Genomic DNA, 53,575 nt, shown 5'->3' with positions numbered 1-53,575 from the left:
ATTCCGAAGAATCTCGCTCTTTCGAGCGGTCGCTCACTCTCAGAAAACTGACTGGCTACGTCCGAAGACATAACCAACATGTTTTACTGTGCGAGCACTTTATAACTTGTAAGCTAAAAGACCGAAGTCTTCCGCATCCGCTATCAAGCGCCCACACTTATCGGTTGTTTGTTTGTTAAAGAACTGGCCGCGGTTCGCTTTGCTTACCGCGTCGCTGCGTTGTCTGCAGCAGAGAAACGAGATTATGAAGCTTAATCTTGTTTTAATCAACAGTTTTTCGCAAGTTTCATTTTGCTTCGGTTCGCTTTGCTTTTTGCTCCGCTTGCCTATTCTGCTAACCCCGCAACCCTTGCCCCGTCTGCTTTGCAGCGGTGTCGTGTTGCGAGGGGGCGAATACTAAAGGACCTGCGCTGCCGTGGCAAGCCCTTCTTGAAAATTATTATCTTGGGGCGTCAGAAGCACATGAGACGCAGCTTGCCCGGCACGGGTGCTGCGGGCCGTCTTGCGCGGCCAGCGACTGCGACTACAGGTCGAGAGCCTGGCCCGGCACAGTGCCGTCGATGATTTCCTGGGCAAACGACAGCATGGCACGACGCGCGGCACCGATGTTTTCCCAAGGCTTGGTCGACGAAGGAAATACACGGGATTGCTCTGTCCCCGGCTTCTCCCCTTCGCGGCAAATCACCACGGAAGCATTGAAGCTGCGGTCGCGCCGGGGTTGCGTGCCGATCCGTTCACCGACGTGCGGGTAGATCAGCGGGTAAATGTCAAAACCTTTGTAGCTGGCGCTGGGCTTGTTGTCCACCATGGGCTCCGTTTTTATGGAAAGGCGGGACTGTACCTTACGCAAGGGCGTCCGTGATTCTTTTGTCTTGAATGCTCTCGCCGCGGGGTGGCGGAAGAGAATCGCCCGTTCGTTCCAGTCGCCACCGTCACGCCATGCTACGAACCGCTTGCACTCGAAGTCGCTTAGTTGGCCGCTGGCTTGCGCTGCCGACGCGCGACCTTGCCCGCGGCTTTTTGCGGCGCAGTCTCCTGCTGCACGGCAAACTGGCCGGCGGCCACGCGCAGGCACTCGACCAGTTGCATGCTGCTGGGCGTAGGCCGCCCCTCCCGCAGCGTGATCAAGCCAACCGGCGGCAGCTCCAGCGGCAAATCCAGGGGCAGTCGATGGACGCGCCCTTCCCGCTCGAACTGCTGCGCCACCGACCTGGCCAGGAAGCCCACGGCATCGAGCTGGCCGACGAAGGTGGCAATCGCAAGATAGGACGACGACTCGATCAGGTCGGCAGGCGGCTGCAGCCCTTGGCGGTAGAACTCCTGCTCGATCTTCACCCGCAACGACGCCCACGGCGGCGGCACCACGCAGGGCAGGCCGGCAAGATCCAGCCAGCCAGGTTTGCGCTTGCGCGCCAGCGGGTGACCGCTGCGCACCACCGCCACCATGGGCTCGTTATAGAGCGGCTCGGTCACCAGATCGGGCGCGGCGTAGCCTGGCTCCAGCCTGGCTACGATCAGATCCAGCTCGCTGAGCCTCAGCTTGGGCAGCAGGTGCGGCAAATCGCCCTCCTCCACCAGCACCGTGGCCTGCGCCGAGCGCTGCTTGAGCAACCCCACGGCCTGCGCCAGCAGCACTGGCAGGGCCGCGCCCATCGATCCCACCCGGGTGCGCCCGGCAGCACCGCTGGCCTCCGCCGCGATCTCGTCGCGCGTGCGTTCGTATTGCGCCAGTACGGAACGGGCGAAGCGCACCAGCGACGCGCCCGCCGGGGTGGGCTCGGTACCGCGCGTGGAGCGTGTGAAGAGCGTCAGGCCCAGCGTTTTCTCCACCTCGGTCAGCATTTTGGAGACGGCGGGCTGGCTGACGGAGAGGAACTCGGCGGTATGGCCGAGATGGCGGAATTCGTCCAGCGCCACCACCAGTTGGAGGTGGCGCAGCTTGATATTGGAGCGCAGCGCGCGGTCGATCTGGGCCATGCCGTATTTTACTTAACTTTCAGCTTATGAAGCTATTCCGATCATTGATTGGATTGTTATGAAGCCTGCCCGCACAATCCAGCCTGACCGACGGGCACGAGAGGCACGGCAGGCGCGCTGGACGCCGATACATTGCCTGCCATGCGCTTCGGCCCACGACACTGATAACAACGACCCTGCGAGGACGACACATGACCGCACCCCACGGTTTCAATCCCGGGCGCCGCCGCCTGCTCATCGGCGGTGCCGCTGCAGCCACCGCCGGCGGCGCCGGCCTGCTGCTGCCGGGCCTGGCCCGCGCCGCCGAGTATCCGGCACGCCCGATCACCTTTATCTGCCCGTGGCCGGTCGGCGGCACCGCGGACCAGTCGATGCGCACCCTCTGCCAGGTGGCCTCCGGCGTGCTCAAGCAGTCTATCGTGGTGGACAACCGCGCCGGCGCGTCGGGCATGATCGGCGCCAAGGCGCTCTCCCGCGCCAAGCCCGACGGCTACACTATCGGACAGATCCCGATTTCGGTGACCCGCTTCTCGCAGCTGGGCATGCTGCAACTGGATCCGCGCACCGACCTTACCTACCTGGCCCGCACTTCCGGCCAGACCTTCGGCATCGCCGTCCCGGCGGGCTCGCGCTTCAAATCGCTGAAGGATGTGATCGCCGAGGCCAAGGCCAACCCTGGCAAGCTCACCTACGCGCACGCCGGCATCGGCGGCGCCACCCATGTGGGCATGGAAGAGTTCGCGCAGGTCGCCGGCATCCGCTTCAATGCGATTGCCTACAAGGGCGGCGCGCAGGCCTTGCAGGACGTGCTGGCCGGGCAGGTCGACCTGCTGGCCGACTCCAGTTCCTGGGCGCCCCATGTGGAAGCCGGCAAGCTGCGGCTGCTGGCAACCTGGGGCGAGCAGCGCACGCCCCGCTTCAAGGACACGCCGACGCTCAAGGAACTGGGCTTCAACGTGGTAGTGGAAGCGCCCAATGGCATCGGCGCGCCGGCCGGGCTCGATCCCGCCGTAGAGAAGACGCTGCGCGACGCCTTCCGGCAAGCCGTGGCCAGCAAGGAATTCCAGCAGGTCGCGGCCCGCATCGACGCGCCCGTGATGTACCTGGACGGCCCGGAGTACAAGCGCTACATCCGCACCGTGTATGACCAGGAAACCCACCTGATCCAGCGCCTCAAGCTCAAAGAACTGCTGCAACAAGGTTGACCGCACCGTGAACTCCGCCGCCCCCGCTACCCTGATCCGCCTGCACGCCAACGACAACGTCCTGATCGCCCGGGATGCACTGAGCCTCGGCCAGAGCCTCCCCGAAATAGGCCTGCGCGTGCGCGCGCAGGTGCCCGCCGGACACAAGATCGCCGCCTGCGCCATTGCCAAGGGCACCCAGGTGCGCAAGTTCGACACCGTGATCGGCGTGGCCGGTCGCGATATCGAGGCCGGCGATCACGTGCACTCGCACAATCTGGAACTGGTGGACTTCTATCGCGACCCTGGCTTCTGCGAGGACGTGCGGCCGGTGGACTACGTGCCCGAGGCCGAGCGCGCCACCTTCATGGGCTTCATCCGGCCCGACGGCCGCGTCGGCACGCGCAATTTCATCGGCATCCTGTCGTCGGTGAACTGCTCGGCCACGGTGATCCGGCATATCGCCGACCACTTCACGCCCGAGCGCATGGCGGCCTATCCCAACGTGGACGGCGTTGCCGCCTTCGCGCAGAGCAGCGGCTGCGGCATGTCCTCGCCCAGCGAGCATTTCGACGTGCTGCGGCGCACGCTGGCCGGCTACGCCCGCCACCCCAACCTGGCGGGCGTGCTGATCGTGGGCCTGGGCTGCGAGCGCAACCAGGTGGCGGCGCTGGTGGAGTCGCAAGGCCTGGTGCCCGGCAGCCACGTGCGCACCATGGTGATGCAGGACACCGGCGGCACGCTGGCCACCATCCAGGCCGGCATCCGCGCCATCGAGGAGATGCTGCCCGGCGCCAATGCCGCGGTGCGCCAGCCGGTATCCGCCAGCCACCTGAAGATCGGCCTGGAATGCGGCGGCTCGGACGGTTTCTCGGGCATCAGCGCCAACCCGGCGCTGGGCGCCGCCATGGACATCCTGGTGCGCCACGGCGGCACCGCCATCCTGTCGGAGACCCCGGAGATCCACGGCGTGGAGTACATGCTCACGCGCCGGGCCGTGACGCCGGAAGTCGGCCAGAAACTGCTGGACCGCCTGGCCTGGTGGGAGCGCTACACCGCTGGCCAGAACGCACAGTTCAACGGCGTGGTCGGCCACGGCAACCAGCAGGGCGGGCTTGCCAATATCTTCGAGAAGTCGCTCGGCTCGGCGATGAAGGGCGGCACCACGCCGCTGCAAGCCGTCTACGAATACGCGGAGCCGATAGAGCAGGCCGGCTTTGTCTTCATGGATTCGCCGGGCTACGACCCGGTGGCCGCCACCGGCCAGATCGCCAGCGGCGCCAACCTGATCTGCTTCACCACCGGGCGCGGCTCGATGTTCGGCTCCAAGCCGGCGCCCACCATCAAGCTGGCCAGCAATACGCCGATGTACACCCGGCTCGAAGGCGATATGGACATCAACTGCGGGCTGGTGCTGGACGGCGAACTGAGCGTGGAGGAAATGGGCCAGCGCATCTTCGAACATATCCTGCAGGCCGCTTCAGGCCAGCCGACCAAGAGCGAGGCACTGGGACTGGGAGACAACGAGTTCGTGCCCTGGCATCTGGGAATCGTCAGCTAGAGCAAGCAGGCCCGAGGCCCGCAACGAAGCTGCCGGGATGCGCCAAAACCGTCTGCCATGACGAAGCTGTTTATTCCCTATCCCGCTTGCAGGAGAGGGAGTAAACAGCCAGCCAGCGAAGCGAACACAAAGACCACGACAAACCCACGAACCCACCCAGCGACGCCATGCCCTCCATCCAGCCACTTTCCCTCGATCACCCCGCCCTGCTGCGCACCCGCAACTTCATCGGCCATGCATGGTGCGACGGCCTCGACGGCCAGCACCTTGAGGTGAGCAATCCCGCCACCGGCGCCGTGTTCGCATCCGTGGCCGACAGCGGCGCCGCGGATGCGGCCCGCGCCGCCGACGCGGCCCATGCCGCCTTTCCCGCCTGGAGCCGCCGCACCGCACGCGAGCGGGCCCAGTTGATCAAGCGCTGGCACGCGCTGATCCTCGAACACCGGGAAGACCTCGCCCGCATCATCTCCACCGAACAAGGCAAGCCGCTCCAGGAAAGCCGCGGCGAGGTGCTGTACGGCGCGTCCTATGTGGAATGGTTTGCCGAGGAAGCCACGCGCATCAGCGGCGAGATCGTGGCCGAGGCTGTGCCCGGGCGCAAGATGCTGGTGCTCAAGGAGCCGGTGGGCGTGGTGGCTGCCATCACGCCGTGGAACTTCCCGCTCGCCATGATCGCCCGCAAGATCGCGCCGGCGCTGGCCGCCGGCTGCACGGTGGTGGCCAAGCCGGCGGAAGACACGCCGCTGACGGCCCTGGCCCTGGTCTACCTGGCCGAGAAAGCCGGCCTGCCCGCCGGCGTGCTCAACATCGTCACCGCCTCGCGCGCCAACACGCCGGCCGTGGTCGACGCATGGCTGGCCGACGGCCGCGTGCGCAAGATCACCTTCACCGGTTCCACACCGGTAGGCAAGCACCTCGCCCGCGAATCCGCCGGCACGCTGAAAAAGCTGTCGCTGGAGCTGGGCGGCAATGCGCCCTTTATCGTGTTCGACGACGCCGATATCGATGCCGCAGTCGATGGCCTGATGGCGTCCAAGTTCCGCAACGGCGGCCAGACCTGCGTCTGCCCCAACCGCGTCTACGTGCAGGCCGGCGTACACGACCATTTCGTGGCGCGCCTGGCGCTGCGGGTGGCCGCCTTGCAAGTCGGCCCGGCCACCGAGGAAGCTTCGCAGATCGGCCCCATGATCAATGCCCGCGCGGTGGACAAGATCGCCCGCCACGTGGAGGACGCCGTGGCCAAGGGCGCGCGCGTAGTCACCGGCGGCGAGCGGGTGCGCCTGGACGACGGGCCGCACTACTACGCGCCCACCGTGCTGACCCACGCCACGCCGCAGATGGCGCTGTCCTGCGAGGAAACCTTCGGCCCGGTGGCGGCCATCTTCCGCTTCACGGACGAGGAGGAAGTGGTGCGCGACGCCAACGATACGCCGTTCGGCCTGGCCGCCTACTTCTACTCCAACGACGTGCGCCGCATCTGGCGCGTGGCGCAGGCGCTGGAGACCGGCATCGTCGGCGTCAATGAAGGCGCCATCGCCTCCGAGGCGGCACCTTTCGGCGGCGTCAAGGAATCCGGCTACGGCCGCGAGGGATCGCGCCACGGGCTGGACGACTACATGCACACCAAATACATTTGCCAGGGCCAGCTCGGCTGAGCCGCTGCCCCCGACCCACGACATCTCCCGGAACACCATGCCCGCACAAAATGCATTCAAGGCCGCGCTGGCGGCCAGCCAGCCACAGATCGGCCTGTGGCTCTCGATGGCATCGCCCTACCTGGCCGAAGTCTCGGCCACGGCCGGCTTCGACTGGCTGCTGGTCGACGGCGAGCACGCACCCAACGAACTGCGCGACACGCTGCATACGCTGCAAGCCATCGCGCCCTACCGCTCGCAGCCGGTGGTGCGCTGCGTGGCGGGCGAAGTCGCGCTGATCAAGCAGTTGCTGGATATCGGCGCGAAGAGCCTGCTGGTGCCGATGGTCGATACCGCCGAACAGGCTGCCGCGCTGGTAGCCGCCACGCGCTATCCGCCGCAGGGCATTCGCGGCGTCGGCAGCGCCGTGGGCCGGGCCTCGCAATGGAGCGCCCGCGCGGACTACCTGGCCGTGGCGGATGACGAGATCTGCTTGCTGGTGCAGGCCGAGACCGTGAAGGCCCTGGGCAACCTGGAAGCCATCTGCGCCGTCGACGGTGTCGACGGCGTCTTTATCGGGCCGGCCGACCTGGCCGCCTCGATGGGCCATCGCGGCAACCCTGGCCACCCCGAGGTGCAGGCGGCGATCGAAGGTGCCATGCGCACCATCGTCGCCAGCGGCAAGGCGGCCGGTACGCTGACCTCCGACCCCAAGCTGGCGCGCCGCTACCTGGAACTGGGCTGCACCTTCGTGGCCACCGGCGTGGATGTGCTGGTCTATGCCGGCGCGGCGCGCCGTCTGGCGGCGGACTTCATCGCCACCGGCGCCGCCCCCGCCGCCACCGGGCCTTGCGCCGCGTACTGACGCCCGCGCGCCCATTGCCGCCACCCATCACAAAGCAAGCCGATATGCCGACCGAATCCCCCACCATCCCCACCGCCGCTGCCAGCGCCACGCTGGCAGCCATGCAAGCCATCGTGGGCGCGGGCGCCTGCCTGAGCGGCGATGCCGACACCGAATCCTATGTCACGGACTACCGCCGCATCTACCGCGGCAAGGCCCAGGTGGTTGTCATGCCATCGTCCACCGAACAGGTCAGCCAGGTCATGGCCTGGTGCCACGCCCATGATGTGCCGGTAGTGCCCCAGGGCGGCAATACTTCGCTGATGGGCGGCGCTGTGCCCGACGATAGCGGCACCGCGGTGCTGCTGAGCCTGGGCCGCATGAACCGGGTGCTGGCGGTGGACACCATCAACGACACCATGACCGTGCAGGCCGGCGTCACGCTGAACGCCGCGCGCACCGCCGCCGAGCAGGAGCAGCGCCTGTTCCCGCTGCGCATCGGTTCCGAAGGCTCCTGCCAGATCGGCGGCAACCTGGCCACCAACGCCGGCGGCACCGCGGTGCTGCGCTACGGCAATATGCGCGACCTGGTGCTGGGCATCGAAGCCGTGCTGCCGGACGGCCGCATCTACTCCTCCCTGCGCGGCCTGCGTAAGGACAATACCGGCTATGACCTCAAGCAACTGTTTGTCGGCTCCGAAGGCACGCTCGGCATCATCACGGCCGCCGTGCTCAAGCTGATGCCGCAACCGCGCGCCAGCGCGGTCGCCTTCGTGGCGGTCCAAAGCCCGGAAGCCGCCGTGCGCCTGCTGGGCGTCGCCAAGCAGCATGGCGGCCAGGCGGTCACCGCATTCGAGCTGATCTCGGCGAGCGCGCTGGAACTGGTGCTCGAATACCTGGGCGACGTGGCCTCGCCGCTGCCCGCGCGGCACGACTGGATGGTGCTGATCGAGCTGACGTCGGGCGGCAGCAGCGAAAGCCTCAACGCCACGCTGATGGAGATCCTGGAAGCCGGCTTGGAACAGGCGCTGGTGCTGGACGCGGCAGTGGCCGCCAGCGTGGCCGACGCGCAGAGCTTCTGGCGGATCCGCGAGGAAATCTCGGATGCGCAGACCCGCACCGGCGGCAGCATCAAGTGCGACGTCTCGGTGCCGCTGTCGCGCATCGCCGCATTTATTGGCGACGCCTCGGCCAAGGTGCTGGCGCTGGAGCCCGCGGCGCGCATGGTGATCTACGGCCATATGGGCGACGGCAACGTGCACTTCAACCCGCTGCGCCCCAAGGACCGCAGCGCGGCGGATTTCCTGGGGCAGTGGTATGTGCGGATCTCCGAGGCAGTGGATTCCCTGGCGCATGCGGAGCATGGCTCGATCTCCGCCGAGCATGGCATCGGCGTGGCCAAGCGCGACGACCTGAAGCGCTACAAGTCGCCGGTGGAGCTGGAGCTGATGTGGCAGGTGAAGCGCGCGCTTGACCCGAAGAACCTGCTGAATCCGGCCAAGATGCTGCCGAGACTGGACGACTAGCATCGCGCGCTGGTGGCTGCGCCCCTACGACGGCACCCACCAGCGATGCAGCCAGCGCGCCAGCGTATCGAGGGCGAAGCCGAGCAGGCCGATGACCAGCACCGTGGCCAGCAGCTCCGAGTAGGCCAGCCGGTCGCGCGTATCGAGGATGAAATAGCCCAGGCCCGCGTTGACCCCGAGCATTTCCGCCGGCACCAGCACGATCCAGACGATGCCGATCGACAGGCGCAGCCCCGTCAGCACGCTGCCCACCACGCCCGGCAGCACCACTCGCATCAATAACTCGGCGCGGGTGGCGGCAAGGCTCCTGGCCAGCAGGATCCAGCGCGGATCGAGCTGGCGCACGCCGGCGGCGGTGTTGAGCAGGATCGGCCAGAGCCCGGCAAAGGCCAACAGGAAGAGCACCGGGCGGTCGCCCACCCCGAGCACCATCACTACCACCGGCATCCAGGACAGCGGCGAGATCATGCGCAGGAACTGGAAGGCGGGCGACACCGCGGCGTCCACCGCCCTGACGCCACCCACCAGCAGGCCCAGCGGCACGCCCGCCAGCAGCGCAATCGCGAGCCCCAGCAGCACGCGCCGCAGGCTGACGCCCAGGTGCAGCCACAGGTCGGGATGACGCAGCAGTCCGGCCGCGCTGGCCAGCGTGGCCGACGGCGCGAAGCGCGCCGCCAGCCCTTCGGCCTGGCCGGCTCCGGTAGCCAGCCACCACAGCGCCACCAGCGCCGCCAGCCCGCCGATGCCCGGCCACAGGCGGGCCGCATTGCCGCCATTGCCGCCACTCGGTGCCCGCATCACGCCGCGATCTCCTCCTGCCGCGTGAAGCCGTCGGCAAAGCCGAACGCCTTCAGGCCACCCACTTGCGCCAGGCTGCGCCGCACGAAACGGTCGTCGACCAGTTCGCGCGCCGCGCGCTGCGGATCGAGCGCGGCGAGAAAACTGCTATTGCCCTCGATCAGCGTGCCCTTCAGGCGGCGCACCAGTTCTTCCGTATAGCTGGGATACGGATACGGCTGGAAGTCGATGCGCTGGTCGTTCCAGCCCGCGTGGCGGATGGCGCCGCTGGCGAGATAGCGGCCGTGGTCGCCCGCGTCCGGCGCCAGCACTTTGCGCAGGGCGTCGAGCGTGTGCGGCGTGTAGCGGTTGGGGCCGTCCTTCGACAGCAAGGCTGCGGCCTCGGCGCGGTTGTCCTGCGTCCAGCGCTGCGCCCTGACGATCGCGTTGACCACCTTCTGCGACCACGCCGGCCGCCGATCCAGGTCCTGCTGGTGCATGAACACCACACAGCAGGCGTGATTGCGCCAGACATCGCCGGTGAAACGCAGGATCTTGCCGATCTTCAGCGTCTCGGCCGCCGCGTTGAACGGCTCGGCCACGATATAGCCTTCGATCTGGCGCGCAGCCAGCGCCGGCGGCATGTCGGACGGCGCCATCACCACCAGGCCGACTTCGTTCGCCGCCAGGGTGCCGGTCTTCTTCGCCACCGGCACCAGGCCGTCCTTCTTCAGCAGCGTTTGCAGCACCACATTGTGGATGGAATACCAGAACGGAATCGCCACCGTCTTGCCGCCGAGATCGCGCAGCGTGGCAACCTGAGGCGCCACCGTCAGCCCCGACCCGCCCACATGGTTCCAGGCCACCACCTTGGCCGGCACCTGGCTGCCGAAGCGCGCCCACACCGTCATCGGCGACAGCAGGTGCACCACGTTGACCTGGCCGGAGATAAAAGCCTCCACCAGTTGCGCCCAGCTGCGCAGCAGGGTCGGCTTCTCCGCCTTGACGCCTTCCTGGTCGAAATAGCCATGATGGTGCGCCACCAGCAGCGGCGTGGCGTCGGTGATCGGCAGGTAGCCGATGCGCACCGGGGCATCCGGCTCGCTGGCGGCGCGCGCGTTCAGGGCATTGAGCAGGGGCAGCGCGCCGCCAGTGGTAAACAGCGCCGAGAGCTTGAGCAGCTCGCGCCGGGACATCGGTACCTGGCACATGGATTACCTCGTCTTGATCACAGGTCAAACAGGTCGAACAAATCAAACAGGGATCGGTTGCAGGGCTTGCGGTGCTTGCGGCGCAGGCCCGCCCTCGCGCTCGTCCGGCCGCAGCAGCCGGCGCAGGTGCCGCACGATATCCACGCGCAGGGCGCCAAGGGCGTCCACCAGCGACGCGCGCGGATGCGGCAGCGCGATGCGCCACTCGCGCGTCACGCGGGCCGGCTCGCCGGGCATGCCCCCGAGCAGCACCACGCGGTCCGACAGCAGCAGGGCTTCGTCGATATCGTGCGTGATCAGCAAGGTGGCCGGGCCAAAGTCGCGCACGATCCTGAGCAATAGCGCCTGCATGTCGCCACGCGTGATCTCGTCGAGCGCGCCGAACGGCTCGTCCAGCAGCAGGGCCTGCGGCTGGCGTGCCAGGCAGCGGGCCAGGGCCACGCGCTGCGCCATGCCGCCGGAGAGCTGTGCGGGGTACAGCTGGCGCGCGTGGCCCAGACCCACCGCTTCCAGCGTTTGCGCCACACGGCGCTGGCGTTCGCTCCGTCCGATCGCGGGCTGGCGGCGGAAGCCAAGGCCAAAGCCGACGTTGTGCTCCACCGACAGCCACGGCAGCAGGCTCGCGTCCTGGAAAGCCACGGCAATACGGGGATGCGGCGCCACGAGTATCTCGCCACGGATGCGCACTGCCCCGCTGGTCGCCTGTTGCAAGCCGGCCATCAGGCGCAGCACACTCGACTTGCCGGCCCCGCTGGGGCCGATGACCGACACCACTTCACCGGGCGCCAGCCGCAGGTCCACGCCGCGCAGCACCGTATGCGCGCCGGCGCCGCTGCCGTATGCCAGCGACACGCCCTCGGCCTCGAGCAGCGCGCCGCTCATGCCGCCTCGCGCTGTGCCTGGCGCGCCAGTTCGGTCTTCAACTGCACCAGGCTGGGCGTGACGATGGGCAGGAATGCAGCCTCGCGCCAGCGGCGCGCAAAGCCGCCGTTGCGCGCATGCAGATAGGCCGCGCCGCCGCGCGCCTGCAGTTCAAGCTGTACCGCAGCCATGGCCAGCTCCACCAGCCGGATGCGGATGCCGAACAGTCCGCGCGGCGCGGCCAGGAACTCGCCGCCATCCACGCCCTCGGCCACCCGCCTTGCTTCAGCCTCCACCGCTGCCGACAGCGTGTCGAGTTCATCGTCCAGCACCGACCGGGCCCCATCGGCACGGCCACGGGCCGCCAGGATTGCGCGCCGGGCGAGCCCGATGGCAAGGCCGCACTGCAAGCCGAGGAAGGCTGGCCGCACGCACGGCAGGAACTGGTGCGCATCCTCGTGCAGCAGCCAGCCGGCATCCAGCGCCGCCGCATCGAAGCGCACCGAGGCGGTGTGGCTGCTGCGCAAGCCGATCAGGTCGAGGTCGTCGCTGCGCGTCACCCCCGGCAACGTCGACGGAACCGCATAGACGCCGGGCCGCCCGGAGGAAAGGTTGTCCGCCGCCACCGCGACCGCAAAGCCCGCCGGGTGCAGGTTGGTGGCCCAGGGAACGGTGCCGTCGACCCTCCACCCGCCGGCCGCGTCGCGCACGCTGACCTGCAGCGCTTCGATGCCGCCCAGGAATTTCATGGCGTTGGACAGGCCGGTGGCGCCGGCCAGCGCGCCATCCAGCAGCGCGCCCAGCCAGCGCCCGGCAAGCGCGCGGTTGGGGCTCTGCAGCAGATACTCGATGAAGACGCGCTGGCCCCAGAAGACGAAGGCCGCGGTCTGGGAGTGCCCCGCCACCGCGGCGATGGCCTCGATGGCATCGGAGGTATTGCCGCCGGCGCCACCGGCCGCCAGCGGCACGCCGAGCCGGAACAAACCGGCCTGCGCCAGCCGCGGCAGTACGCCGGCCGGGTCGGCGGTGCCGCCGTCCAGCGCGTCGGCATGGGTGTCGAGCCACTGCGTCAGGGTTGGGTCCAGCGTCATTGCGCGCTCCTGTTCCGCTTCATGCGGCGCCGGGGGTCCAGCGGTAGGCTTCCAGCTCCGGGTTCAGCGGCGACTGGGCGAGGTTGTTGCCAAAGTTGCAGAGCGTGGCAAGGCTCACGCCAAGCACCACCTCGAGCGCCTGGGCCGGGTTGAAGCCGGCCTCGGCAAAGGCCGAGAATTCCGCCTGCGGCACGGCGCCCCGGTCGCGGATCACCGCACGCGTAAAGGCGGCCAGTGCTTCGAGCCGGGCCTCCGGCAAGGCGGCCTGGGCGCGCAGCGCATCCACGGTACCGGTGTCGAGCTTCGCCTTCTTGAGCGCGATCGCGGTGTGGCCCGCGACGCAGAAGCCGCAACCGTGCGTAGCCGCCGCAGTAATCTGGACCACCTCGCGCTCAGCCAGCGTCAGCGAGCTGCGGCTGTTGATCTCCGAGACGGTCAGGTACGCTTCCAGCGCGGCCGGTGCATTCGACAGCGCGGCGATCAGGTTCGGCAGGTAGCCGTTGTTCGCCAGTGCGCGCGCCACGAAGGGACGGCTGGCTTCGGGTGCGGTGTCGGCAGTCTGGAGCGGGATGCGGCTCATGGCATATCGGAGGATCGTTGAACACCAGCCGATTGTGCGGCGTGCCGGCGTGCGCGGCCATGCGCGAATGTCGCGATTTCCTGCTGTTTCGTCTGCTTTGGCAGCGCGTGGTCGCGGGCACACCTAGGTCGGCGCGAAGGCCGCGCCGGTGGCCGGCGCCCGCTGGCCCTGCCTGCGGTACGCGCCGGGTTGCGCCCCGGTGGCCTTCTTGAAGGCCCGCGCGAATGCCGCCTCGGAGCGGTAGCCCACACGCTCCGCCGCCTGCGCGATGCTGCACCGGCCGGCCAGCAATTGGCCGGCGATCTTCATGCGCAGCAACAGCAGGAAGGCTGCCGGCGGCTGCCCGCAGGCTTCGGTAAAACGCTTGCTGAAAGTGGCACGCGACATATGGACGAGTTCCGCCATGGTTTCGACCGACCACGGCCGCTCGGGATGCTGGATCAGCGCCAGCATCAGGCCGGAAAACTCCGCGCTGCGCAGTAGCGGCCACAGGCCCTGCGCCACATCCTCGCGCGCGGCCAGATGCCGCACCACGTAGAAGAAAAGCAGGTCGACCAGGCGCGCGATCAGCGGCGAGGGCTCGGCATCACCGCGCCGCGCCTCCGCCAGGATCAGGTCGAACAAGGCACGGGTGCCGCCCAGCGCTGCCGTGCCCGCCGGCAACACCAGGTAATCGGGGAACGGCGCCAGCAGTACTTCGCTGAGGCCGGGGCGGAAATCGAAGAAGCCGCACGCCAGCCCGGTGGCATCGGCAACCGACAGGTCCAGCGGCTGCATGCCGGCCACCGGCAGGCAGGCCTGGGGGTCGTCATGCTGCCCGAGATAGTGCGGCACATCGCGCAGGAAGAAGACCGCATCGCCGGCTTGCAGGTAGGAGCGCCGCTGCTCGCCCGGCAGATGCAGCCAGCACGCGCCGTGCAGTACCAGGTGAAAACCGGCACGCATGCGTCCGGCTACCGAGGCACGCCAGGTGCCGCAGTACTGCCCGATGTGAAACAGGGTGGTCTCGAGTTCCAGGCTGCTGAGAACCCAGTGGACCACGCGATCCGAGTGATTCATGACATGCGACGGCAAGCGCCGCGGGAAACGCGGCCAGGCTGGCCACGTTAGCCCGGTTGCCGGCCGCAGCGGAAGGAATTTATCCGCATGAGGATATGCGGTGGACAGCGCCGCGCCAGAAAAGACGACCCGGCCATCGACAAGCCAGATGAACGACGGAAGCGGGCCGCGCGGCGTCCTTGCCTCCTTGCACACGGCAAGACCAGCTTCCAGGGTTCAATACGCAGGCAGCCGACTAACCCGCTCGCAGGAAAGCCGGCTACCGGCACGCCAGCCGGTCAGCCCTCGGCGCCACGTGCTGCCGCTGCGCGGGCGGCCGGCGCCGCGCGCTTGCCTGCCGCCTTGGCGCAGGCAGCGCACCGGCCCCGCAGCGTCAGCTCATGCTGCTCCACCACAAAGCCCGGCGGCGTGATCTCGTCGAGGTGCCCGGGGCAGCCCTCCAGCGGGAACACCCGGTCGCATGACAGGCACTGGAAATAGTGCCGGTGAACCACGGTACCCGGTACGGCTACCACCTCGTACCGGTCCGGCTGGCCGGGCAGTTCCACCGCGCTCAGCATGCCCTCCTCCACCAAGGCCCGGATATTGCGGTAGACCGTGGAGAGCCCCAGCGACGGCACGCCGCCCTGGGCCGCGGCAAGGATCTCGGCCGGGCTGAGGGGCCGGGCGGCATCGGATAACGCGCCGAGCACAGCTTCGCGTTGACGGGTCATGCGTTCCATAACTAAAATGCTAATGAAAATTCATTCTCAATAAGGTGCGCGGACGAATCTGCCCCGTCCGGCGCCACCAAAACCAGGCGGGCCCCCGCAACGGCGCCCGCCGCTCACATTCCATCTCTGAGGATCGATCCATGCTGCGTCCGCAGCCTCTCACGCCTTTCGCTGCCGCTGCCATGCTGGCGTTTTCGCCTTTCGCGGATGCCGCGGATCCTGATGACCACGTGCTGCAAGAGGTTTCGGTGACGACCGCCTCGCCGGCGCATTACCATCCGCCCGAGGCTTCCGGCGCCACCCGCACCGATACGCCGCTGCGCGAGGTGCCGCAAGCCGTGCGCGTGCTGCCGCGGGCCCTGATCGACGATATCGGTGCCACACGGCTCGACCAGACCTTCGATTATGCCAGCGGCGTCTCGCGCCAGAACAACTTCGGCGGCCTGTGGGACAACTACGCCATGCGTGGCTTCACCGGCAGCGAGAACACCGGCTCCGGCTACCTGGTCAACGGCTTCGCCGCGAACCGGGGCTTCACCGCGCCGCGGGACGCCGCCACCATTGAGCGGATCGAAGTCCTGAAAGGCCCCACTTCGTCGCTGTACGGCAGCAGCGAGCCCGGCGGCAGCATCAATATCGTCACCAGGCAAGCGCAGTTCAAGCCTGCGCAGACCTATGAGATGGAGACAGGAAACCGCGATCGTTACCGGGTCGCGGCCGATGTCACCGGCGCCCTTGGCGAGACCGTCGCGGGCCGGCTGATCGCCGTGGCCGATCACGACGGCAGTACGCGCGATTTCATCAACAGCCGGCGCTACCTGGTCGCGCCGTCGTTCACCTGGATCCTGGGCGCCGATACCATCGTGCAGTACGCGGCGGAATTCCAGCGCTTCGGCACGCCGCTGGACCGCGGCGTGGTCGCCGTCAACGGAAAGCCCGGCGCCATTCCTCGCTCGCGCTTCCTCGGCGAACCCGGCGACGGCGATGTCCGCATCGATAGCCAGTCCCACCACCTGGGCGTGGAACATCAGTTCTCCGAGAACTGGATGGGCCGGGTCTCCGTGGCTTACCGGGGCGGCAGCCTGGCCGGATACTCGACCGAGGCGAGCGCCCTCGGCGCGGACAATCGCACGCTCACGCGCCAGCGGCGCAATCGCGACTACCGGTCGGACGACGTTTCTCTGCAGGCGGATGTCACGGGCAAGTTTTCCACGGGGCCGGTCGGCCACGAACTGCTGCTGGGGGTGGACGCCTACCGCTTCGGCAACACCCAGGCGCAACTGCGCAGGAACCCCAGCGCCAGCGCGCCCTATGCCATCGACATCGACAACCCGGTCTATGGCCAGACGCCGCCGACGCTGCTGCCCAATACCGACACCTATGAGCGCCAGGCCAACCTGGGACTCTACGCCCAGGACCAGTTGCGCCTTGGCGAGCGCTGGCGCCTGCTGGCGGGCGCGCGCTTCGATGCCTACGACCAGTCGCTGGACAACCGCCTGCGCGGCACCACCACGTCCCAGCGCCAGACCGCCGTGTCGCCGCGCATCGGCGTCACCTACCTGGCCAGCAACAATGTCTCCCTCTTTGGCAACGCCAGCCGCTCGTTCCGGCCCAACGCGGGCAGCGACGCCGCCGGCCATGCGTTCGCTCCCGAGCACGGGCGGGCGGTGGAAGCCGGCCTGAAGTTCGACAGCGACGACCGCCGCATCGGCGCCACCCTGAGCGCCTTCGAGATCCGCAAGCGCAACGTGCTGACCGCCGACCCGGCCGACACGTCCTACTCGGTGGCCGCCGGCGAGGCGCGCAGCCGCGGCCTCGAGTTCGATGCGTCCGGCCAGTTGGGCAAGCACTGGCGGGTTTCCGGCAGCTTTGCCCTGACCGACGCCGAGATCACCCGGGACAGCCGGCTCGCGGCAGGCACGCCCCTGCTCAACATCCCCCGCACCAGCGGCAGCGTGCTGGCGGTCTATGAAGACGCGGCGCCCGTCGGCCAGCGTTACGGCGTCGGCGGCGGCGTGCGGTATGTGGGCAAACGCTCGGGCGACGCGCAGAACGGTTTCTCGCTGCCCGCGTACACGCTGGCCGACCTGCTCGCCTACTGGCAATACAGCAAGAACATGCGCGTCACGCTCAACGTCAACAACCTGTTCGACAAGACCTACTATGCAAGCTCCTACAGCAGCGTATGGATCGCACCCGGCGCCGGCCGGACGGTCCGCCTTGGTCTGCGCCTGAGCTACTGACGGCTGCCGACGGCATGGCCTGGTCCCGGCCACCGCATCAGAATCCTTGTTTCGCCCGTGTCGTGCAGCGTCACGAAGGCGGTGCGGCTATCCGATGAGAAGTGGATGTGGCCCGGCGTGTTGGCGCGTGGAACGCGTTTCGCGGGGGTGATGCCGTGCCCGGTAGCGTGGTGTTCGACGGGGCGCGCAGGCAGGAGCGTCGTTCCGCCAGTCTTCGCCAGCGCACGAAAAGTACGCGGCCATATGCCGCATACCACACAAAGTGCCATCTCTATATATTTCCCCGGTATAAAAAAGAGGGAGAGACGATGACGGTCCGCACCGTGCTGGCTTGCACGATCACCACTGCCATAGGCACCCACACGCCCGCCGCCGGCGCCCAGGCGGCGCCGTTCGCGCCGTCGGCGGCAACGCTCGACCCGGTTGTCGTCTCCGCGACGCGCACGGAGAACCCGCTGTCGTCGACCCCTGCGTCGATCAGCGTCGTCACCCGCGAAGACTTCGAGGACAGGCAGGCCTACTCGGTATCGGACGTCCTGAAGACACTGCCCAATGTGGATTTCGGCGGTGGGCCGCGGCCGGAAGGCCAGATCCCCGGCATACGCGGCTTTACCGGCAAGGAGATCATCGTGCTGGTGGACGGCGCCCGCCAGAATGCGTCCCCCGGCATTGCGTCTCCCCTGTATGCCGACCCGTTCTTTCTTCGCCAGGCGGAAGTGGTCAGGGGATCGACGTCCACCCTGTACGGCAGCGGCGGCATCGGCGGCGCCATGGTGTTCAGGACCCTCACCGCGCGCGACCTGCTAGGGCCGGACGAGCACGCCGGCGCCGACGTGCGGACGGCGTACGCGTCGGCCGACCGCTCGCCTCACTACAACGCGCGATTCTACGGCCAGGCAGGCATGGTCGACGCCATCGCGGCGTTCGGCTATACGGAGACGGGCCGCATCCGCCAGGGCGGCGGCACGACCCTGCGGCCGAATGACGGCCATGCCGGCAGCGGGCTGTTCAAGCTGGGCCTGCAACCCGGCAACCGGCTGCGCTTCGACCTGTCCCACCAGTTCTACCAGGCGGGCAGCTACCGTCCGAACAACCCGGAGGCTGACAGCAGCCTCGGCACGCCATCGTCGATTCCGGTCCAGATGAATCGCATCAACCAGGAGCAGACCGTACTGAAGGCCGCCCTGGCTGGCGAGGATGGCAAGCCGGATCTCGACGTCACGCTCTATCACACGCGGCTCAGCCTGAGCGCCGAGCGCAATGCCTTGTTCCCCGGCTTGCCGGCCACGGCCAATGTGACCGACACCACCGGCGCGAGCCTCCAGCAATCGCTTCGCTTCGGCGGGCAAACCATCGGGCAGCGGGTCACGTACGGTATCGATTACTATCGCGACCATCAATCCGCCGCCAGCGCGGGCGCTGCCAACCCCGTGATTCCCGATGGAACGCAGAGGGTGATCGGCGCTTTCCTGCAAGATGAGATCAGCCTGGGCAAGGCCTGGAAGCTCACTCCCAGCCTGCGGGGCGACCGTTTCGAGACCGCCGTCGATACCGGCGCATCCGGCCAGTCCTCGAACCATCATGTCTCGCCCAAGCTGGCGCTGAGCTGGCAGCCCGTGCCCCAGGCGACGCTGTTCGCGAGCTATGGCGAAGCCTACCGTGCGCCCTCGATCAGCGAGGCATACCAGAACCTTTCCGGCAGGAACTACCTGTTCAACTTCGCCGCCAACCCGAACCTGAAGCCGGAAACCGCGCGAACGCTGGAGCTGGGCGCGTCGTTCCATCGCAACGCCATTCTTGCCGGCAATGACAGCGTGCGCCTGCGTGGCTCCGTCTACGCGTCGCGGGTGAAGGACCTGATCTCGAGCACGGTGGTCGGCACTTATGCGCGCAGCATGCCGTTCTCGGGCACCGGCACCATTACGCAGTACCAGAACGTCACCGATGCCAGGAGCCGCGGCGCGGAGATCGAGGGCCTGTACCGCGTCGGCAACCTGGACCTGAGCGCCGCCTATAGCCGCGTCAGGACCACGGACGACAGCACGGGCGCATACCTCTATTCACCACCCGACAAGCTCGTGCTCGGTATTCGCCAGGCCTTGCCGCAGTATCGGGTTGCCCTGCAGTGGAACAGCCAGTTCGTGGCCGCGCAGGACTACGATTCCACCCTGCTGCGCCGGCGGCCCGGATATGCCGTCCACAATCTGTACATGACCTGGTACCCCCCTGCCGCGAAGCATATGCTCAAGGTCGACTTCGGCATAGAAAACCTGTTCGACAAGCGCTACTTCTCCTACCAGTCCGGCAATGCGATCGCACGCGTCGCCGACGTGGGCCGCAATGCCAAGATCGCGCTGACCGCCTCCTTCTAAAGGGAAAGGGAACGACAATGAAATACGCATGGGCAAGCGGTGCCCTCCTGGCGGCCGCCCTGTCGGGTTGCGGCGGTGGCATCCCGGCTGCGCCGAACCGGCCGGTCACGCTACAGTTCGATGCACGCGTGGGAGAGGAGCCGTTCGAGTGCGGCCGCAGCTACGACGGCATCGGCACGACGGCATCGCGCATCACCCCTTCCGATTTCCGGCTGTATATCTCGGAGGTTGCCCTGATCGATGCCGCCGGACAAGCGGTGAATCTCACGCTCGGGCAGGACGGCCGCTGGCAGTACAGGGACGTTGCCCTGCTCGACTTCGAAAACGGCACGGGGCCCTGCCGCAATGGCAATCCCGGCTTGCACGACAGAATCGAGGGCCACATTCCGCCTGGGGTCTATCGTGGCCTGCAGTTCACGCTCGGCGTGCCACCCGCGCTGAACCATGCTGACCCCACCCTGGCGCCGTCGCCGCTGAACCTGACGGCGATGTTCTGGAGCTGGCAGGCAGGCTATAAGTTCGTCAAGATCGACATGGCGACAAGCGGGCAGGCGCAAGGCGGCAGCACGCCAACGCACCAGCGCGCCGCCGGCTTCCCGGTGCATCTCGGCAGCAGCGAGTGCGTTTCCCCCTCGGCGACCGCCGCGCCTGCGGCCTGCCATCGGCCCAACCGCGTCACCGTCCGCTTCGACACATTCGACCCCGATACGCAGCACGTGATCATCGATCTTGCCGCCCTGCTGCGCGACACCAATATCGATATCAACACGCCGGGCTCGGCGCCCGGCTGCATGGCCGGCCCGGACGACGCGGATTGCCGCCGGCTCATGCCGGCCTTCGGGCTGGCCTTCCAGGATCAGGCGGCAGGCGGGCAGCGCTTCTTCCGGCCCGGCAAGGCGAGATAGCCAATGAAGTACCCAGTGCTTTCCGCCCTGCTCTGCGCGCTCGCGCTGACCTGCCTGACAGGCGCCGCCGGGCCTGCGGCGCAATACGATTGGAAGCTGCCGGCCTGGGTCCCCCCGCCGGTGGTGCCGCCTGACAACCCGATGTCCGCGGCCAAGGTGGAACTGGGCCGGCACCTCTTCTATGACCGCCGCCTGTCCGTGGACGACTCGACCGCATGCGCGGGCTGCCATCTCCAGGCGAAGGGATTCACCGATGGCCGCAAGCTGGCGCTCGGCGTCCATGGCACGCAGGGCGTGCGCAATGCCATGAGCCTGGGCAACGTCGCCTACTTCCCCGTGCTGACCTGGGCGAACCCCAACCTGACCCGGCTCGAGATGCAGGTCCTGGTGCCCCTGTTCGGTGAAACACCGCTGGAGATGGGGATGGCCGGCCGGGAACAGCTGATGCTCGAACGGCTGCGCTCGGAACCACGCTACCCCGCCTTGTTTGCCGCTGCGTTTCCCGGGCAGGCCGACCCCGTCAGCCTGTCGTCGATCGCCAGGGCGCTGGCTTCGTTCGAGCGCACGCTGCTCACCTTCAACTCGCCCTACGACCAATACAAGTATGGCGGTGAGCCTGGCGCCATCAGCGCTGCCGCCAAGCGCGGCGAGACGCTGTTCTTCAGCGAGAGAATGGAGTGCGCGCATTGCCATGGGGGATTCAACTTCACCGACAATAACCGGCACGCGAGGCTGGCCTTCCCGGAAATCGGCTATCACAACACCGGCCTGTACAACCTTGACGGCAACGGCCTGTACCCGCCGGACAACCATGGCATCCGGGAGTTCACCGGCAATCCGGCCGACGAGGGCAAGATGCGCTCGCCGTCGCTGCGCAATGTCGCGGTCACGGCGCCCTATATGCACGACGGATCGATCGCCACGCTCCAGGAAGTGATCAGGGACCACTATGCCAAGCGGGGCAAGGCCGCCCGCGACGGCAGACCGCCCAACCCGCTGCGCAGTGAATTCATCGAGGGATTCGAGCTGACGGCGCAGGAGCTCGACGATATGGTCGCGTTCCTGCAATCCCTTACGGACAGGCAATTCCTCGAGGACAAGCGCTTCTCGGACCCGTGGCCCGAGCGCGGCGCGCGCGCGGCCGGCGGGCGTTAGCCGCGACGGCGCCGGCGCCGGGTCAAAGCGGAATCGGCGACCATCCGGGAAACGTCTCGAGCGCGAAGCCCGGCACCAGGAAGAAACCAAAGCGGTCGCACGGCGGCGCAAGCGGGGCTTCCAGCTCGATACGCTCGACCGAACGCGCACCGTCGACGGACCTGCATTTCCATCCGGCGATCAGGCCGGGGCTCTTCGCATCGCCCAGCACGATGCCCGCGGCGCGTCCGCGGTCCACCGTAGCCCAGCGGGCCGCCGAGGCGGCCAGCATCGATTCCGCGAGGTTGTCGGGCAGGCTGTCCGCGAAATCCGATCCGTCAAGCCACCGATAAGCCCAGATGTAGAACGCCCAGTTCATGGACAGGCGCCGCGATGCCGCCCATGCCATGAACGGCCGAAAAATCGCCAGTCCGTCCGGACCGGCCAGGTCCAGCAACGCCGGGCATACATCGAACAGCGTATGCCAGTAGGCGCGCAGGCTGGTGTCGATCCTGACGAAGGCCTTCGAATCGCGTGGATAGCGCTTCTGGAGGTCAGGCGTGGCCAGGGCCTCGAGCAGATCGGTATCGTTAAGCGGTGACATTGGCATTGCGGTCTTCACTGGCGCCTGCATTGACGGCGGCATGGCCATGGGAGGGCTTGGGGCACGCCAGCGCCGTGCGCAGCCGGTGCAGATCCCGGACGATCGCCTCGTATTCGATATTGCCGTCGCGTTCATAGGTCAGGGTCCGGCCCGGCAATGCCAGGGCAGGCCCGATGCGCTCAAGGTACGCCAGCGTATCGGGCGCCAAGTCGGTATCGTGTGCGTCGATGGCAAGCCTGGGGGAGAGTATCGAGCCGGTGAATCCGGCAATATGGAAATGCCTTGCCTCGGCAGCCAGGGGGCTCCAGGCATCGAGAGGCAAGCCGCAGTTGCGCTGCGCGCATACGGCATTTGAGATATCGAACAGGAGTCCACAGCCGGTCTCCTTCGTCAACCGCGCGAAGAATGCCGGGGCATCGTGGCCGCCGTCCATGATCGACGGGTAGTTTTCCAGGTGGACGCGACACCCGAGCCGTTCCTGCCACCACAGCGTGCGTTCGCGGATCTGCCGATAGGCCCCTGCGTAGTCGACCTCGGCAAGATGATAAAGATGGCGGCCCAGGTGGCTGAATGCTGCGATATGGTCCGACACGTACAGCGGCCGCAGGATATCGATGTATTCGCGCAACCTCGCCGCCAGGTCTTCAAGCGCCGCCTGATCGCTCTCCATGTACTTCGAGAACATGATGTGGAAGGCCACCGGGCAATCGAATGCGGCGGCAAGCTCCACGGCCGGCACCTGCAGAAAGTTGTCGATAAGGATTTCGCAGAAATCGATCTCCCTTTCCCGGACCAGTTGCGTAACCAGGGGGTAAGTCGTCCCCAAGGAGAAATTGAACCCTATCTTCATGCATGCCGTCCCACGTTGTCTCACGTCGCCATCGCGTGCGGATGGCCCGGGGCCAACAGCCGCCTCAGGCCATCCGCTTCAAGGGCGAAATGCGCTTATGCGCCAATCGCCGCACAGCAGGAACCGCAACAGGCGCCGCTGCGCCCGCGCACTTCAATGGCTTCCTTCTTGCTGATCTTGATCGTCATGATGATTCCTTCCTGTTGGGACCGACGTTGGGTGGACATCTCTCTGCCAGGCAAGCCATTAAAAAAAGATCGGCTATGCTTGGCAGGGATCAGAATAAGTCGATTGAAAGTGCTTGCCGAGTGGCAATTTGCCGCATTTTTTCCGCGACCTGCGCGAGCAAGGTGGCCGCGGCCTGTCCAGCGGCCATTTGCCGCATGCAGGCCGCCCGCGCTTCCAAGGGAAAATCCAGGACTGAATACAATCTCTTCTGCCTCCGAGAACCTAACGCTCCAGGACATCCACCCCAATGCCAGATCAACGCCTTACCCACATGCTCCGCGCCGGTGCCGCCGCCATTGCCCTGCTTTACGCCGCCACCGCGTGGTCGCACTCCCATCTGCAGAAGCAGTCGCCTGCCGCGGACTCGGCACAGGCAGCGCCGCAGGAAGTGCGGCTCGAGTTCTCCGAGCCGCTGGAAGGCGCGCTCTGCAAGATCGAAGTGACTGACGGCGCGGGCAAACCCGTCACGGCAAGCAAGGCCACCGTCGACGCAACGGCACCCAGGGTCCTGCAATTGCCCCTGGGCAAGCTCGACGCTGGCAGCTACAAGGTCGACTGGAACGTGGTTTCCACCGATGGGCACCGCAGCAAGGGCAGCTATCGCTTCACGGTGAAATAGTGGCGGGTGTCGCGGACACATTGAGCTGGTGGCTCAGCGGCGCCATATCGATTGCGCTGAGCGCGTCGCTTGGCGTCTGGCTGTTGACGCCGGCATGGCCCGCGGCCTCGGCGCCGGCATGGGCGCGCAGCTGCCTGGCCCTGCTTGCCGGCGCATTCGTGGCCTACCTTCCGGCGGTGTCGCTGGCATTGACGGACGCGCCGCCGGCCGAACTCCTGCCCGCGGTCTGGCTGGTGCTCCTGCATACGCACAACGGCGCCATGTGGTTGCTGGGCGCGGCTGGCCTGGTCATTGCCGGCGCCGCCTCGTTCATGCGCGCCGCCGCGAAACCAGGCGGCCCGGGCGCCTGGCCGCATCGCGCGACGGCTGCCGGCCTGCTGCTGTTCCTGATCGCAAAGGCGGCCACCGGCCATGCGGCCGAGCACGGCATGTTCAGCGCATCGGCATGCATCCACGCCATCCACATCGGCGCGGGCTGTGCCTGGGCGGGCAGCGTCGCGGTCTCGTGGCGGTTGCTGCTGCGCTGGACCGGGACACCGGCGTCCTGGCCCGCTGTCCTGATGCTGCGCCTGTCCCAGGTCGCTGCCACGGCGCTCACGCTCGTGGTCGTCAGCGGCCTGTTCAACGTCTGGCGGCTGCTGGACGCCGCTGCGGGAAGGTTTGGCACTTACGAGCAGCTGCTCGCCGCCAAGCTGATACTGGTGGGATGCGCAGCGGCCCTGGGCGCCTGGAACCGTTGGCATGCGCTGCCCCGCTTGCTGGGTGGCGATGAAGGGGTACGCAAGCCGTTGATGCGCAGCCTGTGTGCCGAGACCACGCTGCTGGCGCTGGTCGTGCTGATGGCCGCGAGGCTCGCCTCGACCATGCCGTCCATGTGAGCGAGATGTGGGAGGGCGGCGCGTCCATTGGCCGCAGGCCGGCGCCGCGCGGGCCACGGTATGCTGAGCGCCTCGAAATACCGCGGCGTCGTCGTCTCGCCCAGCCCCATGCCCAAAGCCGCCGCCCAGCCGTCCCCGGCAGCCGCCACTGCCACTGCTTCGTATCGCATGTTGTGGCGATGGCACTTCTACGCCGGGCTCTTCGTCATGCCCTTCCTGATCGTGCTGTCGATCACCGGCACGATCTACTGCTTCCAGCCGCAGATCGAGCCGCTGCTCTATCCCCGGTTGCTGCGCGTGGCGCCGGCGGGCTCGAAACTTCCTGCCCAGGACCTGCTCGACCGTGCCTGGGCACAGGCGCCAGAAGGTTCGGCCGCCACCACCTACACCCTCGATCCGGACCCGCGTGCCAGCGCCGAGTTTGTCTTTCGCCTGCCGTCCGGCAAGAGCCAAAGCCTCTATCTGGACCCATACACCGGCGAGTACCTTGGCAGCCTGAGCGTGGAAGACCGCCTGATGAAGCAGGTGCGCCTGCTGCATCGCGCGCTGCTGCTGGGCAAGACCGGCGAGCTGCTGATGGAACTGGCAGCGTGCTGGGCCCTGGTGATGATCGCGACCGGCCTTGCAATGTGGTGGCCGCGGCTGCGCGCGAAAGGCGCCGGCGCCTTCCTGGCCGGCAACGCCGCCGGCGGGCGCGGCTGGTGGAAGGAAATCCATCTGGTGACCGGTGCCTGGCTGGCGCTCGGCGCCGTGGCGTTCATCTTGTCGGGCTTGCCGTGGAGCGTATCGTGGGGCAAGCAGTTCAAGGCGCTCGCCACGGCAGCGCAGCTGGGCAACCCGCCCGGCGCGTGGGGAGACGCGGGCGTGCGTTCGACCCCGGGCGCGCCCCGCATGGACTCGCTTCCGCTGGCGGAAGTCCCCTGGGCCGTCGGCCTGAGCAAAGTGCCGCGCGGCACGGTGCCGGCAGCCGGCACCGCCACCATCAGCCTGGATCGTGCCGTCGGGATCGTGGCCGCCAATGGCGTCCCGAGCGGATGCCAGCTGGTGCTGCCGGGATCCCCGACCGGGGTCTTCACCGCGTCCTGTTTCCCCGCGGATCCCAGGATGGAACGCACGCTGCATATCGACCAGTACAGCGGCAAGGTCCTCAAGGACATTCGCTATGGCGACTATGGCGCGGTTGCCCAGGCCATTTCGTACGGCACCTCCTTGCACATGGGGCGCTATTTCGGCCTGGCCAACCAGATCGCCTGCACGGCCATCTCGCTGGGCCTGATGGCGCTCGCCGTGACGGGCCTCATCATGTGGCTCAAGCGCCGGCCCGCGCGCGCGCTGGCGGCACCGTCATTCCCGCGCAGCCTTCCACCGATGCGGGCGTGGGTCGCAGGGCTAGGGCTCCTGGGCCTGGTATTCCCGCTGATGGGCGCCACGCTGGCGATGGTCTGGCTGCTGGACCGCCGCTTCGCACCGGCAGTTGCGGCGCGTGCGCCGTCGCCGGAAGATGCCGCGGCCTGAGCCACGCTGGCGAGGCTTGGGGGCATAGGGGGCAGCCTTCGATATTCGATAGCGCCGCCGGTCAGAAGCGGTGATTGACGCTCAGTTCCACGCGCCGGCCCGGGCCCTGCAACCATTGCGTGGCGTTGTAGTAAGCCGTGGTGGCATAGCGCCTGTCGAAGCCGTCTTGCTGCTGTAGCGCCCAGCGAACAGGGCCGGCGATCCGCCGCCGCCTGACCCAGGTCAAGGCCCGCCATGGCTGGCGGTGGAACAATGAAGCTTCCCAAGGCCCTCCGGCCTTCCTCGCCACCACTCTGGAGCCCCTGATGTTCCCTGAATTCCGCGACCTGATCTCCCGCCTCAAGACGGAGGACGCGCATTTCTCACGACTGTTCCAGCGTCACAACGACCTGGATCACCAGATCTCCAATATGGAAACGGGCGTCACCCCGGCGGACAGCGCCGCCATCGAAGCCCTGAAGAAGGAAAAGCTGCAGTTGAAGGACATGCTCTATGTGGTCTTGAAGAAGGCTGCCGCCGCTTGAGCGGAGCGCGGCACGGCGCCTGAGCCGTGCCGCAAGCCTGTCGCGCGAGCGGCGCGCACCGTGCCGGGCGCAGGCGCGACAGCGCAACCAACAGTAAGAGTAAGCCACGGCCGACGCGCTCCGTTGGCAGCGCGCGCGGCGTCCTGCCGCCGCTCGCAAAAGCATTCCCATTGATGCGGTTTTTCTTGACGGATTCTGTGTCCGGTAGGCATTATTCGCCTCCTTGCCGACGCAAATGATATTGATTCGTATTTGCGTTCGCATCAACACTCAAGCCAAAGAAAAATGAGAACAAGCGAGCACAAAGCTACGCATCGGGAAACGCAGGCACCCGGGGTTCGCCAACACGCCACCCTGGCCAGGATGATCGTGCTGTCCGGCTTGTCCTGGAGCAGCACGGCTTTGGCGCAAGCCGTACCGGCCGCGGCGACGGAACAGGCCCTGCCCGCCGTTACGGTCAGCGCCGGCGCCATGGAGGAATCCGGCCAGCAACTGGAGAAAAAGGTCGGCAGCGGCGCGCTGGGCTCGCGCGCGCAACTGGACACGCCGTACTCCACCATCATCGTCAGCGGCGAAGACCTGGCCGATCGCCAGGTGACCAAGCTGGGAGACATCTTCGCCCTGGACGCCTCGGTGTCCGACAACAGCAACGCCAACAACAGTTGGTCCAGCTACCTCACGGTGCGGGGACTGCAGCTCGACTGGCAGAACGGCTACAAGATCAACGGCATGCCGTATGTGGGCTACGGCATCACCCTGCCCTATGAGCAGTTGGAACAGGTGGAACTGCTCAAGGGCCTGTCCGGCTTCATGTACGGCTTTGCCAACCCGGGCGGCACGGTCAACTACGTGACCAGGAAGCCGACCGACACCTTCACCGCGAGCGTCGAAGTGGGTTACCGCAGCACCCACGCCTGGAGCCAGCACGTCGACCTGGGGGGACGGGCCGGTCCAGGCGACAGGTTCGGCTACCGGCTGAACGTTACGCATGAGGAAGGCAAGCCGTCCAATGCGGTCAGCCTCAGGCGCGACTCGGTATCGCTTGGATTGGACGCCCGCCTCACCCGCGACCTGACCTGGACCTTCGACGGTCTCTACCAGGAGCGCCGCAGCTTCGGCCAGACGCCGACGTTCGCCACCTATTCGTACACCGGCGCTTCGCTGCCGGGCGTGGTGAGCGGGCGCGGCGGCGCCTTCGCGGGCCCGGACCAGCATCTGTTCACCAACCTGCAGCTCTACAGCACCGGCCTGCGCTACCGCATCAATCCCGACTGGACGGTCAGCACCAATTACAGCTTCAGCAAGGTGTCGCGCAGCCGCAATGAAACCTCGCTGGTGCTGTCCGGCGTCAATGGGGACTACCAGGACTCGCGCTACGACGGCTCGCAGGCACACCAGTTCAGCCAGTGGACGGCCATGGTCGAAGGCAGGTTTCGCACCGGCCCGTTCTCGCACCAGCTGGTGGCCGGCACGGCCTGGCAGCAGCAGATCAACCGCTACAGCACCGGCTCCGACCTGACGCTCGCACTGGGCCCAGGCAATCTGTATCAGCCCAACCCGCACGTCTACTACAGCCAGACGGGCTTCAGCGAATACCGCGCCAGCGATATCTCGCAAAAGGCGCTGTTCCTGAGCGACACCATCGCGCTGACCGAGAAATGGTCGGTCCTGGGCGGCGTGCGCTACACCAACTATGAGCAGAACGGCTACGCACGCGGCGGCGCAACGACTTCCGCCTACAGCAAGAATGGCGTGGTCACGCCCACGGTGGCGCTGCTCTACAAGCCGCTGCAGAGCACCACGCTGTACGCCAGCTACGTCGAAGCGCTGGACGGCGGCACCACGGTGGCCGAGACCTATGCCAATGCCGGCCAGCAACTGAACCCGCTGCGCAGCAAGCAATATGAAATCGGCGCAAAAACCGACCAGGGCAGATGGACCGGCACCGCCGCGCTGTTCCGCATCGAACGCGGCGCGGAGTACGTCAACGGCAGCAATGTCTACGTGCAGGACGGCCTGTCGATCTACCAGGGCGCGGAACTGGCCTGGAACGCCCGCCTGGGGTCGCAGTGGGAAGCCGGTGGCAGCGTGATGTACCTGGACAGCTACTACGACAAGGGCTCGGCCTACAAGGGCAACCGCGTCGCCGGCGCGCCCGGCTTCGTGCTCGCCGGGCGCCTGGCTTATCGCGTGCCCTTCGTGCCCGGGCTCAGGCTCGGCCTCGACGGCAAGTACACGGGCACGACCAAGCTGCGGCCGGCCGGCGATATCGGCCTCGGGGGCTATACGGTGTTCAACCTGGGCGCCAGCTACAGCACGCGCGTGGCCGGCAAGGACCTGACGCTGCGCGCGGCGCTGACCAACCTGACCAACAAGCGCTACTGGGGCTTCCAGTACGCCGACTTTATCCAGCCGGCCGATCCGCGCACGATCAGCCTCAGCGCGAAGATCTCATACTGACGGCCGCTGTCTGCCGCAAACCCTCAGCGATCGGCGCCGCCAGCGGGAAACACCCGCTCGCCCAGGAAGTCGATGAACACCCGCAGCTTGGGCGAGGGATGCCGGCTGGCCGGCCACAGCACTCGGAAGGTGCCGCTGCGCTCCACGTAGCCGTCGAGCACGGTGCGCAGCCTGCCGTCGGCCAGCGCGTCGCGGATCGCGAAATCCGGCAGGCAGGCAATGCCCAGCCCCTGCAGCGCAAAGCTCACCCGGGTCTCGATGTTGTTGCAGATCATCGAGGTGGGCAGGTGCGGTTCCGGCTCGGCGGGATCGCGCCGCAACGGCCAGGCCTCCAGCTTGCCGCTGTTGGGGAAACGGTAGTGCAGGCAGGCGTGACCGGTCAGGTCGGCCGGGTGCGCCGGTACGCCGCGCTGCGCGAGGTAGGCTGGCGATGCCACCAGCAGGATCCGGAAAGCACCCAGGCGCCGCGCCGACAAGCGGGAGTCGCCAGGCTCGCCGGTGCGCACCACGGCGTCGAAGCCTTCCTCGATCACGTCCACCAGGCGGTCGGTGAAGTCCAGGTCAAGCTCGATCTCCGGATACTGCCGCATGAAGTCGCCCAACACCGGCAGCACCAGCGAGCTGACCAGCGGCAGGCTGACCCGCAGGCGCCCGCGCGGCGCCCCGGCGGCGCTGGAAAGCTCCTGCTCCGCCGCCTCGATCTCCGCCAGGATGCGCCGGCTGCGCTCCAGGAACAGCGCGCCTTCCGCGGTCAGGGTGATGCTGCGCGTGCTGCGGTGGAAGAGCCGCGCACCGAGCTTTTCTTCCAGCCGCGCCACACTCTTGCCCACAGCCGAGGCCGACACGCCCATCAGGCGGCCGGCGGCCACGAAGCTGCGCGTCTCGGCCACCTGCACAAATACCGTAAAGCCGCTCAGGCTATCCATCGGCACTCTCCTTGCATCGCCTGATTCCCGATCTGTTCGACACGTTCGACACGCTTGTTCCGGATCATTCCGTCATTCCGGACAATTTCATCCTGATAATCAGGAACTGTAGCCTACTTTTTCCCGAGTCAATTGTTTCTTATCGTCTGCAGGAGCCGGAAATCACCCGGAAACCTCTTGCAACGAAGGAAACTACCCATGTCCTCCCTCCTCCCTGCCCTTGACGGCGGCACCCGTCCTGCCCACCTATCCACGCGTGTCGATACCGTTATCGATCAGGCCATTGCTGCGCACCGGCTGGTCGGCGCCGTCGTCCTGGTCGCCCGGGATGGCGAACTGGTCCACCGGCGCGCCGCCGGCCTGGCCGACCGCGAAGCCGGGCTGCGGATGCGCGAGGACACGCTGTTCCGGCTGGCCTCGGTGTCCAAGCCCATCGTCTCGGCCGCCGCGATGGTGCTGGTCGCGCAAGGACGGCTGGCGCTCGACGAAACGGTGACCCGCTGGCTGCCGGCATTCCAGCTGCGGCTGGCCGGCGGCAGCGCCGCCGCCATCACCGTGCGGCAGCTGATGACCCACACCGCCGGGCTTGGCTACCGCTTTTTCGAAACCGACGGCAACGGGCCTTATGCCCGCGCCGGCGTATCGGACGGCATGGACCTGCCGGGCATCACGCTCGCGGAGAACCTGCGCCGCATCGCCAGCGTGCCGCTGCTCTACGCGCCGGGCACGGCCTGGGGCTATTCGCTGGCGACGGACGTGCTCGGCGCCGTGATCGAACGCGCCTGCGACACGCCGCTGGGCGACGCGGTGCGCACGCTGGTCACAGGGCCGCTGGGCATGGACGACACCGGCTTTTTCGTGGATGCGGCCAATGCCGGCCGCCTGGCCACCGCCTATGTCAACGATGCGCCGGTACCGCGCCGCATGCAGGCGCAGGATGTGGTCCCGGTGGTCGACGGCACGGCCGGCATCCACTACGCGCCGGCGCGCGCCCTGGACGCCGGCGCCTTTCCCTCCGGCGGCGCCGGCATGGTTGGCAGCGCCGGCGACCTGCTCCGCCTGCTGGAGGTGCTGCGCCAGGGCGGCCGCCCGCTGATGCCCGCCGCCTGGGTGGACGAGATGGGCAGCAACCAGACCGGGGAATGGGGCCCCCCCGACGCACCGGGCACCGGCTTCGGCCTGGGCTTCTCGGTGCTGCACGATCCGCTGGCGGCCGGCTCGCCGGAGTCTCCCGGCACGTGGCGCTGGGGCGGAGCCTACGGGCACTCATGGTTCGTCGACCGCGCCCGCGGCCTGAGCGTGGTCGCGTTCACCAACACCTTGTATGAAGGCATGTCCGGCCGCTTCGTCACCGACCTGCGCGATGCCGTCTATGCGGCCGGGACGGTGGCGCGATGAGCGGGATCCCTGCCATGAAGGCCGTCGCCTTTCGCAAGCGCGCGTGCGTCGACGAAACGGACAGCCTGTACGACACCGAGATCGAGCGGCCCCGGCCCGGTCCGCGCGACCTGCTGGTGGCGATACGGGCGGTCTCGGTCAATCCCGTCGACACCAAGATCCGCGCCGGCCTGGTGCCCGTGCCCGACGCGGTATCGACGCTGGGATGGGACGCTGCCGGCATGGTGGAGGCCGTGGGCAGCGAAGTCACGCTGTTCCGGCCGGGACAGGCTGTGTATTACGCCGGCTCCTTCGATCGCGCCGGCACCAACGCGCAGTTCCATCTCGTCGATGAGCGGATCGTGGGCCGCAAACCCGAAACGCTGAGCTTCGCGCAAGCCGCGGCGCTGCCCCTGACGGCACTGACCGCCTGGCAAGTGCTGTTCGACCGGCTGGGCGTCGCGCCCGGCAAGCCCGCGCAGGCGGGCAGCCTGCTGGTGGTGGGCGGCGCTGGCGGCGTGGGCTCCATGCTGATCCAGCTGGCGCGGCGCCTCACCGGCCTCACGGTGATCGCCACCGCTTCCCGGCCGCAGGGCCGCGACCGGTGCCTTGCGCTGGGCGCGCATTGCGCCATCGATCACACGCAGGCGCTGCCGCAGCAGGTGGCCGCGCTCGCCGCGCCCCCGGTCACCCACGTCGCGGCGCTGTCGCACACCGGCCGCCACCTGCCGGCGCTGGCGGCACTGATCGCGCCGCAAGGCCGGATTGCCGTCATCGACGATCACGACTTCCTGGACGCCACGCCGCTCAAGGCCAAGAGCGTATCGCTGCACTGGGAAATGGTGTTCACCCGGCCGCTCTACGGCACGCCGGACATGATCGCCCAGCACCGCATCCTGAACGAGGTCGCCGCGCTGGTGGATGCCGGTCTGCTGCGTCCGTCCCTGGGCCGGACCCTGCATCCCATCGATGCGGCAAACCTGCGGCTGGCGCACAGACTGGTGGAGCGCGGCGAGGCAACGGGCAAGGTGGTGGTGGCCGCGCTGGATCCGCACGGCGAAACACAGGCCCATGCGCTCGGCAGCCCGCCGGAGAAACAGCCATGAATGCCGGCCGCTCCCTGTTCTTTATCGCGCTCGGCCTGTTCGGCCTGTACGCCATCGAGTTCGGCGTGGTCGGCATCCTGCCGGTCATCGTGGCGCGCTACGGCGTCACGGTCGCGCGGGCAGGCTGGCTGGTGGGCCTGTTCGCGCTGGTGGTGGCCGTGTGCGGGCCGTTCATGGTGCTGTGGCTGTCGCGCTTTGCCCGCCGCAAGGTGCTGGCGGGCTCGCTCTTTGTCTTCGCCGCCTGCAGCGTACTGTCAGCATGGGCGCCGGACTTCGGCTCGCTGATGGCGCTGCGCGTGGTCCCGGCGCTGCTGCATCCGGTGTTCTTCTCGCTGGCGTTCGCGGCGGCCGTGTCCCTGTACCCGAAAGAGCGGGCCACGCATGCCACGGCCATGGCCTTCGTCGGCACCAGCATGGGCCTGGTGCTGGGCGTGCCGATCACCGCCTGGATCGCGGCACGCGTCTCCTACGAAGCCGCCTTCCTGTTCTGCGCCGCCGTCAATGCCGCGGCAGGCTGCGGCCTGCTGGCGATGCTGCAGGACACGCCCGGGCCCGCTGCCCCGGGGCAGCAGGCTGCCCCCGGCCGGCCATCGGCGATCCTGCGCAAGCCGGTACTGTGGCTCAATCTGGCAGCGACCGTGTGCGTCTTCGCCACCATGTTCTCCGTCTACAGCTATGCCGCGGAATACCTCGCGCGCGAGGCCCGGATGGGTGGCGAGGCGATCGGCGCGCTGCTGGTCGTGTTCGGCATCGGGGGGGTGGCCGGCAACCTGCTGGCCGGCAGGCTGCTGGCCAGGAGCCTGGCCAGGACCGCGCTGCTGCACCCGCTTGTGCTGAGCGGGGCCTACCTGGTGCTCCATGTCTGCGGCAGCGCATCCTTTGCGCCCATGATCGCTGTCTGCCTGCTGTGGGGCGCGGCGCACACCAGCGGCCTGATCGTCAGCCAGATGTGGCTGGCCTCCGCCGCGCCGGAAGCCCCGGAGTTCGCCACCAGCCTCTACATCTCGGCCGCCAACGTCGGCGTGGTGTTCGGCTCGGCGGTGGGCGGCTGGTTCATCACCGCCGCGGGCATGACCGGGGCGCTGTGGAGCGGCTGGCTGTTCGCGGTGCTGGCGACCTTGTCGGTGGCGCTGAAGCTGGCGCTGTTCGACCGCCAGCCGGCCGGCGCGCGTGGCGAGGTGACTTCCGGGGCAGCGTAGATGCCACTGCCATGCCACTGCCGGCGCTACTCCGGCCGCAGATCGCCAAGACGCAGCATGTTCCACGTCAGGCCCAGCTGGGCATCGGTCTTGAGGGAGACCAGTTGGCGCGAAATGCGGGCAAGATCCGCTTGCTCGGCCAGGTTCTTGCCGATGATGCCTGGCTCCTGTGACGCGTTCGCCAGCACCGTCTCCAGGTCGCCATGGCGTTGCAGCAGTTTTACCGCGGTCTTCGCGCCGATCTTCTGCACACCGGGGATATCGTCCGAGCTATCCCCTAGCAGGGCGAAATAGTCGCCAAGCTGGTGGCTGCCGACACCGAACTTGTCGAGCACATAGCGCTCGTCGAACCAGGGTTGCTCCTGGTTCTTCGGCGTGGCGAAGTGGTTGCGCACGATCGCGCCGTCGGCAATGAGCTGGAGGATGTCCTTGTCGGTGCTGACCGCGATCACCTGCCCTTCCTTGGACGCAATCCAGCGATAGAAGGCCGTGCCGATGATGTCGTCGGCCTCGTAGCCGTCGATGGCGGCGGTCTGGAGGCCCAGGACTTCCGTCAGCGTCAGGCGGAAATCGGGAATCACCTCGGCCAGTTCCGGATCCATCGGCTTGCGGTGCTGGCGGTACGGCGGGTACAGCGCGTGCCGCCAGGTCTTGCCGCCGGTATCGAATGCCGCCAGCGCGTGCGTGGCCTTGCATTCGGTCAGCGCGCGCCGGAACGAGGCCAGTGCCGAAAGCACGGCGCCTTCGACCTTGGCAGGAATCTCCGGCGCGGGGTTGGCCTCGTAGACGCGGCGCAGGATGTTCAGGCCGTCGATCAGTAGTAGTGTGTGCTGCATTGTTGTTGCGATGCGTTCCGTCTGCTTTCCGTCAGACCCTCTATTCTGACGGGCGAAATCCCCGGCGCAACATTTTAGGGTGCAGGATCCGCGAAAACGTGGGGTTGCATCGGCGGGCCAGCCCGTCTAGTCTGAGCAGATCCAACCTGTTCCCGGAAATGAACAACAATCACGACACCCGCCACGCAGTACTCGCCGCCCTGCAGAAAACGGGCACCCCGATGGACTCGTACCAGGTCGCAAAAGCCACGGGCGTCAGCCCGATCCAGGCGGCCCGGACGCTGACCAAGCTCACCGCCAAGGGGCTGGTGCTGGCCCAGGACCCATTGGGCGCGGAGACCGACCTGTCGGCGCGGTTCAGCCTCGCGCCGGAACAAGAGACGGGCGGCGACCCGGGCTGAGCGCATATGGCCTGAGCCGTTACCGCCACTTCCCGCTGCATCCTGCGCCATCCGCTTTTCCCACCGGAAAAGCGGAAATCGGCGATTTTCCGCATTTTTATGGCAGAAAGAGCGGGACACCTTGGTGCCGCATGCCAGCAATAGCGGCATCGCGCCGAAAAAAAACCAATCAATGCTATCCATTAGCCGCCAACCCGCGTATATTTCGGCCCGCGGGGTGGAGCAGTTGGCAGCTCGTCGGGCTCATAACCCGAAGGTCGCAGGTTCAAGTCCTGCCCCCGCAACCAGATTCGAAAGCCCGTGCGGTAATGCCGCACGGGCTTTTTGCATTCCGGGGGCTGGTGAGAGGCCTGGACATCAAAGGACGCAGCCTGCTGGCGAGGACTGCGACGGTGCTGCCGCCGGCCCGCAGGATGCCGGGGCTTCAGGCCAGAGCCGGCTGATCGCGATGATTGCGGAGCCAGTCGAGTTCATCGGACAGGGTCTGCTCCAGCGGCCGGAAGCCCAGGCCGAACTCCTGCTGGATGCGTTCGCCCGAGAACCGCCGCCCGTGGTCCTGCGCGATATTGCGCACCGTGGCCATGCTGAGCAGCACGGGCTTGCCGGTGAGGCGCGCGTAGGATTCCTGGACTGCAGCCACCACGAACAACAGCCAGCGCGGCACGGCGCGCGTGGGCGCGGCGCGGCCCGACACCTTTTCCATCGCCGCCATCAGCTCCCGCATATGCAGCGGCCGGCCGGCCGCCAGATAGCGGCGGCCAGGCACGCCGCGCTCGGACGCCGCCAATGCCACGGCGGCAACGTCCCGCGCATCCACCACCGAGAAGGCCGCGTCGATCACGCCCGGCAACTTCCCCTGCAGGTAGTCCAGCACGAACTGCCCCGCAGAGGTCGGGCCGGCATCCCGCGGCCCGTGCATCCAGCCCGGCAGCACCAGGCAGGCCCGCATGTCGGGATGCGCGGCGACGAAGCGGTACACCGTCTCGTCGGCCTCGATCTTGCTGCGGTAATAGTCGTCCACGGCGCCGACATCGGTTTGCAGATCATCCTCGGTCAGCAGTTGCCCGGTGCCGCCCCGCAAGACCGCAATGGAACTGATATGCACAAAGCGCCGTACGCCTTGCCGATAAGCCGCATCCAGCAACTGGCCGGTGGCAAGCACATTGGTTTCGTACAACTGCGGCCAGTGGCGGCCGCCCTTGTAGCTGTCGCGGAAGTGAGCGGCGGCATGGAATACCACGTCCACCCCTTGCAGCGCGTCCTCATAGGCCTGGCGTTGACGAACATCGCCCACCACCACAGAAAGCCGATCGCCGGCATCCGCCGGAAGCTGGCGGCGCGCCTTGGCGGCGTCGCGCGCCAGGGCCTTGACGGCATACCCCTGGCTGAGCAGAAGGGCTACCAGGTTGCTGCCCAGCAGCCCGGTGGATCCTGTGACGAAAGCGGTTTTCATATATTCTATTCGGTGTTCAGATACCGAATAGTATTTGAATGACAGGAAAGATGCAACGCAGCGGCTGGCGCTTCTCCCCGCCCACGCCGATGCGAGCCATGGGGCCTGCCGGCACCTGCAACGCCCGGCCAGGCTGGATGCCCGATATACAATCGCGGCTTGCAGGACGGCGCGTTGCCAGAGAACATGGATGCCGCAGACCTTCGAATGCAGGACCTCCCTCCCCGGCACGGCCAGCGCTGCGTGGCGCCGGGCAACCACGGCGCAGGGCATCGACGACGAATTGTTTCCCTGGCTGTGCAACGCCACCCTGGCCGGCCTCAAGAAAACCATGGCCCGCAGGCCACAGCATCTCCTCCCGAACGCATGCCACCGATCCAGAAAACCCGACTGAGCCGCGAAGAAAGCCGTGCCCGCACCCGAGCCTTGCTGCTGGAGAGCGCACGCGTGGTGTTTGCCAAACAAGGCTATGCAGGCACCTCGGTCGACCATATCGCCGAGGCCGCAGGCTACTCCAAGGGCGCGTTCTATTCGAACTTCGCCGCCAAGGAGGACATCTTCCTGGAACTGCTGGACGCGCACATGCAGGAGGAGGCCGAAATGCTGGAGGGGCTGCTGGCCAGCGCCAGGACCGTATCCGAGGTGCCGGAACTGCTGCGCGGGATCGGCGACATGTACCGCAGCTTCGAAACCGATATCGACTGGGGCCTGCTGGTGCTGGAGTTCAACCTGCAGGCGGGCCGGGACCCGCGCTTCCTGGATATCTATCACCAGCGGTTCGCCACGCACCGGGCCCAGATGACGAAGATCGTGGAGCGGCTGTTTGCGATCGCACAGGCCAGGCCGCCCTGCTCCGCGCTGGAACTCACCATTACCCTGATCGCCCTGTCCTACGGCATCCCGGCCCAGCGTTCGACAATACCGTCCAGCGTGCCCAAGGGCTTGCTCGGCAATATGATCGAGGTAGTGCTGGCATCCATGATCCAGGCGGGCAGCGCGCCGGGCGGGCCAGCCCTGCGCACCCCGGCCAAGACGGCGGCGGCGCGCAAGCGCTGAAGCGCCGCGGGAAATACCAGTGCCGCCGCCACGCCCATGCCCACATAGGCCGCGTTCGTCACGCCACCGACGTGCGGGCTCAGCAAAAACCCCGGCTGGCCATGAAAGCCATGCGGCATCGTCATGGGCTCCACGGCAAAGCTGAGCGGGAGGCCGCGAGAAGCAGCGGGGAAGAACGCGGATCAGTCGACCTGCGCGCCGGATGCCTTGACGGCAGACGACCAGCGGACGATGTCCTTCTTCATCAGCACGCCGAACTGTTCGGGCGTGCCGCCCAGTACATCGGCGCCCTGGTCGTTCAGCTTCTTTCTCAGCTCCGGCACCTGCAACGCCTTGTTGAACCCGGCATTCAGGCGCGCCACGATGTCCCTGGGCGTTGCCGCCGGCGCCACGAAACCAAACCAGGTCACGGCTTCGAAGCCGCCGTAGCCCGACTCCGCAATGGTGGGCACGTTCGGCAGGTCGGCCATGCGCTGCGCCGAGGTCACGGCCAGGGCCCGCATCTTGCCGTTGCGGATGTGGCCGATCAGCGTCGGCACCGACGACAGGTACAACTGCACCTGGCCGCCGATCAGGTCGTTGACGGCCTGGGCCGCGCCCTTGTACGGCACATGGGTGAACTTGATGCCGGCGGTCTTCTGAAACAGCTCGCTGGTCAGGTGCGCCACCGTGCCGTTGCCCGGGGAGGCCATATTGATGGCGCCCGGCCGGGCCTTGCTGGCCGCCACCACGTCGGCCAGCGTCTTATAGGGCGAGTCCATCGTGGTCACCAGCACCAGCGGCGCGCTGGCCACCAGGCCGACGGGCGTCAGGTCTTTCTCCACGTCGTACGGCAGCTTGCGGTAGAGCGTGGGGTTGATGGCCAGGTTGCTGGTCTGCCCCAGCACGATGGTGTAGCCATCGCCGCTTGCCTTGGCCGCGGCGTCCACGCCAAGGTTGCCGCCCGAGCCCGGCTTGTTGTCCACCACGAAGCGCCAGCCCTGCGCCATCGCCACGTTGTTGGTCACCTCGCGGGCAATGATGTCCGTGCCGCCCCCGGCCGGGAACGGCACGATCACGCGGATGGGCTTGGCGGGATACGGTTGGGCCAGGGCCGGCAGGGCCAGCGCGCAGAACAGGGCGGTCGTCAGGCCGCGGCGCAGCAGCTTCATGGAGTGTCTCCGAATCTGGTTATTGGCTCGATTGCCTGGAACGGATTCTCTTTCCACGTTGCATCCAATACAATATGGTTTCATCTCACGAAACATATCCCGCCTGATGGAACAATCCAATCCCGCAAGCACCAGCGAGGCGGCCGACGACACGGGCGGCGGCGTCATCGCTGTCAGACGGGCCCTTCGCGTGCTGGAAGCCTTCGGCGTAAGCGATGCACAGCTGAGCCTGGCCGAGCTCAGCCGCCGCACGGGTTTCCACAAGACCACGGTGCTGCGCCTGGCGCGCACGCTGGCGGCGGACAACTACCTGGTGCAGAAAGAGGATGGAAGCTGGCGGCTCGGACGCGCCGCAGGCTGGCTGGGCGCGTGCTACCAGGCCACCTTCAACGTGCATGAGGTGGTGGAGCCCGTGCTGCGCGAGCTGACGATCAAGACCGGGGAAAGCGCATCGTTCTACGTGCGCGAAGGCCAGCAACGCACCTGCCTGGTGCGCGTGGAAGGTCCGCAGGCCATTCGCCACCATGTACGCATCGGGGCGGCGCTACCGCTGGACAGCGGCGCGCCCGGGCGCGTCATCCTGGCGTATTCCGGGGAGCCCGGCGAGCCCTACGAATCGATCCGGCGGCGCGGCTACCACTTGTCCATGGGAGAGCGCGAGCCGGAAGTCTCCAGCGTATCGGCGCCGGTGTTCGGCCTGCACTGGCGGCTGCTCGGGTCGGCCTGCATTTCCGGCCCGACCTCGCGCTTGAACGAGGAGCGCCTGCTGGCCCTGGCGCAGACCGTGGTGGACGCGGCCAACCAGCTATCCTACGCAATGGCGGGGAGCCACCGCCCTGCCTCTCCGGGTCCGGGAAGCAGCCCGTCGACATGGCATCCGTGACGTGGCGCCGAGCCCCGCATGCGGCGACGGCGCCTCGCCGTGATGGCCCCTCCTGCTGAGGACATCCGCGGGACTTGGGCTCACAGCAGGCGCCGCGTCCGCACAAGCGCTGGATGCAGCCCGATCCATGAACGGGACGTCAGCTTTCGACGCCGACCGCAACCCGGCTCAGCCTTGCTGCCGTCCGCAAGCCACCGGATAGTCGATAGATGATCGTCAGCAATAGCACCCAGGCCACGCCGACGTAGACGGACCCGCGCGTGGATTCGTCGAGACCAAGCATGATGAACACGAACGCCACGAAAACCAGGCAAGCCCACGACGTGTATGGCGCCAACGGCATGCGGAAGCTTGTCGTCACGCCCGCTGCGATCAGCCTTTGTCGAAACTTCATGTGCGTCAACACGATCATCGCCCAGGTCGCAACGACCAGGAACGAGAGCATGGACATCAGCCAGCCAAAGACCTTGTCGGGAACGATGTAGTTGAGGAGAACCCCGAATGCCATGCACACAATGGTAAAGAAGACGGAACGCGATGGCGCGCCACTGCGGCTCAGCACCGTGAACGCCGACGGGGCCAGCTTGTTTTCCGACAGGCTCGTCAGCACGCGCGAACCGCTGAATACAACGCAATTGAAGCTGGATAGCGCTGCCGACACGACGACGAAATTGATGATTCCAGCTGCCTGCCGGACGCCGAGCGCCTGGAATGTGGTGACGAACGGGCTGCCTTGGGTCCCGAGTTCATTCCACGGGTACAGTGCCATGATGATGAACAAGGCCCCCACGTAGAAGATCAGGATGCGCCACAGGACCGAGTTGATTGCACGCGGGATGACCTTTTCCGGTTCCCTGGCTTCCCCTGCCGTGAGACCGATCATCTCGACGCCCGCAAACGAATACGCGACGATCGGCAGCGCGCTTACCAGTCCGATTGCGCCGTTCGGAAAGAAACCGCCATGCCGCCATAGATTGGACAGGCCAACGGGAACGCCATGGTTCCCAAGCCCGGTGAACACGATCAGCGAGCCTCCGGCTATCATCAGCAATATGGTGGCCACTTTGATCAGTGCAAGCCAGAATTCGAACTCGCCGTATGCCTTCACGTTGAGAAGATTGAGCCCGAAGATAAAGATGATCGAGGAAAATACCCAGATCCACTGTGGTATCTCGGGATACCAGAACCGCATATAGATGCCGACCGCCGTCGTCTCGGCGACGCCAACCCCGACCATCAGAATCCAGTAGTTCCAACCGACAAGATAGCCGGCGAACGGCCCAAGGTACTCAAACGCATAAGAGCCGAACGAGCCTGCCACCGGACGATGCACCGCCATTTCCCCGAGGGCGCGCATGATCAGAAAGATGATTGCGCCACCGGCCGCGTAGGCAAGCAGCGCCGACGGCCCCGCAGCACGGATGGCGGAGGCCGAGCCCAGGAAGAGGCCAACGCCAATGGCCATGCCCAGGGCCATGAAGGAAATCTGGCGTGACGTCAAGTCACGCCTCATCTTATGTTGCTCCATTTCGTCTCCATTGATTAGTCGTCACGGCGACCGCGCACGCGGCACATCCGTTGTTCGAACTGCTGCGTAAAGAGGGGGATCCTCGCCTGCCTCGTGGCGAATAGAGCGGCCGCGTCACCGTGCGCCAGGGACTCCGACCGGGAGGCCTGCGTCAGAACCTGTCCACCCGGAAGGGATAGGGGTCGGCGACAGGTTGCGTACCGGTCATCATTTCCGCGATCAGCCGGCCGGTGATCGGCCCGAGTGTCAGTCCGTGATGCGCATGTCCGAAGGCGAACCATAGGTCCTTGTGGCGGGGCGCGGGTCCAATAATCGGCATCATGTCGGGCGTGCAGGGCCGCCTGCCCAGCCACGGCTTGTCATCGAGGCGCAAGGCGAGCGGGAACATCTGGCGCGCAATCGGTTCGATGGACTCCAGTTGCACCGGTGTGGCCGCCGAGTCGCGATGCCCCAGTTCGACGCCCGTGGTCAGGCGGATGCCGCGTGCCATCGGCGTGATGAGATAGCCGTTCTCCACGTCGAGCACCGGCTGGTTCAGCCGCGCGCCCGCTTTCGCGGCATAGTGCATGTGATAGCCGCGCTTGGCCACGAGCGGTAGCCGGTAGCCCAGCGCCGAGCTGATCGTATCCGACCATGGACCCATCGCCACGACCGCCGAGCGCGCTTCGATCCGGCCATGCTGCGTACGGACCGTCCAATGCGGTTCGAGCGTCGTGGCGTCGCCGATCAGAACACGGCCGCCGAGTTGTTCGAAATGGCGGGCATAGGCCATGACAAGCGCGTGCGGGTCGCTAACGGAATCAGACGCGGTATAGCGAAGCGCGCCCACGAGCGAATGATGCAGGAACGGCTCGTCCTGGCGCAGCCTGGCGGCGTCGAGCGATTCGAACGGCACGCCATACTCTGCATTCCAGCGCTCGGCCTCCCGGGTCTCGGCATCTTGCTTCCTTGCCGTACGGAATACCTTGAGCCAGCCCCCCGCTCGCAGCAGGGCACCTGCCCCGGCGGCCTCGACGAGCGCGCGGTGCTCGCTCACGCAATGCTCGATCAGCGTCGAGTAGGAGCGCGCAATGGCTGCATGACGGGAGGCCTCGGAGTGATACCAGTAGCGGCAAAGGAACGGCGCCAGCTTCGGCATGGCCGAGAGGTGATAACGCACGTCGAGGGACCGGTTGAGAGCGTACCTGAGCAGCATGCCGAAGCCGCGCGGAAACGCATACGGGTACACACCCTCGCGCTGGATCAAACCAGCGTTGCCAAGCGAGGTCTCGTTGCCGGGCGGCTTGCGGTCGACCAGCGCGACCGACAGGCCGCGCTTCTGCAGATGCACGGCGATGGACACACCCACCATGCCGCCGCCCAGTACAAAGGTATCGAACTTCATTCAGGGATTCCTCGTGTCATGCCACCATGCGCGCTACGCGAGCGATGGTGACTGCTGTCCGGCCGCTCGCGACTGTGTGCGCGTCACGCGAGCGCGGTCACGGCGACTTCCACGTCGAGGCCGGGCTTCATCAGCAGCGCTTGCACGCAGGCGCGCGTGGGCGCATGCCCGGCAGGAACCCAGGCATCCCAGACGCGGTTGAATTCATCGAAATGCTTCGGGTCGCTGAGCCAGACGTTTGCGGAGATGACCCGTGTCCTGTCCGCACCCGCCGACGCCAGCAATGCGTCGATACGGCCGAGAACTTCCGTTGCCTGGACGGTGACCGAGGCGCCGGCCGTGTCGGGTACCTGGCCGGCCAGATACGCGATGCCATTGGCGATCACCACCTGGCTCATGCGTGCGCTTGTTTGAAGACGTTTGATTTCGCTGGACATGATTTCTCCGCTTGAGATATCGGCCGGACTTTGGCCGATGGAATTGAAAACTGGCGGGCTGAACGCACGCGCAGTATCGGATGGGTACACAATGAACGAAGGCGTCTCTCGACCGGACTCGCCGTCCCCGGCGCTGCCCTCTACCGGCCAAGCGGCCGCGCGACGAAGCCGGTGCCAGGTTCGCCGGATGGCAGAAGGAACAAATGGGGGGCAATGCAGCGGGAAAGAATCCCCGCCTTCCCCGATGCGGCAACTGACACAGCGACCGCTCCTCTGATGGCGACCTCGATGTCAGTTATCATATACGAGAAAAGTGAAATTCTCGTATACGAGAAAACCCGAACCTGCACGTACTTTCCTTTGAACACTCGCATGGTCAAACAAGTCGCCAAGACCCGGTCCGCGCCCGCAGCCGAACCGCCTCAGATCGATCACAAGGCGGTCGGCGAGCGACTGCGCGCTGCACGCAAATCGCACGGACTGACATTGATGCAGCTCTCCGAGCTGTCGGGTATCGCGGTGTCGACAATCTCGAAGGCGGAGAGAGGCGATATCGCGCTGACATACGATAAGTTCGCAGCGCTTGCCCATGCCCTGCAGCGCGACTTCGCAGCCATCTTCGGCCGCGAGCGGGAAGCCTGCGCCGGGCCGATGGAGCCATCGTTCACGGCATCCGGCAGACAGATGGTCTACGACACGCCGAACTACGAGTACGGCATGCTGGCGAATGAACTGACGGGAAAACGCATGGTGCCGATGCGGGCGCACATCCGTGCGCGCTCACTGTCCGATTTTCCCGACTACATCCGGCATAGCGGTGAAGAGTTCGTCTTTCTGCTTAGCGGCAGGCTGGAGCTGCGATTCGAGAACGGCAAAGCATTCAGGCTTGAGCCGGGAGACAGTCTGTATTTCGATAGCTCGGTGGGGCATGTGTACATCAGTCTGGGCAAGGACGACGCAGAGGTGCTCGCGTGCTGCGTCGACGGGGATGCCATGCGGCCCAAGGATGCCATCTGAACAGATGGATCGCTGACCGGGCACGAGCGCCCCTGCCCCGGCACTGTCCAGCGGCCGGCCCCCGGTCCGGCGACTGCGGGCCCAACACCCTGCGCCGCAGCGGCCTTACTCTTTGGCGCATCGCCTCGAACATCGCGGTGCCGATGCCCTGCGCCACGCCCCCGCAGGCCTGCCTTCCACCGCCATCGGGCAGAACATGGCGTCGCAGGCTTCGATCGCGCTAACTTGCCCGGCGTTTCCGTCGCCCGGTGGCGAGCAGGCAGTCGCGATACAGCTGCACGGTCTCGCGCCCGAGCAATGCCAGCGAGAAATTGGCCTCCACCCAGCGGCGCCCGCGCTGCCCCATCTGCGCCGCGCCACCCGGGTCTCTCGCCAGCTGGCACATGGCTTCGGCCAGCCGGCGCACGTCGCGCGGCGGCACCAGCACGCCGTGGTCGCCGTCGATGAAGGTCTCGGGAATGCCGTCCAGTGCCGTGCCGATCACCGGCTTGCCGCAGCTCAGCGCCTCCAGGATGACCAGGCCCAATGCCTCGCTGCCCACGGGCGGATGCACCAGCACATCGATCGCCTGCATCAGCGATGCCACGTCATGTTCGAAGGGCAGGAAATGGAGCCGTCCCGAGAGGCCCAGCGCATTGGCTTCCTCGCGTAGTTGCGGAATCATGTCGCCATCGCCGACGCAGAGGAAATGCGAGCGCCGATGCCGCGAAAGCACCTCCGCCGCGGCCCTGACGAAGTAGAGCTGCCCTTTTCCCTCCGGGTATTGCGCCCCACCGATCAGCGCATACAGCCATGCGTCCGGGGGCAGCCCCAATGCGTCGCGCACCCGATGGCGCTGCACGGTTCCGGCCTGGAAGCGCTCGGTATCGATTCCGCAATAGATGCGCCTGAGCTTCAGGGTGTGTTCCGGATCGACGAGGTGAAGCGATTCCTGTACCGCATTGGACACTGCGATCACGTTGGAGAAGGCGGCAAGATACCGGCGCGTCCTCTCCTTGAGACGGGTCATCATATGGCGTGTCACCACGACTTCCGCCTTCCGGCCCGATAGCATCCACGCCAGGATCGCCACCCAGTAGTCGCGCCCATGATGCGCGTGAATGACGTGCATGCGCTGCTCCCGGACGTGGCGCGCCAGGATGGCGGGCCACGCGATGCGCGCGGCGCCGAGTTCCAGCAAGTCGATCCCGTGCATCTGCCGCGCCGCGGCAATCCACTGTGCGCCGCTGGGCGCCGCCAGTGTCACCTTGCAGCCCTGCAGCTGCAAGGCACGGCAAAGCGTAAGCGTGTGGGAATCGATGCCCCCGCCGTCAAGGAGGGAGTTGACCACCAGCACACGCAGCTGCGGCGCGAATGCCGCCGCGATCAGGTCACTGCCCGTCATGGCGAGCCACCTCCGTACCGCGCCGGTCCTCATAGGAGGTGAGCATCTTTTGCAGGAACTGCAGCGGATGCGTGGCACGCGATACCGGCACCCTGGGAAGACGGAAAAAGTCGTGCGCGGCGCAGGCGCGGCCGCGGTTGGTGGTGACAGCGCTATGGAAGCCGGCCTCGCGCACCAGCGCCACGACCGGCTTGTCATACTCGCCAAAGGGATAGCAGAAGTGCCGGACCGGTTCGCCGATCGCGTCCTCCAGCTCATGCCTGCAGCCTTCGATCTCGTCGCGCGCGGCGCGGGCGCCTGCCGCGGCCAGGTCCAGATGCGTGCGCGTATGGGCGCCGATCTCCATCCCTGCCCGGCGCCACTCCCGCAGCTCGGCCCGCGTCATCAGGGGCTTGGCCGGCACGCCGATCGCGGCGTCCCAGGCGTTGGTCTTGCCGATCAGGCCGCTGACGGCATAGCAGGTAGCGCTAAAGCCGACGCGCTGCAGCGCCGGCAATGCATGCTCGATGTTGTTGCGATAACCGTCGTCGAACGTGATGCCGACGACCTTGCCGGCCTTCGCCCCGCGCAGGTAGGGCAGGAGCTCGGTCAGACCCAGTCCGCGAAAGCCCATCAGCTTGAGCATCCGCATCTGCCACCCGAAGTCGCGTGGCGCCACCACGAGGCTGCGCAGCGGCGTACCCCTGGGCGGCGGTGCGTCGATCTGGTGATACATCAGGATAGGGATAGGCTGCGTCATGTCTGGTCTCGGCGGTTCAATGCCGGTTGAAAGCTGTCGGTCAGAAGCTGTAGTTGCGAGAGGACAGCCCGAAGCAGGACTGTTGCGACTGCACGGTATGGACATGCTCTGCGCGCACGCCTGCGCAGCCGATACTGCCTGCCACGGCGGCGCGGGCCCATAAAGCCTTTCCAATCGTTCGAGTCACCCGCAACCCCTTGATCAAGCCCCGGAGTTTATGGATGGGGCGCACCGGTGTCTGTTTGAAAGTCGCGCGAATCTGTGCCGAATTGTGCGGAATTGTCTTTGGTTTATTTCGGCACCGACAAGCGAATCGACTGCCGCTAGAATCAGGCCCCTTATGGCACGGGATGATGATCCACGCGGTGCTCCACGTATCGTGCGCCAATGCCTCAGCCACCGTGCCGGTTGTCGTTCCACGCTTTCAACGCTGGCGCCGCCCCTTGAAATCAGTCCGCATTGCCAGTCACCGGAGCCGGGGTGGTGGACTTCGTTGAGCCCAGCCGGCTGGGAGAGATAGATGATCCGTTCGCTGTTCAAGCTATACCTGATAGTCGTGCTGAGCGTGGCAGCCGCCGTCGCCGGCATCCAGTACGGGCTCCTCCCCCAGCTCCATCAACAACTCAGCGAAATCGAGCGCGAATCCTCGAAGACCTACAATTACCTGCTCGCCCGCTACCTGGACCAGCAAGACATCCGGCGCGAAGCCGCCCTGGCCAGGTTGCAGGCCAACGCGAGCGAGCGTTTCGCCCTGATCGGCATGGACGATGTGCTGCACCTGGGCGAACGCCGGCTGCGGGATCTCCGGGACGGCAGGCAGGTATTCGGCAACGACGGCAAAGACGCTTACCTGCCCCTGCGCGACGGCCAGATCCTGCATGCGCACCGGGAAGAAGTAAACGACACGAACTTCCAGCTCACCGCGTATGCGCTGATCGCCTTCGCCATCCTGCTGGCCGTCGTCACCTGGGTCTTCTATCACTGGCGCGAGCTCAATGCGTTGCAGGAAGCGGCAAGGCAGTTCGGCAACGGCAGGCTTTCAACGCGCGCCAGGCTATCCAGGCGCTCGAACGTCTATCAGCTGGCGCGGCAGTTCGACGATATGGCAGCTTGCATCGAGGCGTCGATGGCGCGGCAACGGGCCATGATCCATGGCATCTCGCATGAGCTGAAGACACCGATCGCGCGGCTGGAATTCGGCATTGCCCTGCTGCGCTCGTGCGGCGACAGCGCGCCCGCCCCTTCGCAACGCGCCCAGCGGCTGGAAGCCTTGCGCCTGAACGTGCGGGAACTGGACGAACTGGTGACGGAGCTGCTCACCCTGGGCCAGCTCGAACAGGGCGCCGTGCCGCTCAGGCTGGTGCCGGTCACGGTCCGGGAGATGGTCGACAGCGTTGCTGCCATCGTCTCCGATGACGCGGCGCAGCGGAACCTGCTCCTGGACGTGCGCAGCACCGGGCCGTACGCGCATCACCTGTGCGACCCGCGCCTGGTCGCGCGCGCCTTGCTCAACCTCTGCCGCAACGCGGTCCGCAATGCGCGCGGCACCGTCGCCGTCGCCTCCAGGACCGATGCCTCGGGCACCCTGACCCTCACGGTCGAAGACGATGGCCCGGGGGTGCCGCCGGAAGAGTGCGAGCGCATCTTCGAGCCGTTCCATCACGCTGGCGCCGGCCTCGCCCGGCACTCCGGGCGCTTCGGCCTCGATCTGGCGATCGTGCGGCGCATCGCGCTGGCCCACGGCGGCCAGGTCTCGCTTGGCAGCGGCAGATCGGGCGGCGCCCGGTTCGTCATCACGCTGCCCGGCCCCGCCAGCGACAGACGGCCACACCTCGGCACACTTCCAGACAATTGAAATTGAATTGCCCACAGACAGGACGGCAACGGGCATCGAGAATCCGGGCTTGCCTATCCACGACGCTGCTTCGATTTTCCCGATGCCTAAAGAACCAGGCCGCTACCGGCGCCCCCTCCTTGCTGCCGCGATCGCGCTGCCGGCCATGCTGGCACTGCTCGCCTGGCGCCTGACGCCGTCCGAGCCATCCTTGTACATCACCGCGCCGGTGACCCGCGGCGACCTGGAAGATACCGTGCTGGCCAACGGCGTGCTGCAACCCGTGCGCCAGGTGGACGTCGGCGCGCAGGTCAATGGTCAACTGAAGTCGCTGAAAGTGAAACTCGGCGACAAGGTCAAGGAAGGGCAGCTTCTCGCCCAGATCGATCCCGTGCTGCTGGAGAACGCCCTGCGCCAGGCCGACGCCGCCGTGGCCAGCGGCCTGGCGCAGCGGGAAGCCAAACAGGCACGGCTGCGGCAAGCCCGCCTGGCCTGGCAGCGCCAGCGCGGCCTGCTGGAGCAGGAGGCCGCGTCCCGGCAGGAAATGGAAGCCGCCGAGGCCGATTTGCGCGCGCTGCAGGCAGAACTGGCCGCACTCGATGCCGACCTCGCCCAGCGGCGCATCAAGGCCGGGTCCGCGCGGATCGATCTCGGCTATACCCGCATCGTCGCGCCGATGGACGGCGAAGTGGTGGCGCTCAGCACGCTGGAGGGCCAGACCGTGGTGGCCTCCTACCAGGTACCGACCATCCTCAAGCTGGCTGACCTGGATTCGATGACCGTCAAGGCGCAGGTATCCGAAGCCGACGTGATCCGTATCGCCGACCGGCAGGCGGTCTACTTCACCATACTGGGCGAGCCGGACCGGCGCTACCACGCGCGGCTGCGGGCCATACAGCCCTCGCCCGAGAAGATCAACAACGCCGTATTCTTCAATGCGCTGTTCGATGTCCCGAACGCGGAGCGCAAGCTGCGTATCGACATGACCGCCCAGGTCACGATCCTGCTGGGACAGGCCAGGAACGCACTGCTGGTACCCCTGGCCGCGCTAGGTCCGCGCGATGCGGCCGGCGCCTTCGCGGTCCGCGTCCTGCACCCGGGGCAACGGATCGAGACGCGGAACGTGCGTATCGGCATGAGCAACAATGTGCATGCCCAGGTGCTCGCGGGCCTGGCGGATGGCGAGCGTGTCATCACCGGCGACGCCAGCGCGGCCAGCGGCCAGGGGGAGCCATGACGCGCGCCCCGCTATTGCTGCTGCAGCATGTGGAACGCAGCTTCCGCGCCGGAGACCAGGAGATCCCGGTTCTGCGCGAGCTCAGCCTGGCCATCTGCGCCGGCGAGATGGTGGCGATCGTCGGCGCCTCGGGCTCCGGAAAATCCACGCTGATGCATATCCTGGGCTGCCTGGACCAGGCCAGCGCCGGCCGCTACCTGGTAGCCGGGCAGGATGTCGCCAGCCTGGACAGCGATGCGCTGGCGCGCCTGCGCCGTGAACGCTTCGGATTCATCTTCCAGCGCTATCACCTGATGGCCCGGCTCAGCGCCGCGGACAATGTGGAGGTGCCGGCGATCTACGCCGCCACCGACCGCGCCGCGCGCCGCGCCCGCGCCATCCAGCTGCTGACCCGGCTCGGCCTGGGCGATCGCGCCGGCCACCGCCCCAGCCAGCTGTCCGGCGGCCAGCAACAGCGGGTGAGCATCGCCCGCGCGCTGATCAACGGCGGCCAGGTGATCCTGGCGGACGAGCCCACCGGCGCGCTCGACAGCCACAGCGGACAGGAAGTCCTGGCCATCCTGCGCGAACTGCATGCCCAGGGCCACACGGTCATCATCGTGACCCACGACATGGGGCTCGCGCGCCACGCCGAGCGCATCATCGAGATCGCCGACGGCCGCATCGTGGCCGACCGGGCCAACCAGCCCGCCCCGCCGCCGGACGCCAGCCATTCCCTCGCGGCGCAAGACGCGCCGCCGGCAGCCGCCCCTCCTGCCGGCCGCGCTTTGCAGCGTGTGCGTGCCTGGCAGGGGTTCACCGAGGTCTTCTCCACGGCCTGGAGCGCGCTGATGGCGCATCGCATGCGCACCGCGCTGACCATGCTGGGCATCGTGATCGGCATCGCCTCGGTGGTGTCCATCGTTGCCATCGGCGAAGGCGCCAAGCGTTACGTGATGACGGATATCCGTGCGATCGGCGCCAACACGCTGTCCATCTTTCCCGGCGCCGATTTCGGCGACGACCGCGCCGCCGGCATCCGCACCCTGGTCGCGCCGGACATCGACGCGTTGCATGCCTTGCCCTATGTGGACAGCGTCACGCCAGTGACCAGCAAGGTCCAGCGGCTACGGCACCGCAACGTGGACATCAATGCCACCGTGCATGGCGTGGGTGCAGGCTATTTCCGCGTGCGCGGGCTCGACATGGCGCAGGGCGTGATCTTCCATGCGGACGAAGAGCGCAGGCATGCACAGGTCGCGGTGATCGACGAGAACACGCGCCGCAAGCTGTTTGGCAGTGCTGCGCCGGTGCTGGGCCAGGTCATCCTGGTCGGCAGCCTGCCTTGCGTGGTGGTGGGCGTGGCCCGCGAGAAAAAGAATATCTTCGACGAGAACGGCAAGAGCCTCAACATCTGGCTCCCCGCCACGACGGCCGGCAGCCGCCTGTTCGGCCAGGCGCATTTCGACGGGCTGACGGTGCGCATACGCGACGGCCAGCCCAGCGCAGCCGCGCAGCATGGTATCGAACGCATGCTGGCACAGCGCCACGGCAAGAAGGACTTCTTTGCCTACAACATGGACAGCATCGTCAAGACCCTGGAGCGCACCAGCCGGGCGCTCACGCTGTTCCTGTCGGCGGTGGCCGTGATCTCGCTGCTGGTCGGCGGCATCGGCGTCATGAACATCATGCTGGTATCGGTGACCGAGCGCACCAGGGAGATCGGCATCCGCATGGCGGTGGGAGCCCGCCAGCGCGACGTCCTGTTGCAGTTCCTGACCGAAGCCGTGCTGGTCTGCCTGCTGGGCGGGCTGATCGGTACCGCATTGGCCTACCTGATCGGGCTGGTGCTGGCGCTGCTGATGCCGCAATGGCAGATGGTGTTCTCCGGAAACGCCGTTGCCGGTGCCTTCCTGTGCTCGTCGCTGATTGGCGTGGTCTTTGGCTACATGCCCGCCCGCAACGCGGCACGCCTGCAGCCGATAGCAGCCCTTGGCCATGAGTAAGCGCCCTTCCCGCACCTCGGCAATGGTCCGCCTCGGCCGTGCGTCGCTGCCGCTGGTGACGCTTGCCCTGGGTGCTTGCGCCGAGTTGCAAACGCCTGTCGTGAACCCGGAACTGGAGGTACCGCAACAGTGGCAGCATGCCACGCAGGCCGCGGCACGGCTGACGCCGGCGGCATCCAGCGCTGGCGCCCTGGAGCCGGACGCGTGGTGGCAGGCATTCGGCGATGCGCAGCTCAGCGCGCTGGTCGCCTCCGCGCTGCGAAGCAACAATGACCTGCGCATCGCCGCGCTGCGGCTCGAACGGGCTCGCCTGCGGCTGGGGCTCGCCAACACCAGCCGCTTGCCGGACGTGGCAGTGGAGGCGCGGAGCACGCGTCAATGGGAGCTGGACCGCGCCGGCCGGCGCGACCAGTCGGCCACCAGCGCCAACGTCAACTACGAAATCGACCTCTGGGGGCGGCTATCCAGCTTGCGCAGCGCGGCAGACTGGGAGACGCGCGCTACCGCGGCCGACTTCGAGGCCACCTCGATCGCGCTTGCCGCCACTACGGCCACGCTGTACTGGCGGGCCGGGCTGCTGAACCAGTTGATCGATCTCTCCGGGCAAAGCCTGGCGGACGCGCGGCGCACGCTGGCACTGGTCGGCGCGCGCCACCATGCCGGCGCCGCCTCCGGCCTTGACCTGGCGCAGGCGCAGCAGCAACTGGCCGCCCTGGAGGCCGAGCGCACCGCGCTGGACCAGGAGCGCAACGTGAACCGCCAGGCCCTGGCGATCCTGTTCAACCGTCCGCCGGAACATGGCGCGGCCGAACCTGCCGGCTTGCCGGCCAACGCCTTGCCGCGCATCGCCCCCGGCATCCCCGCCGCGGTGATTGGACGGCGCCCCGACGTGCGGCAGGCCGAAGCGCGCCTGCGCGCCGCCCTCGCCCAATCCGATGCGAGCCGCGCCAGCTTCTACCCCAGGCTGACGCTGACCGGCATGGTCGGCACCGGCAGCGCGGCGCTCGCCTCGCTGCTGCGGGATCCCACCGCCCTGCTCGGCGCGGGCCTGAGCCTGCCCTTCCTGCAATGGAACACGGCACGGCTGACGATACAGGTCTCCCAGAACGAGTACGAGGAAACCGTGGTGCGCTATCGCCAGTCGCTGTACACGGCATTCGCCGAGGTGGAGAACGCCTTGTCCGACCATGCCGGCCTGGACCTGCGCGCGCAGCACCTGGACGAATCCCTGCGGGCGGCGAGCCGCGCCGAACGGCTGGCGGCAGCCCGCTACCGCACCGGCGCCACCGCGCTGCAGCCCTGGCTCGACGCCAAGGAGATGCAGCGCACGGCAGCCGTGGCAGCGGCGAGAAACCGCTTCGACCGGCTGGTCAACATCGCCACCCTGTACAAGGCCCTGGGCGGGCCGCCGGTGGAGGCGGGTGCGCTGGCGGACGCAAGCTCCGTGCTGCGTGGCCGCAAGAGCAGCTTGCCTGAGCACGGCTCCGGCGGCAGCTAGCCGGGGCTCGGGGCGCGCTATCCCCCGCCGTGCAACGCGCGCAACCGTGCTTGCCACGCGTCCGTTCCCTCGCCCGTCGGCGCCTGCCCGGACATGCGGTATCCCGATTGGTGTCGCTGCGCCGCCCGGCGATGCGCTTCAGGACTTCGGTGGCGTTAACGAGTGTGCTCATGAGAAATGCTTCGTTTCATGGACTGGAGATCCGGAATATAGTCTGGACGTGCGGCGTCGATTCGGGATCGCCCTTTGCGGCGATTGGAATCGATAGCTGCTCTGGCGCTGCAGGGTCTGAAGGCGGAATGGTGCCGGAGACTCTTGGCATATGGATTTGTCAATTTATTTGCTCTTTAATAACAGTTTTTTCTATTTTCTGCTGATACAGATTGGCGCGGGAGATCGGTTTTTGGGGGCTTCTGGCTGCTGGCGCGGCTATACGCCTTTGGCCGTTTACGCTTGGGTGAGGTGTCACTTTTCTTTACTCGTAAAGAAAAGTAACCAAAAGAAAGCGATCCTTGCAGGAGGCTGGCTTGTCGGGCTTGGTGGCTTTGCGGATTCGTGGTGGGCGCGGCGGTTCTAATGAACTGCTGGCGCTACCGGCACGAACGGCATTGCCGCTGCGAATGACAGTGGTTGCATTGTATGACCCCTGAATGGCGATCTCGCTTGCCCATTCAGGCATCTGCCGTTACCGGTCTATATGGCCACTCGATCATAGGCGGCACTGGTTTCGTCGTGGGCGCGGTGGCCCCAGATTTTGGGTATTCGCCTCAAGCCGGAGCCACCGCGCCCACGAC

General features: G+C 67.0%; 49 protein-coding genes, 1 tRNA gene and 1 pseudogene. 28 read left to right on the top strand and 23 right to left on the bottom strand.

The annotated features are described in order from the left end of the window. Nucleotides 1-523: 523 nt before the first annotated feature. Nucleotides 524-805, bottom strand: a complete 282-nt coding sequence (locus AC3FOF_RS39475; protein ID WP_035811687.1) for a hypothetical protein — start codon at nt 803-805, stop codon at nt 524-526. 164 nt (nt 806-969) lie between these two features. Continuing rightward, the gene (locus AC3FOF_RS39470; RefSeq protein ID WP_488729709.1) at nt 970-1,977 is read right to left on the bottom strand and encodes a LysR substrate-binding domain-containing protein; all 1,008 of its coding nucleotides are present in this window, start codon (nt 1,975-1,977) and stop codon (nt 970-972) included. Between the two features lie 191 nt (nt 1,978-2,168). Here AC3FOF_RS39470 and AC3FOF_RS39465 point away from each other — a divergent pair, with 191 nt between their 5' ends. The 5 genes from AC3FOF_RS39465 to AC3FOF_RS39445 all read left to right on the top strand — a co-directional run bounded on the left by AC3FOF_RS39465 (nt 2,169) and on the right by AC3FOF_RS39445 (nt 8,726). Further along, nucleotides 2,169-3,182, top strand: a complete 1,014-nt coding sequence (locus tag AC3FOF_RS39465; RefSeq protein ID WP_276268366.1) for a tripartite tricarboxylate transporter substrate binding protein — start codon at nt 2,169-2,171, stop codon at nt 3,180-3,182. A gap of 7 nt (nt 3,183-3,189) precedes the next feature. Further along, nucleotides 3,190-4,722 carry a UxaA family hydrolase gene (locus AC3FOF_RS39460; protein WP_276268365.1) on the top strand — a complete coding sequence of 511 codons (1,533 nt, stop codon included), beginning with the start codon at nt 3,190-3,192 and terminating at the stop codon, nt 4,720-4,722. Nucleotides 4,723-4,889: 167 nt separating this feature from the next. Continuing rightward, nucleotides 4,890-6,377 carry an NAD-dependent succinate-semialdehyde dehydrogenase gene (locus tag AC3FOF_RS39455; RefSeq protein ID WP_276268364.1) on the top strand — a complete coding sequence of 496 codons (1,488 nt, stop codon included), beginning with the start codon at nt 4,890-4,892 and terminating at the stop codon, nt 6,375-6,377. Between the two features lie 37 nt (nt 6,378-6,414). Beyond that, complete coding sequence (hpaI, locus tag AC3FOF_RS39450) at nt 6,415-7,221, top strand: 4-hydroxy-2-oxoheptanedioate aldolase (protein WP_017226899.1); 807 nt, start codon at nt 6,415-6,417, stop codon at nt 7,219-7,221. A gap of 44 nt (nt 7,222-7,265) precedes the next feature. Continuing rightward, nucleotides 7,266-8,726 carry an FAD-binding oxidoreductase gene (locus AC3FOF_RS39445; RefSeq protein ID WP_488729708.1) on the top strand — a complete coding sequence of 487 codons (1,461 nt, stop codon included), beginning with the start codon at nt 7,266-7,268 and terminating at the stop codon, nt 8,724-8,726. Nucleotides 8,727-8,750: 24 nt separating this feature from the next. Here AC3FOF_RS39445 and AC3FOF_RS39440 read toward each other — a convergent pair whose 3' ends face one another. From AC3FOF_RS39440 to AC3FOF_RS39410, 7 genes are all read right to left on the bottom strand, one after another. Next, nucleotides 8,751-9,524 (bottom strand): ABC transporter permease, encoded by a 774-nt coding sequence (locus AC3FOF_RS39440; RefSeq protein WP_276264240.1) that lies wholly within the window; start codon nt 9,522-9,524, stop codon nt 8,751-8,753. Continuing rightward, nucleotides 9,524-10,714, bottom strand: coding sequence for an ABC transporter substrate-binding protein (locus AC3FOF_RS39435; RefSeq protein WP_276264225.1), 1,191 nt, complete (start codon nt 10,712-10,714; stop codon nt 9,524-9,526). Before AC3FOF_RS39435 ends, AC3FOF_RS39440 begins: the two co-directional genes overlap by 1 nt. Nucleotides 10,715-10,756: 42 nt before the next feature. Next, entirely contained in the window at nt 10,757-11,596 is an 840-nt protein-coding gene (locus AC3FOF_RS39430) for an ABC transporter ATP-binding protein (RefSeq protein WP_276264226.1), read from the bottom strand. Continuing rightward, nucleotides 11,593-12,666: an acyl-CoA dehydrogenase gene (locus AC3FOF_RS39425; RefSeq protein ID WP_488729707.1), complete on the bottom strand. Its 1,074-nt coding sequence runs from the start codon at nt 12,664-12,666 to the stop codon at nt 11,593-11,595. Before AC3FOF_RS39425 ends, AC3FOF_RS39430 begins: the two co-directional genes overlap by 4 nt. Before the next feature lie 19 nt (nt 12,667-12,685). Next, nucleotides 12,686-13,246, bottom strand: coding sequence for a carboxymuconolactone decarboxylase family protein (locus AC3FOF_RS39420; protein ID WP_488729706.1), 561 nt, complete (start codon nt 13,244-13,246; stop codon nt 12,686-12,688). Nucleotides 13,247-13,369: 123 nt separating this feature from the next. After that, nucleotides 13,370-14,305, bottom strand: coding sequence for a cupin domain-containing protein (locus AC3FOF_RS39415; protein ID WP_488729705.1), 936 nt, complete (start codon nt 14,303-14,305; stop codon nt 13,370-13,372). A gap of 278 nt (nt 14,306-14,583) precedes the next feature. Then, nucleotides 14,584-15,018 (bottom strand): Fur family transcriptional regulator, encoded by a 435-nt coding sequence (locus tag AC3FOF_RS39410; RefSeq protein WP_488729704.1) that lies wholly within the window; start codon nt 15,016-15,018, stop codon nt 14,584-14,586. Nucleotides 15,019-15,158: 140 nt separating this feature from the next. Between AC3FOF_RS39410 and AC3FOF_RS39405 the strand changes: the two genes are divergently transcribed. The 4 genes from AC3FOF_RS39405 to AC3FOF_RS39390 all read left to right on the top strand — a co-directional run bounded on the left by AC3FOF_RS39405 (nt 15,159) and on the right by AC3FOF_RS39390 (nt 21,693). Then, nucleotides 15,159-17,261, top strand: a complete 2,103-nt coding sequence (locus AC3FOF_RS39405) for a TonB-dependent siderophore receptor (RefSeq protein ID WP_488729703.1) — start codon at nt 15,159-15,161, stop codon at nt 17,259-17,261. A 308-nt stretch (nt 17,262-17,569) separates the two neighbouring features. Next, nucleotides 17,570-19,633 (top strand): TonB-dependent hemoglobin/transferrin/lactoferrin family receptor, encoded by a 2,064-nt coding sequence (locus AC3FOF_RS39400; protein WP_488729702.1) that lies wholly within the window; start codon nt 17,570-17,572, stop codon nt 19,631-19,633. A 17-nt stretch (nt 19,634-19,650) separates the two neighbouring features. Beyond that, nucleotides 19,651-20,538, top strand: a complete 888-nt coding sequence (locus AC3FOF_RS39395; protein WP_276264233.1) for an MbnP family copper-binding protein — start codon at nt 19,651-19,653, stop codon at nt 20,536-20,538. Nucleotides 20,539-20,541: 3 nt separating this feature from the next. After that, nucleotides 20,542-21,693 (top strand): MbnH family di-heme enzyme, encoded by a 1,152-nt coding sequence (locus tag AC3FOF_RS39390; protein WP_488729701.1) that lies wholly within the window; start codon nt 20,542-20,544, stop codon nt 21,691-21,693. A gap of 22 nt (nt 21,694-21,715) precedes the next feature. Here the strand turns inward: AC3FOF_RS39390 and mbnC are convergent, their stop codons facing one another. The 3 genes from mbnC to mbnA all read right to left on the bottom strand — a co-directional run bounded on the left by mbnC (nt 21,716) and on the right by mbnA (nt 23,314). Next, nucleotides 21,716-22,276 carry a methanobactin biosynthesis protein MbnC gene (gene mbnC, locus AC3FOF_RS39385; protein WP_488729700.1) on the bottom strand — a complete coding sequence of 187 codons (561 nt, stop codon included), beginning with the start codon at nt 22,274-22,276 and terminating at the stop codon, nt 21,716-21,718. Beyond that, the gene (gene mbnB, locus AC3FOF_RS39380; protein ID WP_488729699.1) at nt 22,263-23,126 is read right to left on the bottom strand and encodes a methanobactin biosynthesis protein MbnB; all 864 of its coding nucleotides are present in this window, start codon (nt 23,124-23,126) and stop codon (nt 22,263-22,265) included. Before mbnB ends, mbnC begins: the two co-directional genes overlap by 14 nt. A gap of 95 nt (nt 23,127-23,221) precedes the next feature. Next, a complete protein-coding gene (gene mbnA, locus AC3FOF_RS39375) occupies nt 23,222-23,314 on the bottom strand; it encodes a methanobactin (protein WP_017225281.1) in 93 nt (30 codons plus the stop codon). 287 nt (nt 23,315-23,601) lie between these two features. Between mbnA and copC the strand changes: the two genes are divergently transcribed. From copC to AC3FOF_RS39360, 3 genes are all read left to right on the top strand, one after another. Further along, a complete protein-coding gene (gene copC, locus AC3FOF_RS39370) occupies nt 23,602-23,973 on the top strand; it encodes a copper homeostasis periplasmic binding protein CopC (RefSeq protein ID WP_063637331.1) in 372 nt (123 codons plus the stop codon). Nucleotides 23,974-23,993: 20 nt separating this feature from the next. Further along, the gene (locus AC3FOF_RS39365) at nt 23,994-24,851 is read left to right on the top strand and encodes a copper resistance D family protein (RefSeq protein ID WP_488729698.1); all 858 of its coding nucleotides are present in this window, start codon (nt 23,994-23,996) and stop codon (nt 24,849-24,851) included. A gap of 108 nt (nt 24,852-24,959) precedes the next feature. Next, nucleotides 24,960-26,366 carry a PepSY-associated TM helix domain-containing protein gene (locus AC3FOF_RS39360; RefSeq protein ID WP_488729697.1) on the top strand — a complete coding sequence of 469 codons (1,407 nt, stop codon included), beginning with the start codon at nt 24,960-24,962 and terminating at the stop codon, nt 26,364-26,366. 61 nt (nt 26,367-26,427) lie between these two features. Here AC3FOF_RS39360 and AC3FOF_RS39355 read toward each other — a convergent pair whose 3' ends face one another. Beyond that, nucleotides 26,428-26,619 carry a hypothetical protein gene (locus tag AC3FOF_RS39355; RefSeq protein WP_017225470.1) on the bottom strand — a complete coding sequence of 64 codons (192 nt, stop codon included), beginning with the start codon at nt 26,617-26,619 and terminating at the stop codon, nt 26,428-26,430. 52 nt (nt 26,620-26,671) lie between these two features. On the opposite strand from AC3FOF_RS39355, the gene AC3FOF_RS39350 reads away from it, so the two are divergent. Together AC3FOF_RS39350 and AC3FOF_RS39345 are read left to right on the top strand one after the other, a co-directional pair. Then, nucleotides 26,672-26,890, top strand: coding sequence for an HP1242/YdcH family protein (locus AC3FOF_RS39350; RefSeq protein WP_017225469.1), 219 nt, complete (start codon nt 26,672-26,674; stop codon nt 26,888-26,890). 285 nt (nt 26,891-27,175) lie between these two features. Further along, on the top strand, nt 27,176-29,350 hold the full coding sequence (locus tag AC3FOF_RS39345; protein ID WP_488729696.1) for a TonB-dependent siderophore receptor: 2,175 nt from the start codon (nt 27,176-27,178) through the stop codon (nt 29,348-29,350). Between the two features lie 23 nt (nt 29,351-29,373). On the opposite strand, the gene AC3FOF_RS39340 is transcribed toward AC3FOF_RS39345, so the two are convergent. Further along, on the bottom strand, nt 29,374-30,276 hold the full coding sequence (locus AC3FOF_RS39340; RefSeq protein WP_017225467.1) for a LysR family transcriptional regulator: 903 nt from the start codon (nt 30,274-30,276) through the stop codon (nt 29,374-29,376). A gap of 198 nt (nt 30,277-30,474) precedes the next feature. On the opposite strand from AC3FOF_RS39340, the gene AC3FOF_RS39335 reads away from it, so the two are divergent. Genes AC3FOF_RS39335 through AC3FOF_RS39325 form a run of 3 tightly spaced genes read left to right on the top strand, consistent with a single transcriptional unit; the run spans nt 30,475 to nt 33,958 of the window. Continuing rightward, nucleotides 30,475-31,674: a serine hydrolase domain-containing protein gene (locus AC3FOF_RS39335; protein WP_488729695.1), complete on the top strand. Its 1,200-nt coding sequence runs from the start codon at nt 30,475-30,477 to the stop codon at nt 31,672-31,674. A gap of 14 nt (nt 31,675-31,688) precedes the next feature. Further along, a complete protein-coding gene (locus AC3FOF_RS39330; protein ID WP_488729694.1) occupies nt 31,689-32,759 on the top strand; it encodes a zinc-binding alcohol dehydrogenase family protein in 1,071 nt (356 codons plus the stop codon). After that, entirely contained in the window at nt 32,756-33,958 is a 1,203-nt protein-coding gene (locus tag AC3FOF_RS39325) for an MFS transporter (protein ID WP_488729693.1), read from the top strand. The genes AC3FOF_RS39330 and AC3FOF_RS39325 overlap by 4 nt, the downstream gene beginning before the upstream one ends. Before the next feature lie 26 nt (nt 33,959-33,984). Here AC3FOF_RS39325 and AC3FOF_RS39320 read toward each other — a convergent pair whose 3' ends face one another. Further along, entirely contained in the window at nt 33,985-34,794 is an 810-nt protein-coding gene (locus tag AC3FOF_RS39320) for a 5'-3' exonuclease (RefSeq protein ID WP_488729692.1), read from the bottom strand. A 158-nt stretch (nt 34,795-34,952) separates the two neighbouring features. Between AC3FOF_RS39320 and AC3FOF_RS39315 the strand changes: the two genes are divergently transcribed. Further along, nucleotides 34,953-35,195, top strand: a complete 243-nt coding sequence (locus AC3FOF_RS39315) for a MarR family transcriptional regulator (RefSeq protein ID WP_017226723.1) — start codon at nt 34,953-34,955, stop codon at nt 35,193-35,195. Between the two features lie 211 nt (nt 35,196-35,406). Then, nucleotides 35,407-35,482: transfer RNA gene (locus AC3FOF_RS39310), tRNA-Met, on the top strand. A gap of 137 nt (nt 35,483-35,619) precedes the next feature. Here AC3FOF_RS39310 and AC3FOF_RS39305 read toward each other — a convergent pair. Further along, a complete protein-coding gene (locus tag AC3FOF_RS39305; RefSeq protein WP_276267992.1) occupies nt 35,620-36,648 on the bottom strand; it encodes an SDR family oxidoreductase in 1,029 nt (342 codons plus the stop codon). Between the two features lie 190 nt (nt 36,649-36,838). Here AC3FOF_RS39305 and AC3FOF_RS39300 point away from each other — a divergent pair, with 190 nt between their 5' ends. Both AC3FOF_RS39300 and AC3FOF_RS39295 read left to right on the top strand, forming a co-directional pair. Then, nucleotides 36,839-37,042: a hypothetical protein gene (locus tag AC3FOF_RS39300; protein ID WP_276267993.1), complete on the top strand. Its 204-nt coding sequence runs from the start codon at nt 36,839-36,841 to the stop codon at nt 37,040-37,042. Next, nucleotides 37,015-37,704, top strand: a complete 690-nt coding sequence (locus AC3FOF_RS39295; RefSeq protein WP_276267994.1) for a TetR/AcrR family transcriptional regulator — start codon at nt 37,015-37,017, stop codon at nt 37,702-37,704. The genes AC3FOF_RS39300 and AC3FOF_RS39295 overlap by 28 nt, the downstream gene beginning before the upstream one ends. On the opposite strand, the pseudogene AC3FOF_RS39290 reads toward AC3FOF_RS39295, so the two are convergent. Continuing rightward, a pseudogene (locus AC3FOF_RS39290) lies at nt 37,683-37,847 on the bottom strand (3-phosphoglycerate dehydrogenase); the annotation flags it as partial. The gene AC3FOF_RS39295 and the pseudogene AC3FOF_RS39290 overlap by 22 nt on opposite strands. A gap of 39 nt (nt 37,848-37,886) precedes the next feature. After that, on the bottom strand, nt 37,887-38,855 hold the full coding sequence (locus AC3FOF_RS39285; protein ID WP_488729691.1) for a Bug family tripartite tricarboxylate transporter substrate binding protein: 969 nt from the start codon (nt 38,853-38,855) through the stop codon (nt 37,887-37,889). Between the two features lie 106 nt (nt 38,856-38,961). On the opposite strand from AC3FOF_RS39285, the gene AC3FOF_RS39280 reads away from it, so the two are divergent. Then, the gene (locus AC3FOF_RS39280) at nt 38,962-39,738 is read left to right on the top strand and encodes an IclR family transcriptional regulator (protein WP_017226719.1); all 777 of its coding nucleotides are present in this window, start codon (nt 38,962-38,964) and stop codon (nt 39,736-39,738) included. A 139-nt stretch (nt 39,739-39,877) separates the two neighbouring features. Here AC3FOF_RS39280 and AC3FOF_RS39275 read toward each other — a convergent pair whose 3' ends face one another. The 3 genes from AC3FOF_RS39275 to AC3FOF_RS39265 all read right to left on the bottom strand — a co-directional run bounded on the left by AC3FOF_RS39275 (nt 39,878) and on the right by AC3FOF_RS39265 (nt 43,087). Continuing rightward, nucleotides 39,878-41,266, bottom strand: a complete 1,389-nt coding sequence (locus AC3FOF_RS39275) for an amino acid permease (protein WP_488729690.1) — start codon at nt 41,264-41,266, stop codon at nt 39,878-39,880. A 151-nt stretch (nt 41,267-41,417) separates the two neighbouring features. Further along, the gene (locus AC3FOF_RS39270; protein WP_488729689.1) at nt 41,418-42,650 is read right to left on the bottom strand and encodes an NAD(P)/FAD-dependent oxidoreductase; all 1,233 of its coding nucleotides are present in this window, start codon (nt 42,648-42,650) and stop codon (nt 41,418-41,420) included. A gap of 83 nt (nt 42,651-42,733) precedes the next feature. After that, on the bottom strand, nt 42,734-43,087 hold the full coding sequence (locus AC3FOF_RS39265; protein ID WP_017226716.1) for a RidA family protein: 354 nt from the start codon (nt 43,085-43,087) through the stop codon (nt 42,734-42,736). A gap of 372 nt (nt 43,088-43,459) precedes the next feature. On the opposite strand from AC3FOF_RS39265, the gene AC3FOF_RS39260 reads away from it, so the two are divergent. After that, the gene (locus tag AC3FOF_RS39260) at nt 43,460-44,104 is read left to right on the top strand and encodes a helix-turn-helix domain-containing protein (protein ID WP_017226715.1); all 645 of its coding nucleotides are present in this window, start codon (nt 43,460-43,462) and stop codon (nt 44,102-44,104) included. Nucleotides 44,105-44,324: 220 nt separating this feature from the next. On the opposite strand, the gene AC3FOF_RS39255 is transcribed toward AC3FOF_RS39260, so the two are convergent. Further along, a complete protein-coding gene (locus tag AC3FOF_RS39255) occupies nt 44,325-45,488 on the bottom strand; it encodes a glycosyltransferase family 4 protein (RefSeq protein ID WP_488729688.1) in 1,164 nt (387 codons plus the stop codon). Next, nucleotides 45,475-46,227 carry a polysaccharide deacetylase family protein gene (locus tag AC3FOF_RS39250; protein ID WP_017226713.1) on the bottom strand — a complete coding sequence of 251 codons (753 nt, stop codon included), beginning with the start codon at nt 46,225-46,227 and terminating at the stop codon, nt 45,475-45,477. The genes AC3FOF_RS39255 and AC3FOF_RS39250 overlap by 14 nt, the downstream gene beginning before the upstream one ends. Nucleotides 46,228-46,747: 520 nt before the next feature. Here AC3FOF_RS39250 and AC3FOF_RS39245 point away from each other — a divergent pair. From AC3FOF_RS39245 to AC3FOF_RS39225, 5 genes are all read left to right on the top strand, one after another. After that, on the top strand, nt 46,748-48,082 hold the full coding sequence (locus AC3FOF_RS39245) for an ATP-binding protein (protein ID WP_488729687.1): 1,335 nt from the start codon (nt 46,748-46,750) through the stop codon (nt 48,080-48,082). An 82-nt stretch (nt 48,083-48,164) separates the two neighbouring features. Further along, on the top strand, nt 48,165-49,298 hold the full coding sequence (gene macA, locus AC3FOF_RS39240) for a macrolide transporter subunit MacA (RefSeq protein ID WP_488729686.1): 1,134 nt from the start codon (nt 48,165-48,167) through the stop codon (nt 49,296-49,298). Further along, complete coding sequence (locus AC3FOF_RS39235) at nt 49,295-51,283, top strand: MacB family efflux pump subunit (RefSeq protein WP_488729685.1); 1,989 nt, start codon at nt 49,295-49,297, stop codon at nt 51,281-51,283. Before macA ends, AC3FOF_RS39235 begins: the two co-directional genes overlap by 4 nt. After that, entirely contained in the window at nt 51,276-52,781 is a 1,506-nt protein-coding gene (locus AC3FOF_RS39230; protein WP_488729684.1) for an efflux transporter outer membrane subunit, read from the top strand. Before AC3FOF_RS39235 ends, AC3FOF_RS39230 begins: the two co-directional genes overlap by 8 nt. 322 nt (nt 52,782-53,103) lie before the next feature. Then, nucleotides 53,104-53,358: a hypothetical protein gene (locus AC3FOF_RS39225; RefSeq protein ID WP_488729683.1), complete on the top strand. Its 255-nt coding sequence runs from the start codon at nt 53,104-53,106 to the stop codon at nt 53,356-53,358. Nucleotides 53,359-53,575 lie beyond the last annotated feature (217 nt).

It is taken from the genome of Cupriavidus sp. 96C5-1 (assembly GCF_057798855.1).
Note: the sequence above shows the minus strand (reverse complement) of the source record. Positions and strands in the feature narration are given on the sequence as shown.

Coding starts and splice junctions, on each gene's coding strand:
- AC3FOF_RS39470 (WP_488729709.1), bottom strand. CDS start 1,977: ATGGCCCAGATCGACCGCGCGCTGCGCTCCAATATCAAGCTGCGCCAC.
- AC3FOF_RS39465 (WP_276268366.1), top strand. CDS start 2,169: ATGACCGCACCCCACGGTTTCAATCCCGGGCGCCGCCGCCTGCTCATC.
- AC3FOF_RS39455 (WP_276268364.1), top strand. CDS start 4,890: ATGCCCTCCATCCAGCCACTTTCCCTCGATCACCCCGCCCTGCTGCGC.
- hpaI (WP_017226899.1), top strand. CDS start 6,415: ATGCCCGCACAAAATGCATTCAAGGCCGCGCTGGCGGCCAGCCAGCCA.
- AC3FOF_RS39445 (WP_488729708.1), top strand. CDS start 7,266: ATGCCGACCGAATCCCCCACCATCCCCACCGCCGCTGCCAGCGCCACG.
- AC3FOF_RS39440 (WP_276264240.1), bottom strand. CDS start 9,524: ATGCGGGCACCGAGTGGCGGCAATGGCGGCAATGCGGCCCGCCTGTGG.
- AC3FOF_RS39435 (WP_276264225.1), bottom strand. CDS start 10,714: ATGTGCCAGGTACCGATGTCCCGGCGCGAGCTGCTCAAGCTCTCGGCG.
- AC3FOF_RS39430 (WP_276264226.1), bottom strand. CDS start 11,596: ATGAGCGGCGCGCTGCTCGAGGCCGAGGGCGTGTCGCTGGCATACGGC.
- AC3FOF_RS39425 (WP_488729707.1), bottom strand. CDS start 12,666: ATGACGCTGGACCCAACCCTGACGCAGTGGCTCGACACCCATGCCGAC.
- AC3FOF_RS39420 (WP_488729706.1), bottom strand. CDS start 13,246: ATGAGCCGCATCCCGCTCCAGACTGCCGACACCGCACCCGAAGCCAGC.
- AC3FOF_RS39415 (WP_488729705.1), bottom strand. CDS start 14,305: ATGAATCACTCGGATCGCGTGGTCCACTGGGTTCTCAGCAGCCTGGAA.
- AC3FOF_RS39410 (WP_488729704.1), bottom strand. CDS start 15,018: ATGACCCGTCAACGCGAAGCTGTGCTCGGCGCGTTATCCGATGCCGCC.
- AC3FOF_RS39405 (WP_488729703.1), top strand. CDS start 15,159: ATGCTGCGTCCGCAGCCTCTCACGCCTTTCGCTGCCGCTGCCATGCTG.
- AC3FOF_RS39400 (WP_488729702.1), top strand. CDS start 17,570: ATGACGGTCCGCACCGTGCTGGCTTGCACGATCACCACTGCCATAGGC.
- AC3FOF_RS39395 (WP_276264233.1), top strand. CDS start 19,651: ATGAAATACGCATGGGCAAGCGGTGCCCTCCTGGCGGCCGCCCTGTCG.
- AC3FOF_RS39390 (WP_488729701.1), top strand. CDS start 20,542: ATGAAGTACCCAGTGCTTTCCGCCCTGCTCTGCGCGCTCGCGCTGACC.
- mbnC (WP_488729700.1), bottom strand. CDS start 22,276: ATGTCACCGCTTAACGATACCGATCTGCTCGAGGCCCTGGCCACGCCT.
- mbnB (WP_488729699.1), bottom strand. CDS start 23,126: ATGAAGATAGGGTTCAATTTCTCCTTGGGGACGACTTACCCCCTGGTT.
- mbnA (WP_017225281.1), bottom strand. CDS start 23,314: ATGACGATCAAGATCAGCAAGAAGGAAGCCATTGAAGTGCGCGGGCGC.
- copC (WP_063637331.1), top strand. CDS start 23,602: ATGCCAGATCAACGCCTTACCCACATGCTCCGCGCCGGTGCCGCCGCC.
- AC3FOF_RS39360 (WP_488729697.1), top strand. CDS start 24,960: ATGCCCAAAGCCGCCGCCCAGCCGTCCCCGGCAGCCGCCACTGCCACT.
- AC3FOF_RS39350 (WP_017225469.1), top strand. CDS start 26,672: ATGTTCCCTGAATTCCGCGACCTGATCTCCCGCCTCAAGACGGAGGAC.
- AC3FOF_RS39345 (WP_488729696.1), top strand. CDS start 27,176: ATGAGAACAAGCGAGCACAAAGCTACGCATCGGGAAACGCAGGCACCC.
- AC3FOF_RS39340 (WP_017225467.1), bottom strand. CDS start 30,276: ATGGATAGCCTGAGCGGCTTTACGGTATTTGTGCAGGTGGCCGAGACG.
- AC3FOF_RS39335 (WP_488729695.1), top strand. CDS start 30,475: ATGTCCTCCCTCCTCCCTGCCCTTGACGGCGGCACCCGTCCTGCCCAC.
- AC3FOF_RS39330 (WP_488729694.1), top strand. CDS start 31,689: ATGAAGGCCGTCGCCTTTCGCAAGCGCGCGTGCGTCGACGAAACGGAC.
- AC3FOF_RS39325 (WP_488729693.1), top strand. CDS start 32,756: ATGAATGCCGGCCGCTCCCTGTTCTTTATCGCGCTCGGCCTGTTCGGC.
- AC3FOF_RS39320 (WP_488729692.1), bottom strand. CDS start 34,794: ATGCAGCACACACTACTACTGATCGACGGCCTGAACATCCTGCGCCGC.
- AC3FOF_RS39315 (WP_017226723.1), top strand. CDS start 34,953: ATGAACAACAATCACGACACCCGCCACGCAGTACTCGCCGCCCTGCAG.
- AC3FOF_RS39305 (WP_276267992.1), bottom strand. CDS start 36,648: ATGAAAACCGCTTTCGTCACAGGATCCACCGGGCTGCTGGGCAGCAAC.
- AC3FOF_RS39300 (WP_276267993.1), top strand. CDS start 36,839: ATGCCGCAGACCTTCGAATGCAGGACCTCCCTCCCCGGCACGGCCAGC.
- AC3FOF_RS39295 (WP_276267994.1), top strand. CDS start 37,015: ATGCCACCGATCCAGAAAACCCGACTGAGCCGCGAAGAAAGCCGTGCC.
- AC3FOF_RS39285 (WP_488729691.1), bottom strand. CDS start 38,855: ATGAAGCTGCTGCGCCGCGGCCTGACGACCGCCCTGTTCTGCGCGCTG.
- AC3FOF_RS39280 (WP_017226719.1), top strand. CDS start 38,962: ATGGAACAATCCAATCCCGCAAGCACCAGCGAGGCGGCCGACGACACG.
- AC3FOF_RS39275 (WP_488729690.1), bottom strand. CDS start 41,266: ATGGAGCAACATAAGATGAGGCGTGACTTGACGTCACGCCAGATTTCC.
- AC3FOF_RS39270 (WP_488729689.1), bottom strand. CDS start 42,650: ATGAAGTTCGATACCTTTGTACTGGGCGGCGGCATGGTGGGTGTGTCC.
- AC3FOF_RS39265 (WP_017226716.1), bottom strand. CDS start 43,087: ATGTCCAGCGAAATCAAACGTCTTCAAACAAGCGCACGCATGAGCCAG.
- AC3FOF_RS39260 (WP_017226715.1), top strand. CDS start 43,460: ATGGTCAAACAAGTCGCCAAGACCCGGTCCGCGCCCGCAGCCGAACCG.
- AC3FOF_RS39255 (WP_488729688.1), bottom strand. CDS start 45,488: ATGACGGGCAGTGACCTGATCGCGGCGGCATTCGCGCCGCAGCTGCGT.
- AC3FOF_RS39250 (WP_017226713.1), bottom strand. CDS start 46,227: ATGACGCAGCCTATCCCTATCCTGATGTATCACCAGATCGACGCACCG.
- AC3FOF_RS39245 (WP_488729687.1), top strand. CDS start 46,748: ATGATCCGTTCGCTGTTCAAGCTATACCTGATAGTCGTGCTGAGCGTG.
- macA (WP_488729686.1), top strand. CDS start 48,165: ATGCCTAAAGAACCAGGCCGCTACCGGCGCCCCCTCCTTGCTGCCGCG.
- AC3FOF_RS39235 (WP_488729685.1), top strand. CDS start 49,295: ATGACGCGCGCCCCGCTATTGCTGCTGCAGCATGTGGAACGCAGCTTC.
- AC3FOF_RS39230 (WP_488729684.1), top strand. CDS start 51,276: ATGAGTAAGCGCCCTTCCCGCACCTCGGCAATGGTCCGCCTCGGCCGT.
- AC3FOF_RS39225 (WP_488729683.1), top strand. CDS start 53,104: ATGGATTTGTCAATTTATTTGCTCTTTAATAACAGTTTTTTCTATTTT.